Consider the following 57,671-nt stretch of genomic DNA (forward strand, 5'->3'; position numbering starts at 1 on the left):
CGCGCCGCGATCTCCCCTCCCGGTCCGCCGAAGCCGCCCGACTCGTGCACGACGACCGCACGCCCGGTCCGCCGCACCGAAGCGCACACCGTCTCGTCGTCGAACGGCACCAGGGAGCGCAGATCGACGACTTCGAGGTCCCAGCCCTCGGCCCGCGCCGCCTCGGCCGTCTCCAGGCATACGGGCACCGAAGGGCCGTACGTGATGAGGGTGGCGCTCCGGCCCGGGCGCCGCACCACCGCGCGGCCTATCGGTTCGACCGTCAGCGGATGCTCGGGGTTCCACTCGGCCTTGGACCAGTACAGGCGCTTCGGTTCCAGGAAGACGACCGGGTCGTCGGATGCGATGGCCTCCCGCAGCAGCCCGTAGGCGTCGGCGACCGTGGCGGGTGTGACGACGTGGATTCCGGGCGTCGCCATGTAGTACGCCTCGGAGGAGTCGCTGTGGTGCTCGACGCCGCCGATGCCGCCGCCGTAGGGCACGCGCACCGTGAGGGGCAGCGGCATCCTGCCCTTGGTGCGGTTCCGCATCCGGGCCACGTGCGAGACGAGCTGCTCGAACGCGGGGTAGGCGAAGGCGTCGAACTGCATCTCCACCACGGGCCGCAGGCCGTACATCGCCATGCCGACGGCGGTGCCCAGGATGCCGGCCTCCGCGAGCGGGGTGTCCGTGCAGCGGTCGTCGCCGAACTCCCTGGCGAGCCCGTCGGTGACCCGGAAGACCCCGCCGAGCGTCCCGACGTCCTCTCCCATCACATGGACGGCCGGGTCCTCGGCCATCGCGTCGCGCAGTGCGCGCCCGAGTGCCTGCGCCATGGTGGCCGGTTTGGCGGCGACGGCGGCCGGTTTCGCTGCGACGGTGGTCATCGTCCGGTCCCTTCCAGCGTCGGGTCCGCGATATCCCCCGCGGCCTCCGCGGCCTCCGCGGCCAGTTCGGCCCGCAACTGGGCTGCCTGCTCGCGCAGTTGCGGCGTCGGCTCGGCATACACGTGGGCGAAGAGGTCCATGGGGTCGAGCCGCGGTTCCTGGTTCATGCGGGCCCGCAGGTCCGCGGCCATCGTCTCGGCGGCCTCGCGCGCCTCGCGCACTCCGTCCTCGTCGAGCAGCCCGCGCTCGGTGAGCTCGCGCTCCAGCAGGGCGATCGGGTCGTGCCGGCGCCAGGTCTCGACCTCGTCGTCGTGGCGGTAGCGCGTGGCGTCGTCGGCGTTCGTATGGGCGTCGATGCGGTAGGTCACCGCCTCGACGAGGGTCGGGCCGCCGCCCGCGCGCGCGTGCCGCACGGCGTCGGTGAGGACCTCGTGCACCGCGACCGCGTCGTTGCCGTCGACGAGCCGCCCCGGCATGCCGTAGCCGACGGCCTTGTGGGCGAGCGACGGTGCCGCGGTCTGCTTGGCGAGCGGCACGGAGATCGCGAAGCCGTTGTTCTGGACGAGGAAGACGACCGGCGCCTGCCACACCGCCGCGAAGTTCAGCGCCTCGTGGAAGTCGCCCTCGCTGGTGCCGCCGTCGCCCACCATGGCAAGGGCGACGATGTCGTCGCCCTTGAGGCGGGCCGCACGGGCGAGGCCCACGGCGTGCGGCAGCTGTGTCGCCAGGGGGGTGCAGAGGGGGGCGATGCGGTGTTCGCGGGGGTCGTAGCCGGTGTGCCAGTCGCCGCGCAGCAGGGACAGTGCCTGGACGGGGTCGAGGCCTCGGGCCGTGGCGGCGAGCGTGTCGCGGTAGCTGGGGAAGAGCCAGTCCCGGTCCTCCAGGGCGAGCGCGGCCGCGACCTGGCAGGCCTCCTGACCGGTGCTGGACGGATAGACGGCGAGGCGGCCCTGCTTGGTGAGGGACGTCGCCTGCGCGTTGTACCTGCGGCCGCGCACCAGCTCCGCGTACAGGCGGCGCAGCAGCCCGGGGTCGGTCTTGCGGGCGGCCTCGGTGCCCAGCACGCGGTACGGCTCCGCGTCGGGCAGCAGCGGCGCGGGGTCCGTGCGGAGCTGCCAGGCCGGGGGCGGGGCGGGCCGGTAAGTGCCCCGCTGATCCATGACCGTCAGGCTGCGACTCTTCACCGCGTGCACCTCCTCGTGCTGGGCCCCCGGCTCCGGGGGGGCCGGGGGTGATCTCCTCGTGGGAGCGTCCGGGAGGCGCGGCGTGCGATGCGCCTCACCTACCGATTGTTCGGTCGTCGGCACATTTTGGCTACAGGCAGCTCCAGGCTGTGGACAATCGGTTCTCCACAACCTGGGATGGAGGCAGTACGTCCATGGTAGAGAGGCGGGGGGACATGGCATCTGAACGAATGGCCGAAGGGTCGGAGTCCGGCCGCCTGGAGGGCCAGTCCCGGCCGGAGAGCCCATCCCGTCCGCCGGCCGACGGTCCGGAGAGCCGGCCCCGCCCCCTGGACGCCATAGACCGCGACATCCTGCAGCTGCTCCAGGCGGACGGGCGGGCGTCGATACGTTCCGTGGCGGACCGTGTCCATGTGTCCCGGGCCAATGCCTACGCCCGCATCAACCGGCTCATCGAGGACGGCGTGATCCGCGGGTTCAGCGCCCGTATCGACCACGAGCGGGCCGGACAGGGCGCCTCCGCCTACATCACCCTCAAGATCGTGCAGAACTCCTGGCGCACGGTGCGCGAACAGCTGCGGGCCCTGCCCGAGGCCGCGCACATCGCCCTGGTGAGCGGCGACTTCGACGTTCTGCTGCTGGTCCACACGTCGGACACACGGGCGCTGCGCGATGTCGTGCTCACCAAGCTGCAGGCCATCCCGGAAGTGCTCAGCACGCGCACGTTGCTGGTCTTCGAGGAGGACGACCTGGACGCCGAGACCCCCTGACGGGACGCGGCCGCGGGCCGACGCCACAAGCCCCGCGCCGGCGCTTCAGGGCCCGGCCCGGCAGCGCCTCAGTCCTCCTTGCGGAGCCCCGAGAAGACCAACTGCACGACACCGTCGGCGATTTCCTGCGCCCCCGCCCCGCGAACGTCGGGCCGGTACCACTCCACGATCGAGTTGATCATGCCGAAGACCAGCCGGGTCGCCAGCCGGACCTCGACGTCCCCGCGTACGTCGCCGTCGGCGGCCGCGGCCTTCAGCAGGTCGGCCACCTGGTGGTCGAACTCGCGGCGCCGTTCCAGCGCCCATCGCTCGGTTCCGGTGTTGCCGCGCACCCGCAGCAGCAGCGTCACGTAGGGCAGTTCGGCGATGAGTACCTCCACCATGCGGCGCGTGACGTACTCCAGACGCTCCACGGCGCGCCCCACGCGCGCGTGCTCCTCGTCGAGGATCCCGAACAGCCCGTCGAGCGCCCGGCTGACGGCCCGCCGCAGCAACTCCTCCTTGCCCGAGACATGGTGGTAGATCGACGACTTCGAGATGCCGGCCGCCTTGGAGAGGTGCTCCATGGACGTGCCGTCGTAGCCGCGCTCGATGAAGACCTCGACGGCGACGGAGAGCAGCGTCTCGGGGGTGTAGGTGTCGCGCTTGGCGGCGGTCATGAGCCGGACTCCCGCTTCTCGGAGGCGTACGCGTGGCGGTAGAGAGCCAGTGACGGCGCGCAGCGGCCGGACGGATCGCGCATGTGCAGATCGTCCAGCAGGGCGTACGCCCAGTTCCTGCCGAGCCTTCGGCTCCATTCGACGGGCCCCAACGGGTAGTTGACGCCCAGCCGCATCGCCGTGTCGATGTCCTCCTGAGTGGCCACGCCCTTGGCGACGGCGTCGAAGGCCAGATCGATGAGCCGTGCGACGGTACGGGCGACGATCATGCCGGGCACGTCGCCGATGACGCTGACGTCCTTGCCGAGTGCCTGGAACAGTCCGATGGCCTCGGCGACGGTCCGCGCGGAGGTGTCCTGCGAGGCCGACAGGGCGATCCGGGTCGCCGCGCGGTAGTCGAGCGCCAGGTCGAAGTAGACGACGTCGCGGAACTCGACGGACGTCTGGCCGTCCGCGAGCGCCAGCTGGCCGCCGCCGGGCAGCATCAGCCGCGTGCCGTGGTCCTCGTCCTCCTCGCGCACCATGATGCCCGCCTCGCGGATCAGCGCGAGGAGCTCGCGGGCGGGACCGAGATCGCCCTCGGCGACGACGTACGCCGGCGGCTCGGCCGGGTCGGCGGTGTGCGGCTCGGGCTGCTCCGCATCGTCCCCGTACGCGTACCAGCCGCGGCCCGACTTGCGGCCCAGCATCCCGGCCTCGACGAGGCGGCGCTGGGCGAGCGAGGGGGCGAAGCGCGCGTCCTGGAAGAAGGACTCCCACACGGAGCGCGTGACGGCTTCGTTGACGTCCTGCCCGATGAGGTCGGTCAGCTCGAACGCGCCCATCCGGAAACCGCCCGACTCGCGGAGCACCGCGTCGATCGTGGCGGGGTCGGCGCCCTGGTTCTCGTACACCGTGAACGCCTCGGCGTAGAAGGGGCGCGCGATGCGGTTCACGATGAAGCCGGGGGTGTCGGCGCAGGCCACCGGGGTCTTGCCCCAGGAGCGGGCCGTCTCGTACGCGCGCGTGGCCGATGCCACGTCCGTCGCGAAGCCGGAGACGACCTCCACGAGCGGCATCAGCGGTGCCGGGTTGAAGAAGTGCAGCCCGACGAACCGGCCGGGGTTGCGCAGCGCGCCGGCGATCGCCGTGACGGACAGCGACGAGGTGTTGGTGGCGAGCAGGCAGTCGTCGTCGACGACGTCCTCGAGCTCGCGGAACAGCTGCTGCTTGACGTCGAGCCGCTCGACGATCGCCTCGACGACCAGGCCGGATCCGGCGAGCTCGGCGACGCTTTCGGCCGCCTGCAGACGGGCGGCAGCCGCGTCGCGTTCGGATACGGTCAGCCGGCCCTTCTCCACGAGCCGGCCGAGCCGGGCGTCGATCGCCTCGGCCGCCGCTTTCGCCCGGCCCGGCGCGGCGTCGTACAGCCGCACCGGATGGCCGGCGAGCAGCGCCACCTGGGCTATGCCCTGGCCCATGGTGCCGGTTCCCACGACGCCGACCGGGCTGCCCGCGCCGGGGTCGTCGCCCTCCGGACCGATGCGGCCGGAGCCGGAGCGGCCGGGGTCAAGTCCTGTCATGCTCGCGATCCTCCCGCACCGGGTTTTCCACAGGCTCGGCGGTCCCCCTTGTCCCGACCGATCGTTCGGTTACTCTAGCTCTGTCCGTCCGTTCCTGCCCAGCCGCTCGCTTTTCCCCGGCGGCTCACTCCGCTCAGCAGTCCACTCGCCCACCGCCCAGCCCGCCGGCTCGACGACGAGCCGGTCCGAGGAGGAGTTGGTCCCCGATGACCGCCGAACTCACCGCGCACGAGCTGATCGACAAGCACCGGCCCACTCTCGACCAGGCGCTGGAAACGATCCGCACGCGCGCGTACTGGTCCCCGCACCCCGAGCACCCCAAGGCCTACGGCGAGAACGGCAGCCTCGGTGCGGCCGAAGGCAAGGCCGCCTTCGACGCCCTTCTGGGCAGCCGCATGGATCTCGGCCAGCCGGGCACCGACGACTGGACCGGCGGCGAGGTCTCGCCGTACGGACCGGAGCTGGGCATCACCTATCCGCATGCCGACATCGACGCCCTGCTGCCCGCGATGCGCGCGGGCATGCGCGCGTGGCGGGACGCGGGCGCGGAGATGCGTGCGGTGACGTGTCTGGAGATCCTGGCCCGGATCAGTGACCGTACGCACGAGTTCGCGCACGCGGTCATGCACACCAGCGGACAGGCCTTCATGATGGCGTTCCAGGCGGGCGGCCCGCACGCCCAGGACCGCGGCCTCGAAGCGGTGGCGTACGCGTACGTGGAGCAGGCCAGGACCCCGGACACCGCGGAGTGGACCAAGCCGCAGGGCAAGCGGGACCCACTCGCGCTGACCAAGCAGTTCACGGCCGTGCCGCGCGGCATCGCCCTGGTGATCGGCTGCAACACCTTCCCCACCTGGAACGGCTACCCGGGCCTCTTCGCCTCCCTGGCCACCGGAAACGCCGTGCTGGTCAAGCCGCACCCTCGCGCGGTGCTCCCTCTCGCACTCACCGTGCAGGTGGCCCGCGAGGTGCTCGCCGAAGCGGGCTTCGACCCGAACCTGGTGGCCCTGGCCGCCGAACGGCCGGGGGAGGGCATCGCCAAGACCCTCGCCGTACGCCCCGAAATCAAGATCATCGACTACACGGGCTCGACGGCGTTCGGCGACTGGCTCGAGACCAACGCCCGCCAGGCGCAGGTCTACACGGAGAAGGCCGGCGTCAACACGGTCGTCGTCGAGTCGACCGGCAACTACCAGGGCATGCTGGCCAACCTCGCCTTCTCCCTGTCCCTCTACAGCGGCCAGATGTGCACCACCCCGCAGAACCTGCTCATCCCGCGCGAGGGGATCAGCACGGACGCCGGCCACAAGACCTACGACGAGGTCGTGGCCGACCTTGCCGCCTCGGTGAGCGGCCTGCTGGGCGACGACGCACGCGCCAACGCGCTCCTGGGTGCCCTGGTCAACCCGGACGTGAAGGCCCGCCTGGAAGCGGCGTCCGATCTGGGCGAAGTCGCCCTGCCCGCACGGGAGATCACCAACCCCGATTTCCCCGGCGCCGTGGTCCGTACGCCGCTGATCGTGAAGCTCGACGGGGCCAAGCCGGACGACGAGGCGGCCTACATGAGCGAGTGCTTCGGCCCGGTCTCCTTCGCCGTGGCGGTCGACTCGGCGGCGGACGCGGTGGAGTTGCTGCGGCGCACGGTCCGCGACAAGGGAGCGATGACCGTCGGCGCGTACACGACGTCGGACGAGGTCGCCCAGGCGATCGAGGAGGCCTGCCTGGAGGAGTGCGCCCAGCTGTCCCTGAACCTCACGGGCGGCGTGTATGTCAACCAGACCGCCGCGTTCTCCGACTTCCACGGCTCGGGCGGCAACCCGGCGGCGAACTCGGCCCTGTGCGACGGGGCGTTCGTGGCGAACCGGTTCCGGGTGGTGGAGGTCCGGCGGGAGGCGTGACGAGAGTGGGTCGCGGGGATCACCCGCGCTGACCTGGGAGGGTCGCGACCCGTACGTGAACCGACGGTCGCGACCCTCAGCGCGACCCACTATTAGTCGCGCTTGATCACCAGGCTCCCTACTCGTCCCGCTTGATCACCACGCCCATCTCCCGCAGCACCCCGGCGATCTGCCGCGCCGACCCGTGCACACGCGCGCCCCCGATGGTGAGGAACAGGCCATCGATATCGGCGACATGGGCGACATCGGGCTCGGGCACCCGGGGCGCGGGTACGTCCTCCGGGTCCTTGAGGCGCCGTACGACATCGACGAACTTGATCGTCCCGCAGGGCCGGATGGGCCGACTGCCCCGGATACCGACCCGCTCCACCTCCGGGCACCGGTAGTACGGACCGAAGGGCGGCCCGCTGTCCTCCGCGCGCGTCGGGAAGCAGATCTCCATCTCACCGTGGCGGCAGCGGACAGTGCCGTCGGACAGCACGGTGATGTCCTGGTCGACGGCCTGACCGACGTCGGCGACGACGTGGACCTGCCGGCCGATGGCGTCGGCGAGGGTCTCGGCCATACGGGCCTGGTGGTGGCCGAGGTCGGCGTCGCCGCGGCGGATGGAGGGGAGGAGCTCTGCGGTGACCCAGCGCTGGAAGGGTTTGGCGGCGGGCTTACGAGACTTCATGATCAGCGTGTAGAGGCCCGCTTCACTGACCACGTTCAGTCGATCTGGATCGCGCGCGTACGCGGTCTGACCTGCGTGAAGTCCGACACCCTCAGTACTGCTTAGGGTCGCGACATCAAGGAGGACCGTTTGAGTGTCCTCAGGCTCCACCGACTTACGCGCCATGCTGGGATTGGTGAGACCGAGGATGTCGCAGAGGTCGGTGGTGGCGAACCACGGCGTCCCGTCGATCAGCACGACACGGACTGGCTGTCCAGTGTGCGGAAACGCGACACTGATGGCCGTTGGCCTGACCGCACCCTCTTCAGGCGCCATGCCCAGCGACTCCAGAAGGACCCCACGCACGGCATGAGCCACCTCGCTGGTACGCAAAAGCATGGCAAGCACGAACGCTGTGCGAACGGTGAACACTCCGAGGCCACGTCCGACCACCGTGCGATGTGGCATGTTCACCGCCTGGAACTCTTTCAACTCCTCTCCTTGCAGCTGCCGGTAGCCGTACCCGGCCAGCTCCCCCGCGTGCTTGCGGACGACGCGTCGCAGCACGACCGCGTCGACCTCGAAGTAGTCGGCCAGCATGGCGGCCGTCAGATGCTCGCCGTCGGGAAGCAGCGGCAGGCGCTTCACGTCGTCGAGTACGTCGGTCCGATCGGCAAGCGTGCCGCGGACGCTGCGCGAGTCCAGCAAGGACTCTTCGCTGTACATGGGTGTGGCCCTCCACAGGGCACAGGGGCCCTCCGGTGAGGGCCCTACGGGCATGACTGGGATGCCCCCTATGCACGCCCAGGGGCGAAGGCGGACCTCATCCCGGCCCCAGGAGCGGAGATCGGCTCACCCATGCCCACGTACTCACTCACCGGCCGCAGCCCACGCACCGGCAACATCCACCGAAAGCCCTCGACGCCACATACTCCAACTGTCTCCGCGCAACAGTTCCAACGAGACAGTCGTACGAACGTCACATTTTCCCTTCCGTGCCGCCGAGTGCCGGTCCGCTCGCGGACCAGTGGAAGAGGGTCATGGCCACGCTGGTCGCCAGGTTGTAGCTGGAGACCTGGGGGCGCATCGGCAGGGACACCAGATGGTCCGCCCGGGCGCGGACTTCGCCGGACAGCCCGCTCCGCTCGGAGCCGAAGGCGAGGACCGCGTTGTCCGGGATCTTCAGGCCGCGGATGTCCTCGCCCTCCGCGTCGAGCGCGAACAACGGCCCCGGCGGCAGATCGGCGACGTCCACGTGCTCCACCGCCGTGGCGAAGTGCAGCCCTGCGCCACCGCGGACGACCGTCGGATGCCAGGGGTCGAGGCTGCCCGTGGTCACCACACCCGTCGCGCCGAATCCGGCGGCGAGGCGGACGACCGCTCCGGCGTTGCCGAGGTTACGGGGGTTGTCGAGCACCACGACCGGCGCCGGCCGAGGCATAAGCGTCAGCGCCTCCAGGTTGGCGGTACGCGAGGGACGTACGGCCAGAGCGGCCACACCGGTGGGGTGGATGCGTGGGACGAGGCCCCGCAGCGTCTCGTCCGCGACCTCGACCAGCAGCGCACCGAGCGGATCCCGCAGGTCCGGGGCGAGGTCATCGGCCAGGCCGAGCACGGCCGCCCGGTCGCTGGTCAGGGCGACGGGGATCTGCGCGCCGAAGCGCACGGCGTGCTTGAGGGCGTGGAACCCGTCGAGCAGTACGGCTGTGTCGGCGAGCCCTCGCCAGATGCGCACCGCGTCCGTGGGCGAGGTCGCGGTGGCGGCTGGAACAGAGGGCTCGTTCATGCCGTGAAGCCTACGCGCGCGTGCTCCACGCTTTCCGGGTCCGGCTGCTCGCCCCGGCGCTGTCCCGGCAGCCGGCGTTCCCGCCTCGACCCGCGCCCGTGCGGAAACAGCGCTCCACGCGCGCGTGCCACCCATCCGCCCACGCGCCTGAGGAACGACGTCGGCAGGAAGACCGCATCGGCGGTGATCATCGCGAGCGAGAAGAACGGCAGGCCGAGCACGACGGCGATGACGGTGTGCTCGCACATCATGGCTGCCAGCAGGACGTTCTTGACGCGCCGGTTGAAGAGGGTGAACGGAAAGGCCACCTGGACCGCGACCGTCCCGTACGTCATCAGCATCACGAGGGTGCCGTGGGCGGCGAGCGCGTCGGAGAGGGCGGGCCAGGGCGAGAAGTACTCGAGCCGGAGCGGGTAGTAGACCGCGGTGCCGTCCTGCCAGCGGCTGCCCTGGACCTTGTACCAGCCCGCGGTGGCGTAGATCAGACAGGCCTCGGCCATGATCACGAGGAGGGCGGCGTTGTGGACGAGATTCGCGACGACGTCGAGGAGCAGACGCGGCTCTCCGCCCGGTGCGCGTCGCCCCACGGCCCACCACAGGCCGTGCACGGCCCACAGGCCCCAGAAGACCAGCAGCCAGCCCCAGCGGAGCTCGCCCATGAGCGTCACGACGCAGAGCGCGAGCCCGAGCACCCACCACAGGACCGGCCCGACCCTGTCGTGGCCCTCGTCCCGCAAACTCCCGGTTTCGTCGTCCCCGGAACGCGCGCCACGCGCGCGTGCCGCCTGCGAGCGCCGCAGCCGTCGCGCATCCAGCGACCAGACCTGCCCGCAGCGCGTGAGCACCAGATAGACCGACATGAGGTGAATGACGTTGTCGCCGCCGTCACCCATGAAAATGCTGCGGTTCTGCAGCGACAGCACCCCGACCATGAACAGCACGGACATGGTGCGGGTGCGCCAGCCGACCAGCAGCAGGGCACTGGAGAGCATCGCCAGCACGTAGACCGTCTCGAACCACAGCCCGCTGTCGGACCACATCAGCGCCGTGAAGGCGTGATTGCTCGCGGTGAGCTGCTGGGCCATGTCCCAGTCCCACGGGCCGTCGGGCCCGTACAGCTCACGGCGGTTCGGCAGCTCACGCAGAAGGAACAGCAGCCAGGTGGCGGAGAAGCCGATACGGATCACCGCGGTCTGGTACGGGCCGAGTGCGGTAGCCGTGACGCGCGCGACGCCGCGCGCGAGCGACGCGACCGGCCGCTCGAGGCGGTGGAGACGGTCGAATCGGTTGAAGCCGTCGAGACGGTTCACGGGGCGCTCACCTTCGTCTCCGTCCCCGTCCCCGTCTCCGTGTCCAGGCCCAGAGGCACGTCGTCCGGCGTCACCCGCCACCAGGGGAGCTCACGGAACAGGGGCCGGGTGTCGATCTTCTCGTCGCTCCAGTCGGGCGGCGCCACATTGGCCGTCCTCGAACGGACCTGTACGCGCTCGATGACAGCGCCCCGGCCGACGGGCTTCTCGCGGTCGAGACGCAGGACGACGATGCGGCGTATGTAGCGCTCTGAAAGATCACCACGCATGCCGGCCGGACGGTCCTCGGCGTCGTGCGAGGAGGCGTAGAAATCCCAGGCCCGGCGCAGTTCGTTCTGCTGGATGTGGCTCGGCAGCAGGTTGCCGTCGATGGCGGCTCCGTCCTGCGCGGACAGGTCGTACCAGTCGGTCGTCCGGACGGCTCCGTCCGCGGTACGGACCTCGGCCCGCGCCTGCACCGATATGTTCTGCTGCAGGGGATTGGGGGCGAAGAGTTTCCAGTTCTGCTCGAACTCTGGATATATCCAGTCGTTGATCGCCTGCCCGTGCTGCTTGGTGACGGTGTTCGCCGGAGCGACGTGCAGAAACACCATCGCGAGATGCACACACGCCGCGAGCGCGACTGTCCCGAGCGCCAGCGCGGCGACGATCTGGTAGCGGAACGAGAGCGCTGCTATTCCGGCCCGGGGCAGGCCGGGAGGTGGCGGCGGAGCTTCGAAAGGCGGAGGAGGCGGGGACGGCGGCTGAGCCGGGGCAGGTATGAGAGCGGCCTGTTCAGAGGAGGACGTGGCGGGCCGGGCGTCCCAGGCGCTCGAGCCCTTGTCGTACGCGTCCATTCCGCCCCGATCCCCGATTGCCGACTTTTCGCACCGGACGGTACCCAGGTCCGGCCGCCCGGCACAGCGGTCCGTGACGTTGTCCACAGGGTTGACACCTTACGGCGCCGAGCGATGCGGCTCCGGAAACCGCTTGCACCGTTCCCTTCTCATAGAACATGTTCTATCTTGACGCACCGTCAGATCCGTCACCCGGATCGATCGCCCAGCTCGACCGCCAGTGCCCGGGCCCACAATCGATCGCCGTATCGCGGGAGGACAGGCTGTGGACTTCACCTTCACCGAGGAACAGCAGGCGGCCGCAGAGGCGGCACAAGCGGTGTTCGCCGGAGTCACGCCGGACGCCGTACGCAGCCCTGCCCTCACCCCGGGCGCCGTCGCCGAGGACCTCGACCGGGCGCTGTGGGCCAGGCTCGCCGACACGGATCTGCTGAGCCTGCTCCTCGAACCCGAGTACGGCGGCGCCGGCCTCGACGCCATCGCCCTCTGCCTCGTACTGCGGGAATCCGCGAAGGTGCTCGCCCGTGTCCCGCTGCTGGAGAACAGCGCCGCGGCATACGCCGTACAGACCCACGGCGACGACGAACTGAAGCACGACATACTCCCGCGGGCCGCCCGCGGCGACCTCGTCCTGACCGTCGCCGCGGGCGGCCGTACCGGCCACGACCCGGCCGAACTCGCCGTCACCGCCGAGCGGGACGGCGACGCATGGGTGCTGGACGGCGTCCAGACAGCCGTTCCCTGGGCGCAGAACGCCGATCTCGTCCTCGTCCCCGGGCACACCGGCGAAGGGCGCACCGTTCTGGCGCTCGTCCCCCGCGGCCACGAAGGCACAGAGCTCGCCGAACAGGTCTCGACGAACGGCGAACGCCTCGGCGAACTGCGCCTGGACTCCGTACGCCTCCGCGCCCGCGACGTCATCGAAGCCGAAGGCGCCTGGGAGCGGCTACGAAACCTCCTCGCCACCGGCACCTGCGCGCTGGCGCTGGGCGTCGGCGAACGCGTGCTCGCCATGACCAGCGAATACACCGGCAAACGCGAGCAGTTCGGCTTCCCGATCGCCACCTTCCAGGCCGTCGCCGTGCAGGCCGCCGACCGCTACATCGACCTGCGCGCGATGGAGGCCACCCTCTGGCAGGCCGCCTGGCGGATCAGCACGTCCGCGGGCGGCGCGCTCCCGGCAGCGGGCGACGTGGCGGTCGCCAAGACCTGGGCTTCCGACGGCGTACGACGGGTCGTACAGACCGCCCAGCATCTGCACGGCGGCTTCGGCGCCGACACCGACTACCCGCTGCACCGCTACCACGCCTGGGCCAAACACCTCGAACTGTCACTCGGCCCGGCCGCGGCACACGAGGAAGCACTGGGCGACCTGCTCGCCGCCCACGCACTGGGCTGACCCGCCGCCGAACAGCCCGGCGGGCGACCTCGCTCCGGGCAGACGGCCTCCGCCCACAGACAGCGCAGAGCCCTAGAGCACGAAACCCGGCTGCCCCTTGGCGTCCACGACCGGACGACCGGAGGCAGCCCAGACCTGCATACCGCCGTCGACGTTCACCGCGTCGATGCCCTGCTGCACGAGGTACATCGTGACCTGCGCCGAACGCCCGCCGGACCGGCAGATCACATGAACCCTGCCGTCCTGCGGCGCCGCCTCGGCCAGCTCGCCGTACCGGGCCACGAACTCACTGATGGGGATGTGCAGCGCCCCCTCGGCGTGACCCGCCTCCCATTCGTCGTCCTCGCGGACATCCAGCAGGAAGTCCTCGGCCGACACCTCGCCGACCTCGACCGTGGGCACACCAGATCCGAATTGCATGACCCCGACGCTACCCGACCGAGCCTGACCTCTTCACGGCCGCACAGCGGGCAGCGCGACAAGCTGCTCCGGCGGCCGGCTGCTCAAGTGCTGCGCTGCCTCTAACCGGCCAGCAGCCCCGCCAGCTCCGCCTCGCGCTCCGCGACCTCTGCCAGCAGCTGCTCGGCGATCTCGTCCAGCAGCCGGTCCGGATCGTCAGGCGCCAGGCGCAGCATCGATCCGATCGCGCCCTCCTCGAGCTCGCGGGCGACCACAGTCAGCAGCTCCTTGCGCTGCGCCAGCCACTCGAGACGGGCATACAGCTCCTCGGCGGGGCTGGGCTGCCGTTCGGCGGGCACCGGCCCCGCGGCCCACTCCTCGGCCAGCTCCCTCAGCAACGCCTCGTCACCACGTGCATACGCGGCGTTGACCCGTGAGATGAACTCGTCACGCCGCTCTCTCTCCCGGTCATCGTCCGCCAGATCGGGATGCGCCTTGCGCGCCAGCTCGCGGTAGAGCTTGCGGGCCTCGTCGCTCGGGCGTACGCGCTGCGGCGGCCTGACCGACTGGTCCGTGAGCATCGCCACAGCCTCCGGGCGCAGCCCTTCCGAGTCCATCCAGTCGTGGAACAGCTCTTCGACCGCCGGCATCGGCATCACCCGTGCCCGCGCCTCGTGGGCCCGGCGCAGATCCTCGGGATCCCCGGTACGGGCCGCTCGGGCCTCGGCGATCTGCGCATCGAGCTCGTCGAGGCGTGCGTACATCGGACCGAGCTTCTGGTGGTGCAGCCGGGAGAAGTTCTCCACCTCGACCCGGAACGTCTCGACGGCGATCTCGTACTCGATCAGCGCCTGCTCAGCGTTGCGCACGGCCTGCTCGAGCCGCTCCTCGGGCCGCCGCCGCTCAGAACCCGACCGCTCACTTTCGGCAGCCCGCTCCCGCGGCTCCTGCACAGGCGGCTCGGTCTGGGGCGTCTCGGCTTCCGGGGTGGTCACCGGGCCAGCCTAGGCCACAGGTACGGGAGGGAGGCCAGGGCTCCGGAGGAAAGGGCAGGCAGGGGCCGGGACCGGCAGGTCACACGCCCCGGGGAGGGGGCCCCTCCCCCTCCCGCCCCGCCCCCTCAAACCCCGAATTCCGCCGCCATCCTCCCCGCCGTGACGGCAGTCACCAGCTCCGCGTGGTCCGCTTCCGTGCGGTCCGCGTAGGCCACCGCGAAGTGCGCGATCGCCTCGTCCAGCTCCTCGGTCTTGCCGCAGTATCCGGCTATCAGTCGTGGGTCGGCGCTGTGTGCGTGGGCGCGGGCCAGCAGAGCGCCGGTCATGCGGCCGTAGTCGTCCAGCTGGTCGGCGGCCAGTGCCGCGGGGTCCACGCTGCCCTTCCGGTTGCGGAACTGCCGTACCTGGAAAGGCCGCCCGTCGACCGTCGTCCATCCCAGGAGGATGTCGCTGACCACCTGCATCCGCTTCTGGCCGAGCACCACGCGGCGTCCCTCGTGGTTCTCCTCCGGCACCTTGAAGCCGGCGGCCGGCAGGTGCGGCAGCAGGGCGGACGGCCGGGCTTCCTTCACCTGCAGCACGAGGGGCTCGCCCCGGTGGTCGAGGAGCAGCACCACATACGAGCGGGTTCCGACGCTGCCGGTGCCGACCACCCGGAACGCCACGTCCTGGATCGCGTACCGCGCGAGCAGCGGCAGGCGGTCGGCGGACACGGTGCCCAGGTACTCGCCGAGGGAGGCAGCCACGGCGGCCGCCTCCGCGTCGGGTATGCGGCGCAGCACGGGAGGGGCGTCGACGAACCGGCGTCCGCCGTCGGTCGTGGGCTCGGTGGACTTGGCGGCGAACCGGCCGCTGGTGTTGTTCCGCGCTTTCTGGGAGACGCGCTCCAGCGTCCCGAGGAGGTCGTGCGCGTCCGTGTGGGAGACGAGTTCCTCGTCGGCGATGGCGTTCCACGCGTCGAGTACCGGAAGCTTCGCCAGCAGGCGCATCGTGCGCCGGTAGGCGCCCGCGGCGTCGAAGGCCGCTTTGCGGCAGGTGTCTTCGTCCGCTCCCGCCTCGCGGCCGGCGAGGACGAGCGATGTGGCGAGCCGCTTGACGTCCCACTCCCATGGTCCGTGCACGGTTTCGTCGAAGTCGTTCAGGTCGATGACGAGGCCGCCGCGCGCGTCCGCGTAGAGCCCGAAGTTGGCCGCGTGCGCATCGCCGCATATCTGTGCGCCGACGCCGGTGAGGGGCGTGCGTGCCAGGTCGTACGCCATGAGTCCGGCCGAACCGCGCAGGAAGGCGAAGGGAGTTGCGGCCATGCGTCCCACGCGTATGGGAGTGAGCTCGGGGAGCCTGCCGTGGTTGGACTCCTGGACGGCGGTCGGCGCGTCCGGTCGGCCGCCGTCGGCGGAGAACTCCGCGTGCGAGGACCGGGGCACACGCCCGCGCAGTGCCTTGCCCTCCTGCTTGGGCGATCCTTCCGCGGGCCATTCGGCGAATCCCCGCACACGCGGCAGCCGGGCCGCCCGGGGTCCGCCGCCTCCGCTCAGCCGGTGCGCTTCCGCTTCGTCGCGCTCCGTTTCGCCGTCGCGCTGGCCGGGAACGTCCGTGGCTTCCCTGGTGATCTCGGTCACGGCGACCGCCTCCCCCGTGTCTCGCCGCCTTGCGGACGAACATCAACTGGCCATGACCGTACCGCCGGTGACCGGAAGGCGTCAGAGCCTGTGGACAACTCCACAGTTGTGGAAAACTCCACGCCCCCACGGTGGCGTACATGACAACAGCGGTCTCAGCAGTGAATTACGTCACCGCCCGGTTCTCGCCGCACACCTCCCCTCGCCACCCCCTCAGCGAGCCGCCCCCGCCATAACGACATACGCATACACAGAGCGAGATGCAGCAGCAGGCGAGAGCGAGTGAAGCGAGTGAGACGGTCAGCACATGTGGGACACAACACAAGAAGCGGGTCCCCGCCAGGACTTTCGTCTCTGGCGGGGACCCGCTTCCTAGTGGTGCGCGAGGGGGGAGTTGAACCCCCACGCCCTTGCGGGCACTGGAACCTGAATCCAGCGCGTCTGCCTATTCCGCCACCCGCGCATTGGGTGTTGCCTTCCGGCCCCGCGTTTTCGCTGCGAGCGCCTTCCGACATGCAGAAGATTAGCACGCTGCGCAGGGTGGATTCACATCCGTATCCGCGAGCAGCCGACGGGAGGGGTCCGAGCACGCCCCTGAGGCCGCGGCGCCGCCTACGGCACCGGACCAGGCGGTCTCCGGGGGCTCCGTGGTCCCCGCGATCTCCATAAGCACCACGCACACACGCTCGCGGGCCCACACCGCTCCCGGCCCGCACGCACGCCCCGGCACAGGCGGACCGGAACGTCTCCCTCGCACGTCAACCGGCACGCTGCCCGGCACTCCCGGCCACCCCATTTGTTCCCCGGCGACCGGCCCGTCGTCCCGACACCCGCCGACACCCGCCCCGGCACCGGATCAGCACCGGCGTGGCACCGGATCTGCACCGCCTCGGCACCGCCGCTGCACGGCCCGGCATCCCCGCGGCTGCGGATCGGCAGCGGATCCGCATCGTCCGCGTACCAACCTCGTACCGGTCCCGCTCCGGACCCCCGGCGGTGGCCGAGGTCCGGAGCCGGGTGCGGGACACTGTCCTCAGGCCCCCTCTACGATCCTTTGTCGGGAACGTTCGACGGAGAACTTCACCGAGCCGCAGTGGAGCGGTCCGGCAAGGCGTCCGGAGGGTTGCCGAGCACGAGCAGTTCAGGAACGACATGAGCAGTTCAGGAACGAGCAGTCAGAGCGGAGTTCAACGGGGAGCCCCGGCGTGAAGGGGAGCCCTGGCAGGAGTTCCAGGAGGAGGCCGCGCAGGTGCCCGGACGACGTCCGGCCGGTGTCCGGAAAGGGCCTTCGACGAGGTCCGGGAAGGATCCCGGCAGCTCCGCCAGGGCATGTTTTGTGAGGGTCGACACTCATGGTCCGGGCAGACAAGGGGAACCAGCCGATTTCCCGGCGCGTGGATACGATCTGTAAGCAGTACCAGGGCGACAACGAAGGAGGAGGTGCCCCATGGGAGTCCTGAAGAAGTTCGAGCAGCGTCTCGAGGGTCTGGTCAACGGCACCTTCGCCAAGGTGTTCAAGTCCGAGGTCCAGCCCGTCGAGATCGCAGGCGCGCTGCAGCGCGAGTGCGACAACAACGCGACGATCTGGAACCGTGAGCGGACGGTCGTCCCCAACGACTTCATCGTGGAGCTGAGCGCGCCCGACTACGAGCGCCTGAGCCCCTACGCGGGACAGCTCGGCGACGAGCTGGCCGGCATGGTCCGCGACTACGCGAAGCAGCAGCGCTACACCTTCATGGGGCCGATCAAGGTCCACCTGGAGAAGGCCGACGACCTCGACACCGGTCTGTACCGGGTGCGCAGCCGCACGCTCGCCTCCAGCAGCTCCCAGGCTCCCGGCCGCGCCCCTGCGGCGCCGCCGGCCCCCGGTGGCCGCGGCGCGCCCGCGGCGGGCGGCTACGGCTACCCGGGGCCCGCGAGTGGTTACCCGCCGCAGCCGGCCGGTGCTCCTCCCATGCCTTCCTCGCCGCCGCCCGGCGGCCGTCCGGCCCCGGCGTCCATGGGCCAGCGGCCCGCCGCCGGTCCGCTTCCGGGCGCCCAGGTGCGGCGCTGGATCGAGATCAACGGCACCCGCCATCAGATCTCCCGCCCGACGCTGGTGCTGGGCCGCAGCACCGACGCCGATGTGCGGATCGACGACCCCGGCGTCTCGCGCCGGCACTGTGAGATCCGGACCGGAACGCCCTCGACGATCCAGGATCTCGGGTCCACCAACGGAATCGTGGTGGACGGGCAGCACACCACCCGCGCTACGCTCCGCGACGGCTCGCGGATCGTCGTGGGCAGCACCACCATCATTTACCGGCAAGCCGAAGGGTGAAGCGGGGGCAATGTCAGAGCTGACCCTGACGGTCATGCGGCTGGGTTTCCTGGCCGTTCTGTGGCTGTTCGTGATCGTGGCCGTACAGGTCATCCGTAGCGACCTGTTCGGTACGCGCGTCACCCAGCGCGGGTCGCGCCGTGACAACGCACGGCCGCAAGCGGCCGCCCGCCAGGCCGCGCCGCCGCAGCAGCGCCAGCAGGGCGGTGGCGGCGGCCGCCAGCGCCGCAACGCCCCCACCAAGCTGGTCGTCACGGAGGGCACCCTCACCGGCACCACCGTCGCGCTGCAGGCCCAGACGATCACCCTGGGCCGCGCGCACGACTCGACGATCGTGCTGGACGACGACTACGCGTCCAGCAGGCATGCCAGGATCTACCCCGACCGTGACGGCCAGTGGATCGTCGAGGATCTCGGGTCCACCAACGGCACATATCTCGACCGGGCCCGGCTGACCACACCGACACCGATTCCGCTGGGCGCGCCGATCCGCATCGGCAAGACCGTCATCGAGCTGCGGAAGTAGTACGACAATGAGCGAGCGGAGCGAGCGAGCGGACGCGGTGGTCCTGCCACAGGACGCCGGCGTGCTCCCGAGCGGAGGGTGGGCACCGTGCGGATGTACCCGGAGCCGACGGGCGAGGTGCGCATGAGTCTGTCACTGCGCTTCGCCGCCGGATCGCACAAAGGCATGATCCGCGAGGGCAACGAGGACTCGGGCTACGCCGGTCCCCGTCTGCTCGCGATCGCCGACGGCATGGGAGGCCAGGCCGCCGGCGAGGTCGCCAGCTCCGAGGTGATCTCCACGCTCGTCACGCTCGACGACGACGTCCCGGGTTCGGACATCCTGACGTCGCTGGGCACGGCCGTGCAGCGGGCCAACGACCAGCTGCGGATGATGGTCGAGGAGGACCCCCAGCTCGAGGGCATGGGCACCACCCTGACCGCCCTGCTGTGGACCGGTCAGCGGCTCGGTCTCGTCCACGTCGGCGACTCGCGCGCGTATCTGCTGCGTGACGGCGTACTCACGCAGATCACACAGGACCACACCTGGGTGCAGCGGCTCGTCGACGAGGGCCGTATCACCGAGGAGGAGGCCACCACCCATCCGCAGCGCTCCCTGCTGATGCGCGCGCTGGGCAGCGGCGACCACGTCGAGCCGGACCTGTCGATCCGTGAGGTCCGCGCCGGCGACCGGTACCTGATCTGCTCGGACGGCCTGTCCGGGGTGGTCAGCCATCAGACGATGGAGGACACCCTCGCCAGCTACCAGGGCCCGCAGGAGACCGTGCAGGAGCTCATCCAGCTCGCGCTGCGCGGCGGTGGCCCGGACAACATCACGGTGATCATCGCCGACGTCCTCGACATCGACAGCGGCGACACCCTGGCCGCTCAGCTGTCCGACACCCCGGTGGTGGTCGGCGCGGTCGCGGAGAACCAGCACAACCAGCACCACCTGCACGACAACAGCGCCATGCAGACCCCCGCCGGCCGCGCGTCGGGCCTCGGCCGTCAGGCGCCCGGCCAGGGCGGCGGCGAGTTCGGCCCGCCCGGCAGCGGCGACATCACCGGGTACGTTCCCCAGCCCGGCTTCGGCGACTACTCGGACGACGACTTCGTCAAGCCGCGCAAAGGCCGCAGGTGGCTCAAGAGATCCTTCTACAGCGTGCTGGCGCTCGCCGTGATCGGCGGCGGCCTGTACGGCGGCTACCGCTGGACGCAGACGCAGTACTACGTCGGGCCCAACGACGAGCACGTCGCGCTGTACCGCGGCATCAGCCAGGACCTGGCCTGGGTCTCGCTGTCGAAGGTCGAGAAGGACCACCCCGACATCGAACTCAAGTACCTGCCGCCCTACCAGCGCAAGCAGGTCGAGGCGACCATCGCCGAGGGCAGCCTCGGCGACGCCCGCGACAAGGTCGAGGAGCTGGCCGTGCAGGCGTCCGCGTGCAAGAAGGACGCCGAGCGCCGCAAGGCCGACAGCGAGAACGCCAAGACCGGCGAGGGCCAGGCGGGTGGCACCACGGGAACCACCAGCACCACCGCCACCAAGACCTCGGTGGTGACGAAGGCCTCACCCTCGCCGAACCCTTCGGCGTCCTCGACCGACAAGTCCACGACCGCACCCACTCCGACACCCGGCCCCAGCCTCTCCGACGAGGAGCAGAAGCTGGTCTCGCTGTGCGGTAAGCAGTAAGCAGCCGTGAGGGGCCCTGTCACACCATGAGCACGAACACGTCGACGCACCACACGTCAACGATCGGCGCCATCGGCGCGCCCAGCCGCCGCAACACCGAGCTCGCACTGCTGGTGTTCGCCGTCGCCATCCCGGTGTTCGCCTACGCCAACGTCGGCCTGGCCATCAACGGCTCGGTGCCGACCGGGCTGATGGGCTACGGCATCGGTCTCGGCCTGCTCGCGGGCGTCGGACACCTGGTCGTCCGCAAGCTCGCGCCGTACGCCGATCCGCTGCTGCTGCCGCTGGCGACACTGCTGAACGGGCTCGGACTCGTCTTCATCTGGCGGCTCGACCAGTCGGAGCGGCTGCAGCAGCTCGCCAAGCGCCAGTTGGGCGTCTTCAGCCCGTCCGCGCCGAACCAGCTGATGTACTCCGCGGCGGGCATCGCGCTCTTCGTCATCGTGCTGTTCGTGCTCAAGGACCACCGCATCCTGCAGCGCTACACGTACATCTCGATGGTCGCCGCGATTGTGCTGCTGCTCCTGCCGCTCGTGCCGGGCCTGGGCGCGGACGTGTTCGGCGCCAAGATCTGGATCAGCGTCGGCGGCTTCTCCATCCAGCCCGGTGAGTTCGCGAAGATCATCATCGCGGTCTTCTTCTCCGGCTACCTGATGGTGAAACGGGACGCGCTGGCGCTCGCGAGCCGCCGCTTCATGGGCCTTTACCTGCCGCGCGGCCGCGACCTCGGCCCGATCATCACGATCTGGGCCGTCAGCCTGCTCATCCTGATCTTCGAGAACGACCTCGGTACGTCGCTGCTGTTCTTCGGCATGTTCGTGATCATGCTGTACGTCGCCACCGAGCGGACCAGCTGGATCGTCATCGGTCTGCTGATGTCCGCAGTGGGCGCCGTGGGCGTCGCCTCGTTCGCCAGCCACGTGCAGGCCCGCGTCGACGCCTGGCTCGACCCGTTCGCCTGCTACGACACCTCGGGCGCCTGCGAGCAGATCGGCCAGTCGGTCATGTCCTTCGGCTCCGGTGGTGTCCTCGGCACCGGCCTCGGCCAGGGCAATTCCGACCTCATCGGCTTCGCCGCCAACTCCGACTTCATCTTCGCCACCGTCGGCGAGGAACTCGGCCTGGCCGGCGTCATGGCGTTCCTGCTGCTGTACGCCCTGATCATCGAGCGGGGCGTACGCACCGCGCTGGCTGCCCGCGACCCCTTCGGCAAGCTGTTCGCGGTCGGTCTGTCCGGCGCCTTCGCCCTGCAGATCTTCGTCGTCGCAGGCGGCGTCATGGGGCTCATCCCGCTGACCGGTATGACCATGCCGTTCCTCGCGGCCGGTGGCTCCTCCGTCATCGCCAACTGGGCCCTGATCGGCATCCTGATCCGTATCAGCGACACCGCGCGGCGCCCGGCCCCGACCCCTGCCTCCAACCCCGACGCCGAGATGACCCAGGTGGTCCGCCCGTGAACAAGCCCCTGCGCCGGATCGCGATCTTCTGCGGTCTGCTCGTCCTCGCGCTGCTCATCCGGGACAACTGGCTGCAGTACGTCCAGGCCGACTCCCTGCAGTCCAACAAGAACAACCGCCGCGTCTCCATCGAGCGCTACGCCTCTCCGCGCGGCGACATCATCGTCGACGGCAAGTCCATCACCAACTCCGTCGCGACGACCGGGACGGACTTCAAGTACAAGCGGACGTACAAGGACGGGAAGATGTGGTCCCCCGTCACCGGCTACGCCTCCCAGCTCGTCGGCACCAGCCAGCTCGAAGGCATCGAGGACGGCATCCTCACCGGCAACGACGACCGGCTGTTCTTCCGCAACACCCTCGACATGCTCACGGGCAAGACGAAGGAGGGCGGCAACGTCGTCACCACCCTCAACGCCGCCGCTCAGAAGGCGGCCTTCGAGGGCCTGGGCAACAAGAAGGGCGCCGTCGCCGCCATCGACCCGTCCACCGGCGCGATCCTGGCGCTCGCCTCCACGCCGTCGTACGACCCCTCGGTCTTCGCGGGCCTCAACGACGGCGACAAGTTCGAGGCGCTGGACAAGGACAAGGACAAGCCGCTGCTCAACCGCGCCCTGCGCGAGACCTACCCCCCCGGCTCCACCTTCAAGGTCGTCACGGCCGCCGCGGCGCTGGAGAACGACAAGGTCACGGACATCGACGCCAAGACCGACTCCCCGGACCCGTGGCCGCTGCCGCTGTCCACGAACAACCTCACCAACGAGCACGGCGCCTGCGAGAACGCCTCGCTGCGCGTGGCTCTGCGGGACTCCTGCAACACCGTCTTCGGCAAGCTCTCCGACGAGGTCGGCAACAAGGCGATGATGGAGGAGGCCGAGAAGTTCGGCTTCAACGAGGAGCAGTTCGTCCCGGTCCGCGCCGTCGAGAGCGTCTACCCCGAGGACAACAGGCCGCAGAACGCCATGGCCGGCATCGGGCAGGCCTCCAACCGGGCCACGCCGCTGCAGATGGCCATGGTCGCCGCGGCCGTCGCCAACGACGGCGTCCTGATGCAGCCGTACATGGTCGACCAGCTGACCGCGCCGAACCTCGACGTGATCGAGAAGACCGAGCCGAAGAAGCTCAGCGAGCCGATGTCGAAGGAAAACGCGCAAAAGCTGCAGTCGATGATGGAGACCGTCGTCACGGAGGGCACGGGAACCAACGCGCAGATCCCCGGCGTTACCGTCGGCGGCAAGACCGGTACCGCGCAGCACGGCCTGAACAACAGCGAGAAGCCCTACGCCTGGTTCATCTCGTACGCGAAGACCAGCGAGGGTTCCCCGGTGGCCGTGGCCGTCGTCGTCGAGGACGGCAGCGCCGTACGGGAGAACATCACCGGTGGCGGTCTGGCCGCCCCCATCGCCAAGGCCGTGATGAAGGCAGTGATCGACAGCAAGGAGTGAAGCCGGTCACGTCACCTTCACAACGGTGCACGTTGCGATACCGGTCCTGTATCAGGTGACGTTCTCGGCCAGGTCATGGGCGGCGAGCCAGGTACGGTATGCCCGGACAGCACACCGCCGGACCACACGTGGGTGCGGTCGGGACCGACGGAGAGGGCTGGTAGGTAGCTATGGAAGAGCCGCGTCGCCTCGGCGGCCGGTACGAGCTGGGCCAGGTGCTCGGCCGTGGTGGCATGGCCGAGGTCTACCTCGCGCACGACACCCGGCTCGGCCGCACCGTGGCGGTGAAGACGCTGCGTGTCGACCTCGCGCGCGACCCGTCCTTCCAGGCCCGCTTCCGCCGGGAGGCCCAGTCGGCCGCCTCGCTCAACCACCCCGCGATCGTGGCGGTGTACGACACGGGCGAGGACTACGTCGACGGGGTCTCGATCCCGTACATCGTCATGGAGTACGTCGACGGGTCGACGCTGAGGGAGCTCCTGCACTCCGGGCGCAAGCTGCTGCCCGAGCGTGCCATGGAGATGACGATCGGCATCCTGCAGGCCCTCGAGTACTCGCACCGCAACGGCATCGTCCACCGCGACATCAAACCGGCCAACGTCATGCTGACGCGCACCGGCCAGGTCAAGGTGATGGACTTCGGCATCGCCCGTGCGATGGGTGATTCCGGAATGACGATGACGCAGACCGCCGCCGTCATCGGCACCGCCCAGTACCTCTCCCCGGAGCAGGCCAAGGGCGAGCAGGTCGACGCCCGCTCCGACCTGTACTCCACGGGCTGCCTGCTGTACGAGTTGCTGACGGTCCGGCCCCCGTTCGTGGGCGACTCGCCGGTCGCGGTCGCCTATCAGCACGTACGGGAAGAGGCGCAGCCGCCGAGCGTCTTCGACCCCGAGATCACGCCCGAGATGGACGCCATCGTCCTGCGGGCACTGGTCAAGGACCCCGACTACCGCTACCAGTCCGCCGACGAGATGCGCGCCGACATCGAGGCATGCCTCGACGGCCAGCCCGTCGCGGCCACCGCGGCCCTCGGCGCCGTCGGCTACGGCGGCCACCCGGACGACCAGCAGACGGCGATGCTGCGCCCGCAGCCCGGCGCCGGCCAGACGTCGATGATGCCGCCCGTCAACCCCGACGACGGCGGCTACGGCTACGGCTACGACGAGCGCCCGGACCGCCGCCGCCAGAAGAAGAACAACACCTCCACGATCCTGCTCGTCGTGGCCGGCCTGCTCGTGCTGGTCGGGGCGATCCTCATCGGGAAGTGGGCGTTCGGCAGCAACAACACCGGCAACGAAGCGTTCAAGGCCCCGAACTTCGTCGGTGAGACGCAGAGCGACGCCAAGAAGATGGCGGAGAACGTCGACCTGAAGCTGGACATCACGCAGAAGGAGTGCGAGAACCAGACGAAGGGGAAGGTCTGCAGCCAGGACCCGAAGGCGGGCACCGACGTCAACAAGAACGACACCATCTCGCTGGTCGTGTCCAAGGGCGCGCCCAAGGTGGCCGTACCCGACGTGGAGGGCCTGACGTTCGCGAAGGCCGAGGCGCAGCTCACCAAGAAGGGCTTCGAGGTCGAGAAGAAGACCGAGGAGTCCGACCAGAACGCGGGCGTCGTCATCGGCCAGGACCCCGCAGGTGACACCGAGGTGGAGCAGGGCAGCACCATCACGCTCACCGTCGCCAAGGCGAAGGAACAGACCACCGTCCCCGACGTGACCGGCAAGACCTGCGACGAGGCCGTGCAGCAGATGAAGGCCAGCGACCTCACGGGCAACTGCACCGAGGTCGAGAGCTCCACCGTCGAGGCGGGCAAGGTCATCCAGACGGTTCCTGCGGCGAACACCCCGGTCGACTCCGGCTCGTCGGTGACGATCCAGATCGCCAAGGCACCCGCTCAGCAGAACGTCACCGTGCCCGACGTGCGGGGCAAGACCCTCAAGGACGCCAAGAAGGCTCTCCAGGACGCGGGCCTGCAGGTCGGCTCGATCACCGGCTCCACGGACGACAACGCCACCGTGTTCACCCAGGACCCGGCAGGGGGCAGCCAGGCCGCCGCGAACACCCCGGTCAACATGTTCGCCGCCGACCAGGGCAATGGAGGCAACGGCAACGGGGGCGCCTTCGGAGGCCCCACAGGCACGGCAGCGCGCACCGAGGAGTACTGACCCTCCTCGGTACCGCCTGAACGCCCACACAGGGCACGTACGGACGCCGTCGGCTGACGCAACTCAGCCGGCGGCGTCCGCTTGTTTTCGACCTTCTCGACGCGGTTCACCCCACGCAGTGAGGGCGCCATTCAATCCGGTCACCTATGCGAAGTTCGACCACATCTTCATACACCCAGACTCGTTGAACGGGTGGGGTGGGGAAGCGGTCTCTGCCCTGACCGCATGGCCACATGGCCACATGGCCACAACACAGTGGAAGGGCAGGACGTGATCAACGGCACGGCTCTGCTGGAATCGAAGTCCCTGCGCAGCAGCGTGCTGGACCGCACGGACGTGCTCGACAGAGTGAAGGCACTGTCGCTGCTGCCGGACGGCATGCACGTGACGACGGCGATGGTCGCGGCTTACTTCGGCGTCACCGTCGAGGCCATCCGCGCCCTCGTACTCGACCACCGAGCAGAACTGGAGGCGAACGGCTATCGAGTTTTGACAGGTTCAGAACTGAGTTACTTCAAGCAACTCAGTGGGATCCAGTCACGCACACGTTCCATGGCTCTCTTCTCCCGACGAGCCGTCCTCAACGTCGCCATGCTTCTCCGAGACAGCGAAGTCGCACGTCAGGTGCGTACCTACCTGCTAGACATGGAGTACCTGGCCCGCACGCAGCCTGTGGATAACTCCGTCCACAGCCACTCCGATGCCCTCGACGACCGCATCGACCAACGCATCACCCACATCCTCGGCAAGACCGTCGTCCCCATGTTCAACGCCCTGATCGCCACCTCCAGCGAGCACCGCCGCGAACTCATCGCGCTCCGCGAGGACATCGAGAACGTCGAACGCAGGTTGTGCTGGCACCACCGACGGATCAGGAGCCTGGAAGGAGAAGCACCGACGGACCAGGTCAGAGCCTCCATCAATGCCATGACCTGGCAGGCGTTCGAGCGCCATGTCGCCGATCTGCTGCGCCGGGACGGTTGTACGGACGTCGTCGTACGACAAGCCCGCACCGACCGGGGTATCGACATCACCGCGCGCACAGCTGACGGACGCACCGTCGCCGTCCAGTGCAAGAACCGCACCGGCCACTGGTCCGTGCCGAGCGCCGACATGCAGAAGTTCGCCGGTGCAGCACGAGCCGTTGACCGCGTAGATGTCGCTCTGTTCGTCGCCACTTGCCAATTCAGCAGGGAAGCGCAAGCGATCGCAGATCTGAGCGGGGTCATCACAGTGAATCGTGACGAACTGGAGGCGTGGAGCGCCGAAGTGCGTCTCAAAGCGCTGCGATAGGCGCCACACACGCAAGGCCCGAAGCCGCAAAGGGTAGTTGCGGCTTCGGGCCTTCTCCATGCTAGGGGACTGAGCTCCTCGCAGGAGCTCAGTGGTTCAGCGCAGCTCAGCCGGCAGCGTCCGCTTGCTGTCGACCTTCTCGACGCGGACCAGCTTGCCCCACACGATGTAGCGGTATGTGGACGTGTACACGGGCGTGCACGTCGTCAGCGTGATGTAGTGGCCGGGCTTCTTCACGCCCGACTCCTTGGGGATCTGGCTCAGGACCTTCACGTTGAACTTCGAGGTCTCGGGGAGGATCGCGTACGCCTTGTACACGTACCACTTGTCCCTGGTCTCGAAGACGATCGCGTCGCCCTTCTTGATCTTGTCGATGTTGTGGAACTTGGCGCCGTGACCGTCGCGGTGCGCGGCCAGCGAGAAGTTGCCGTCGTCGCCGGTCTCCGGCAGCACCGCCTTCACGGGGTCCGTGTAGTAGCCGGCGACGCCGTCGTTCAGCACCTCCGTGGAGGTGCCCTTCTTGACGAGCACCTCGCCGTTCTTCATCGCCGGTACATGCAGGAAGCCGATGCCGTCCTTGGTGTCCAGGGCGCCAGGACCGGTGGCGGTCTGCTTCGACCAGGTGTCGCGCACCTTGTCGCCCTGCTTGTCCGCCGCACGGTCCGCGACGACGTTCGTCCACCACAGCGAGTAGACGACGAAGAGGCCGAGGACGAGGCCCGTGGTGATGAGGAGCTCGCCGAAGACGCTGACCGCTGTGGCGATGCGGCCCAGGCGCCGGCGTCGTGGTGCGGGCGCGGGCGCCCCGGTGCGCTCGTCGCGGTCGGTCGTGGCTACCACTGATCTGCCCCGTCTGTCTCAGGTGCTGGTGAAGGCAACTCGTGTGTGTGCTGCAGCGCATGCCTCGCCCGCACATCGCCGGGCTGCGCATGCCTCGCTGGTGGTACGTCGGCGACGGCCCCCTCGGCTACTCGACGAGCGCATCCGGCTTCCCCTTGCTGCGCGGCCGCACCTCGACCATCTTGCCCCAGACGATCATCCGGTAGGTACTGGTGAATTCGGGGGTGCAGGTGGTGAGGGTGATGTAGCGGCCCGGCTTGGTGAAGCCGGACCCCCTGGGGATCGGGTCGAGGACACTCGTGTTCTTCGGCGAGGTCACCGGGAGGATGCTCGTCATCTTGTAGACGTAGTAGGCGTCCTGGGTCTCGACGACGATCGGGTCCCCGGGCTTCAGGCGGTTGATGTAGCGGAACGGCTCGCCGTGGGTGTTGCGGTGCCCTGCGAGGCCGAAGTTGCCCGTCTTGGCGTCCGGCATCGCCGTCGGAACACTGTCCTTGCCGTAGTGGCCCACCATGCCGTGGTCGAGGACCTTCTGCTTGTCGATGCCCTCGGCGATCGGCACGACGACGTCCAGCTTGGGAATGTCCAGGATGGCAAAGCCCTTGCCCGGCTCGAACACCCCGGGGTTCCGCTTCCCCTTCGCCCAGTCGTCCTGCAGGGTGTGCGCCGCCTGGTCGGTCTGCTGATGGGCGCGGATGTTCGTCCACCACAGCTGGTACGTGACGAAGAGCAGCATCAGCACGCCGGTGGTGATGAACAGCTCGCCGATCGCGCGGCTGGCCAGCACGGCGGGGCTGGGCTTCCGGGCGCGCTCGGCGCGGCGCGCCTCGAGGCGGGTGAGGGGCTTGGAGGCCGCCTCTGCCGCCTCTTCCGGGGACTCCTCCTGGGAGGTGGTCCTGGAGGCCGCCGAATGCCGGCCGCCGCCCTGTCTGGCGGCGCGGCGGCGGGCTGCCCGGCCCTCTGTCGGAGGCACGGCGGATGCAGGTCCCGACGCGGAGCCGCTTACCGCCGAGGACACGGCCCGGCGCGTGTCCTCGGTCCGCAGCCCCACCGTCTCGTCGTCGAGGACCGGACGCGGGTGCGGGATGCGCAGGCCCACGGTCTCGGGGTCGGCACCCACGGGGACACCGCCGTCCGCCGGTAAGGCCGGTCCGGCGCCGGAATGCTCCTGCCGCTGCCCATACGGCTCGGCGACGTGCGGCTCGTGCCCGTACGCGGCCGCCTGTCCCTCGTACGGAAGCTGCCCCTCGTACGAGGACTGCCCCTCGTGCGAGGGCGGAGAGGGCGGCGCCTGCGGCCTGAACCAGGCGCTCGTGTGCTCCAGGGGGTTCAAGGGCTCCGAGGGCTCCAGCGGACCGTCTCCAGGGCCGTACCACCCCTGCGACTCGCCACGACGGGCATGCTGCCCCGGCAGCGGGTCGCTCAGCGGGTCGGCCAGCTGATCCACAGCCGCCTCGAACGCGTCCCCCTGGAAGGCGTCAGCGCCGCCGAACGCCTCGGCGCCCCCGTACGCGTACTCGTCATACTCGCCGTACGGGGCACCTTCGCGCTCGGGGCGCAGCGCGGTCACGCCGAAGCCCTGCCCACCACCGGGGCGAGCCCGGCCGATCTCTCGATCGCGCCCGGGTCGCCGCACTCCACCAGCCAGTTGGCGAGCATCCGGTGGCCGTGCTCCGTCAGCACGGACTCGGGGTGGAACTGCACGCCCTCCACCCGGTGTTCGCGATGGCGCAGGCCCATGATGATGCCGTCCTGCGTACGGGCCGTGACCTCCAACTCGTCCGGGACCGTGGCCGGCTCGGCGGCCAGCGAGTGGTAGCGCGTCGCGGTGAACGGCGAAGGCAGCCCGGCGAAGACCCCCTTGCCCTCGTGCTCGACGAGGGACGTCTTGCCGTGCAGCAACTCCGGAGCACGGTCCACGACCCCGCCGTACGCCACCGCCATCGACTGCAGGCCGAGGCAGACGCCGAAGACGGGCACATCGGTCGCGGCGCAGTGGCGCACCATGTCGATGCACACACCCGCCTGCTCGGGCGCCCCGGGACCGGGAGACAGCAGCACACCGTCGAAGCCGTCCTGCGCATGGGACGTGGCGACCTCGTCGTTACGCCGGACCTCGCACTCGGCGCCCAGCTGGTACAGGTACTGGACCAGGTTGAAGACGAAGCTGTCGTAGTTGTCGACGACGAGAATGCGTGCGCTCACTGGCCGTTCACCGTCACATCGTTGAAGGGAAGCAGAGGCTCGGCCCAGGGGAAGACGTACTGGAAGAGGACGTAGACCACAGCGAGGACCAGCACCAGCGAAATCAGTGCCCTCACCCATGCGTTTCCTGGCAGATGCCGCCAGATCCAGCCGTACATGCCGTCCCTTCCGTCGCACCACGGCACCAGACTCACGCCGTACGGGCACCAGCCTAACGGCGCAACGCCTTCGGTTTCCCGGCCTCCACAGGCTGAGTGGCGTCGAGATGGGCCCAGACGATCAATCGGTGGCTATGGCCCCACTCCGGCTCACACGTCGTCAGCGTGAGATAACGCCCCGGACCGTCGTATCCGGACTTCCGCGGCACGGGGTCGATCACGGCGATATCGCTGGGCACCGTCTTGTACGGCCTGGTGTCGATGCGGTACGTGAACCACGTCGTGCCGTCGGTCAGGACCACCGCGTCGCCGGGGCGCAGCTTCGGAAAGTCCTTGAAGGGATCGCCGTAGGTGCGGCGGTGGCCGGCGACGGCGAAGTTGCCCTTCTGACCGAGCTGCGCGGTGCCGGCGTAATGACCGAGGCCCTTTTTCAGGATGTCGGTCTCGGTGCCTTCGAGCACCGGCTTGTTCCACGTGAAACCAAGACGCGGAATGTACATCACGGCGAAGGGTTTGCCGTCCTTGTAGGGGGCGGGCTTCTTCGCCTCGGCGGGCGTGGGCTCATCACCGCTCTTTTCCGGGGTGACGCCGGTGCCCTTGCCCTCGCCGGCGCCTGTCGCCGTGGCGGAGGGGACAGAACCTTGAGCCCACTGGTTCTGCAACTGGTCGATCTGGTCTTCCATGGCACCGTCTGCCCGCACACCGGTCCAGAACAGCGTGTAGCAGACGAAGAGCACGATCAGTGCGCCGACGGTGATGCACAGTTCGCTGAACGTCCTGACCATCACTCGCAGCGACACCGCCGGCCTCCCGGGTGGTTACTCCACAGGCTTCGCGTAATGGAGATCCACTGTGCCCGAATAGCCGGGAAGAGTCACCGACCCGTCCTCCTCCACTTTCCACCCGAGCCCGTACGCGGTGACGTACAGCTTGTAGTTCTGGATCTCGGGGGAGGCCGCGAGGGCCGCCTGCAGCTTCTCCGGGTCGCCGACCGCGGTCACCTTGTACGGCGGGGAGTAGACGCGGCCCTGAAGGATCAGAGTGTTGCCGACGCAGCGCACGGCGCTGGTGGAGATCAACCGCTGGTCCATGACCTTGATGCCCTTGGCCCCGCCCTGCCACAACGCGTTGACCACGGCCTGCAGGTCCTGCTGGTGGATGACGAGGTCGTTGGGCTGGGGCTCCGGGTAGCCGGGGAGGGCGGTGGCGTTCGGCGGGGCGTCGTTGAGGGTGACGGAGACGGCCTGGCCACGGAGCTTCTTGGTACCGGCGTTCTCCTCCAGCGCCGCCAGCTTGGCATCCTCGGCCTTGGACCTGCCGTCGTCACGTTCGGCGAGCGACTCGACGTCATCCCGCAGCGCGCTGTTCGACTCGTCGAGCACACCGTTCCTGTCGCTGCGCTCCTGGATGAGATCGGAGAGCCTCAGCAACGAGGCGTCCGTACGGATATTGGTGCCCTTGGCCGTGTCGAAGCTGGTGAAGAAGATCAATCCGGCGAGAGCAAAGACGGCAATCGTGAGCAACCGCACAGGTCGCCAGCGTGATCCACGACCGGGACTGGATTGAGTCCCCGGGGAGTCGGCAGAATTGCTCAACGTACCCTTACTCCTTACGGCGCCATGGAAGCACTACGCTAACCGACGCCCTGGGGAGCGCTCAGATTCCCCTTGTACGCTGCCCCAGGGCCAGCCCAGTTCCCTGCGCGGCCACGCAGCGCATCGACAGGAGAGACCCTCGTGCCGAAGTCACGTATCCGCAAGAAGGCCGACTACACGCCGCCGCCGTCGAAGCAGGCGGCGAACATCAAGCTGACCAGCCGCGGCTGGGTGGCTCCGGTGATGCTGGCGCTGTTCCTGATCGGCCTCGCCTGGATCGTCGTCTTCTATGTGACCGACGGCTCGCTGCCGATCGACGCGCTCGGCAACTGGAACATCGTCGTGGGCTTCGGCTTCATCGCCGCGGGGTTCGGCGTCTCCACTCAGTGGAAGTAGCTCTGCTCGCAGGCTCTGCCCCCAGTTATCCACTGAGTTATCCACAGCTCTGTGCACAGTGGCGGGGACGTGGGGAAAAGGTCAGAAGATCTGTGGATAACCCACCGGTTTTGCTGCCGGTGTGACTGACCTACCACTGCTCGGATCCTTGTTCGCCCCTTGTCCTTCCTGCGAAAACCCAGGTCAGTGACAAGGGGCACACTCGTTCCCCACGGCATGCACAGGATCAGCCACACGCTGTGGACAACTAGGGCTCAAGTGAGCTGCGCCGTCCTCATCAGCACCATCACGAGTGAGATGGCGAGCACGACCGCACAGGTCGCGCTCTGGATCAGCGTCCGGCGCTCCCGCGGCGCGTGCACCATGGCGTAGCCCACGACGACCCCGCCGACGAGTCCGCCCACGTGGGCCTCCCACGCGATGTTGGCCCAGGTGAAGGTGAAGACCAGGTTGATCACCAGCAGTGTGATGACCGGCCGCATGTCGTAGTTCAGCCGCCGCATCAGAACGGCGGTCGCGCCGAACAGGCCGAAGATGGCTCCGGAGGCGCCGAGCGACGGCTGGTTCGGGGCGGCGAGGAGATAGGTCAGGGCGCTGCCCGCCAGCCCCGAGACCACATACAGAGTGATGTAGCGGGCGCGGCCGAGCGCGGCCTCCAGCGGCCCGCCGATCCACCAGAGGCTGAGCATGTTGAAGGCGATGTGGACGACGCCACCGTGCAGGAACATCGCTGTCACCAGCCGGTACCACTGTCCGTCCGCGACGCCTTCGAGCGATCCGAGTGCGGGGACGTAGGCGCGCCCGATCAGATCGAGGCTGTCCGTGAACCGGTCACCGATCGCGAGCTGTACGACGAAGACGGCGAGGTTGATCCCGATGAGGATCTTGGTGATCAGGCGTGGGTCGGCCGTCATCGTGCCGCCGGCGATGGTGCGCGGCTGATTCGCGATCGGGGCGTGACCCGTGCCGGAGCCTTCTCGTACGCAGTCGGGGCACTGGAATCCGACCGAGGCGTTGAGCATGCACTCGGGGCAGATGGGGCGCTCGCAGCGGGTGCAGCGAATGCCCGTCTCCCGGTCCGGATGCCGGTAGCAGCCGGGCAGGTTCTGGGCGTCCTGCGGGCCCTTCGGGTTGCCTGGCGCCTGGTCCATGGGGGATCCCCTCATTCTCCGTACACAACGCACCGCCCCGCCCATCCTTACGGACGGGCGGGGCGTTTGGTTCCCTGCGGTCCCTTGCGGGCGCCCGCGGAGTGCCCCGGGCTCAGCCCTGGCGGGTCTCCACAACGACCGACTCGATGACCACGTCGTTGACGGGCCGGTCGGTACGCGGGTTCGTCTGCGTGCCGGCGATGGCGTCCACGACCTTCTGGCTGGCCGTGTCGGTGACCTCGCCGAAGATGGTGTGCTTGCGGGTCAGCCAGGCGGTCGGCGAAACGGTGATGAAGAACTGCGAGCCGTTGGTGCCCGGACCGGCGTTGGCCATGGCCAGCAGGTAGGGCTTGTCGAAGGCGAGGTCCGGGTGGAACTCGTCCTCGAACTGGTAGCCAGGACCGCCGGTGCCGTTGCCCAGCGGGTCACCGCCCTGGATCATGAAGCCGCTGATCACCCGGTGGAAGACCGTACCGTCGTAGAGCTTGTCGGTGGACTTCTTGCCGGTCTGCGGGTGGACCCACTCCCGCTCGCCCTGGGCGAGCTCGACGAAGTTCTTGACCGTCTTCGGCGCGTGGTTCGGCAGCAGCCGCACCTCGATGTCGCCGTGGTTGGTCTTCAGGGTGGCGTAAAGCTGCTCAGCCACGATCTGCCTTCCGTTGTCCTTTGTGACCCTCCGATCCTCGCACGGATGGTCTCTGCCGTCTTCGTACGGATGGCCCGTGCGTCGCGGGGGCCTGGCAGTCTGCCGGACCGCACCTCTTTACCGGCGAAAAACCGCTGTACGGGAGCCGAAGGGGGCGCGTTGTGCCGGCATCCGTGGCATTGTCGTCGACAGGCCCCCTTGTATCCGTATTGCTCGTAGTTTCCCTGAGTCATCGCTGATGAGGCTGATGACCCGGATGCCCGCCCTCGCATGCCGCGGAGCTTTCCGGCAGGCATGATCCCGATAAGGGTGGAAAGGTGAAATACCTGTACGCCACCGAGGAGGAGGATCCCGTGACCCGCATCGAGAGCGTGCGCGCCGCGACCGGCTCGGCGAAGGACAGCGTGCTGCACGCCGCGGAAGTGGTGGCGCCCTACGCCGACACGGCCAAGGACCGGGCCGCGCACTACGCACACGAGGCTCGTGTACGCCTCGCACCGAAGGTGTCGCACGCCGCACAGCAAGCGGCGGAACAGGCCCGAGTCCAGTACGGCGCTTATGTTGCGCCGCGTCTGGAGCAGGCACGCACCCATGTGCCACCCAAGGTCGATCAGGCGGCTCATGAAGCAGCCGTCCTGACCCGCAGGGCAGCCCGCCAGGCCGCCGACTATTCGAAGCCGCGTATCGAGCAGGCCGTCGCCGCTGCTGGACCGGTCCGTGAGGAGGCGACCGCTCGCAGTGTGGCAGCGTTCGCCGCGCTGCGCGGTCAGGTTTCTCCGAAGGAGATCCAGAAGCTGGTCCGCAAGCATGAGCGCCGGGCGAAGGCCGGACGGTTCGCCAAGGGTCTCGCCGTGCTCGCCGCCCTTGCCAGCGGCGCCTTCGCCGCCTGGAAGTGGTGGGACAAGCAGGCCAACCCCGACTGGCTGGTCGAGCCGCCGGCTGCCACCGAGGTGTCTGAGAGCGGTGCGCTGAGCTCGGTCGACGGCAGCCAGCTGGATCCCGACGTTCAGGCGAAGCAGGCCGAGGCAGAGGCGGCCGAGCGCAAGAAGCGCGACTGAGCGCTGTCGACACTGGCGGGCGGGAGATCGAGCGGTCTCCCGCCCAACGGCGTTTCACGTGAAACGCCACGCGGTTGGACCTGTGCCGTCCCTCACATAGGGGCGCCTCGCATAGCGGCAGACGAGGGCGCATGAGGCCCGCCCTGCCGGCACATGGGCCGTCCTGTCGGCGCTTTGCCTGCGGTTTGCGCAAAGGACGGTCCTTGATTCCGCACAAAAGCCGCAGCAGAGGGCGCGGAAAAAGACCCGGCAGAAGATGCGGACGTCGTCGGCAGGCGCCGACGGGGAAGGACCGTGCAGAACGCAGAAGGCGACGCCGCCCGCGCTGTCCGCGGGCGGCGTCGCCTGTTCCGTGTGGAGCCTAGGGGAGTCGAACCCCTGACATCTGCCATGCAAAGACAGCGCTCTACCAACTGAGCTAAGGCCCCGAAAACGATGCACGCGCCGGATGAAACCGCCTCCGGCAGGCACCGGGGACCAGAGTACCGGGTTACCCCGGGGATCTCGCAAAAGGATTGGGGCTCCCGGTCCACGATCCCGCTTCGTAAGATGCTCGACGTGGTTCGCGGCAGCGAACCGCGCGGTACTTGGGGAAGCGATGGGGAGACGCAATGGACGCCGCACAGCAGGAAGCGACCGCAAGAGCACGGGAGCTGCAGCGGAACTGGTACGGGGAGCCGTTGGGGGCGCTCTTCCGTAAGCTGATCGACGACTTGGGCCTCAACCAGGCGCGGCTCGCGGGGGTGCTCGGTCTTTCCGCGCCCATGCTGTCCCAGCTGATGAGCGGCCAGCGCGCCAAGATCGGCAATCCGGCGGTGGTCCAGCGCGTGCAGCTGCTCCAGGAGCTGGCCGGTCAGGTCGCGGACGGCAGCGTGAGCGCCGCCGAGGCAGCCGAGCGCATGGACGAGATCAGGAAGAACCAGGGCGGTTCCGTGCTGAGCGCCAACAGCTCGCAGACGACGACCAGTTCGGGCGCGCCGACCGTCAAGCGTGTCGTCCGGGAGATCCAGTCCCTGCTGCGCTCGGTCGCCGCCGCCGGCGACATCATCGAGGCGGCGGACACACTCGCCCCGGCCCATCCGGAGCTGGCAGAGTTCCTGCGGGTGTACGGCGCCGGCCGCACGGCGGACGCCGTCGCCCACTACCAGTCGCATCAGAGCTGAGCCGGCGGCCGGGCCGCCGGAACCGCCGAACCGGGAGCTGGGCACGACGATGGGTGAGATCTTCGCCGGGCGGTACGAGCTGGCCGACCCGATCGGCCGCGGGGGAGTCGGGGCGGTCTGGCGCGCCTGGGACCATCGGCGGCGCCGCTATGTGGCCGCCAAGGTCCTGCAGCAGAGCGACGCACACACGCTGCTGCGCTTCGTACGCGAGCAGGCTCTGCGGATCGACCACCCCCACGTGCTCGCTCCCGTCAGCTGGGCCGCCGACGACGACAAGGTCCTGTTCACCATGGACCTGGTCGGCGGCGGCTCGCTGGCGCATCTGATCGGCGACTACGGCCCCCTGCCGCCGGGGTATGTCTGCACTCTGCTCGACCAGTTGCTGTCGGGGCTCGCCGCGGTGCACGCCGAGGGGGTCGTGCACCGCGACATCAAGCCCGCCAACATCCTGCTCGAGGCGACCGGGACGAAGCGGCCGCATCTGCGGTTGTCGGACTTCGGTATCTCGATGCGCAAGGGTGAGCCGCGGCTCACCGAGACGGACTTCGTGGTGGGGACGCCGGGCTACTTCGCGCCCGAGCAGATCATGGGCGCGGAACCCGACTTCTCCGCCGATCTGTATGCCGTCGGCCTGGTGGCCCTGTATCTGCTGCAGGGCGCCAAGCCGGACGCGAAGGCGCTCGTCGAGCGCTTCACGGCGCACGGCACGCCACGCGCGCCACAGGGCATCCCTGATCCCCTCTGGCAGGTCGTCGCGACTCTGCTGCAGCCGGATCCGCAGGCCCGGTTCCGTACGGCGACGGGGGCGCGCAAGGCGCTGGCCTCCGCCGCCGAGATGCTGCCCGAGCCCGGACCGGACGACGAGCTGGTCGAGGTCTTCGACCAACTCGGGCCGCTGCCGCCGGGATTCGGCCCCGACGGTCCTGTCACGAGGTCGCCTCGCCAGGGGCCGCCCGAGGCGCTCGCCCCCACCGAGGCTCCGGCCGCCGCCTACCCTTCGATGCCGCAGCATCCTTCGATGCCCCCGCAGCATCCTTCGACGCCAGGCCGCCCCTCGATGTCGGAGACGGGCAGCTTCCACCTCACTCCACCACCGCAGACGAGTCCGGCCGCACCGTCGAGCCCCTTGCCGGGCCCTTCAGCACAGCCGCCGGCTGCCGTCGATCCCTCGCAGGCTCCGACGGCCGCGGTCCATCCGGACACGGCGCCCACACGTCCGTACACGGCACAGGTGCCGGAGGCCCTTGCTCACGGATATCAGCCTCCACAACCGCTCCAGCCGGGCCCTGCGGATCTCCATGTCCCAGAGCCCGCCCCCGGAACGGCCCCAGCGATCGCTCCGGGCAGGCTGCCGTACGCGCCGCCCCAGCCCCCTGCCCGGCGCCCGGGCCCGCCCGCGAAGGTGACGATCCCCGTGCTGGCGGTCGCCCTGCTCTGCTTCGCCGTGGGCATCTGGGCGCTGACCCGGATCTGACCCAGATTTGACCCAGATCTGGGTCAGATCCGGCTCACGTCCGACGAATCGGATCCCACCGGGGCCGCCCGCCGTCGCGCGACCACCGTCCAGGCGCCGAGGAACAGCACCAGCGCGGCCCCCGTGCCGAGACTGCAGGCGGCGACCAGCTTCATGGTGTCGGAGCGTGCGGCATCGGCCTCCGTCTCCCCGCTCGCCGCCGCGTCCTGGTCCCGGTCCGTGACGCCGAAGGCGTCGGCGGGCTCAGGGGACCCGGCGTACTCGGGTCCGGCCTGCGCCGCTCCCCGTACCGTCACACGCAGCGTCACCCCGAAGTGCCCCTTGCCGAAATCCTTCGCGATCGCAGGGTTGAGGTGGACCACGAGGTAGTACCAGCCGGCGAACCGCATCCCGCTCGCCCTGTCGTCGCTGTCATAGCGGTTCTTGTAGGCGACCGGCGGCAGCGGGTCCAGGGCTTCCGATTTCTGCTCGCCGTCGTATCCGGTGCTGGTGTCGACGACGAAGCCGCGCACCGGGTTGTACAGGGCCGTCACCAGGGCGTTGCCCGTATATCCGTTGCCTGCGGGCGCGTTGCCCAGCTCGGCGGTGACGAAGAGCTGCTGCCCCCAGTCCACGGGCACACGGTAGAAGAGCGTCTCCCCCGCCTCCATGTCGTCCAGCCACACGCCCTGCGTCAGTCCACGCGCCTCACTGAACCCGGCTCCCCCCTTGCGCCTCTTCGCATCGCCGTCGAGCGGCCGGGGCGACGCGGAGTCCCAGACCTCCGGCGGCACCGTCGAACCGCCCTGCTGCAGAGCGGGCTCGGACACGTACTGCAGCTCCAGGTCCCAGTCCTGCGGGCTCGACTGGCCGGTGCGCTCGACGACCACGTAGTACGTGCCGGACTCCTGGCAGTACGACTCGGTGGGCCCGATGGTCCGCGAGGCCAGGGCGGCGATGGGCCGCGGGCTCTCGGCCGCACCGAAGTGCTCCTCGCTGTACGAGCACGTGTGGCCGTTGCCGTCCTGCACGGTGACCTTGATGCCGTCCGCGTACATGACCTGCTCCGTCGGATCCGGTACGACGGTGACGGAGACGTAGGCGTTGGACGTGGCGTCGAGTCGGAGGCGGTAGTACACCTTGCCGTCGTCGCGCGGGAGGGAACTCCGGTACGTCGCGCCGGGGTTCAGCCTCTCGGCGTCCGTGTTGCTCGTGGCGCCCGCGACGTTCGTCGCATCGTCATCGAAGGCATACGTGCGCGGAGTGCCGGTAGCCGCAGAGGCGGACGGCACGGGGAGTACGGCCGATACGCAGAGCGAGCCCAGGACACCCAGCGCAGCTCCCGCAGCGGACCACGATCTGCGGTGGTACCGGCTCACCATCATCACGCGCCACCCCTCGTCACTTCATCGCAATTTGCAGCAGCAAGCAAAAGATTCACTTAAGTGAAGCGGATCGGCCGAACCTGGCAGCACAAAGCCCCGGTCACCATGCGACCGGGGCCCGTGAAGAGACTGCCAGGGATACTCACGAACCCGTGGGCACGGAGTCAGTCGCCTCCGTCCACAGATCCTGCTCGGCGCGATCCGCCTGGATCTGGCGGTACACGAGGAGTCCGCCGATGGCGGCCAGTGCGACCAGGAGAAGCTTCTTCACCGCGCGACCTCGTCTTTCCTTGACGTAGGGGACCTCTGGCGCCCGACTATACACACCGACCGATATCGATCGGTGACCTGCGTCGGCCCTCAACTGCCGCCCGGAATCCAGCAGTCGACCGGACGCCGGTGCCGCCGGTCACCCCTTACATTCTGGGACTTTCATCCCTATCGGGACTTTTCATTCTATCTGCGCCCATCCGGGTGGTGTTCATCGGAAGATCGATGCGCCATGGGCGTCGGTCCACCACTCTCCGCCCGTCATACACATCATGAGGAAAGTACGCAAATCGCCCGAGCCATTTGGGAGAGATCATGGCCGCCAACAAGGTCATCAAGCTGTGGACCGTCCTCCTTTCCGCCGTCCTCGCGGTGCTCGCCGCACTCGGTTTCACCACGCCGGCCACCGCGGCCCCCGCCGTACAGCAGCCGTCGGAATCCTGCAACGGCACGGCGGACGCGACGGTACCGGCGCCCCGCGCGGCCCACTGGAGGCCGCCCTACGCCAGGTCCCTGCCGCCCACGATGAAGCAGCGCATCCACGCCGAGGCCCACGGCTCCTCGCCCACCTGCCGCCGCCTGCCGCGCCTCGACGACGCCACGACAGCCGCAGCGGACGGAGCCAGAGCGGATGTGGCGGAAGTCCCCGCCCTGTGAAGCCCCACGCAGGCACGACCGGATCACAGGACACTTCGGCAGTACAGGCACCATCGCAGTACACGCACCACAGCGGTCCCGTAAGAACTGAAACGCTCTACCAGCAGAGCCCCGGCGTGATGCTCGATCTCCGCCGGTTCCCCGCCGTGCGCCCAAGCCTCGTAGAACGCGACGAAGCAGAACCCGTCCCGCGGTCCGAGGCGGAGGCAGAGGCAGAGACAAAGGCCCGAAGTAAAGGCCACACAGCAGACGACAAGAGGACGCGGACGACAGGACGACGAACGTCAAAGACCCCCAGTCGGGATCGACTGAGGGTCTTATCGGTGGTGGGGCTAACAGGACTTGAACCTGTGGCCTCTTCCTTATCAGGGAAGCGCTCTAACCGTCTGAGCTATAGCCCCGTCGCGCTGCGCGCTGACCTCTGAAGATTAGCGCACGACGCGGCCAGTCCCAAAATCGGTAATCGGGAGGCCTTACTCGTCCTCGGCGAGGGTCAGCTCGACACCGCCCACGAAGCCCGCGGAGAGGTTGTAGATGAAGGCGCCGAGCGTCGCCAGCGCCGTGGCGAGGACGACGTCGATCACCGCGATGATCGACGTGAACATCAGGACGTTCGGCAGCGACAGGAACGACTGCAGGTCGAAGCCGTTGGACTCGTTCGAGCCCGTCGCCTCGGCGATCGTGCCGCCCACCGTGGAGAAGACGCCCATGGCGTCCATGACCATCCACAGCATGGCTGCAGCAACGATTGTGCAGACCCCCAGCGCGATGGAGAGCATGAAGCTCACCTTCATCACCGACCACGGGTCGGCCTTGGCCACCCGCAACCGTGCCTTGCGCGTACGCGGCATCGTCCGCGCCCCCGTACGCGCCCTGCGGGCGGTCTCGGAGGCCGGCGCGGGCGCCTGGTACGCCTGCGGCGGATGGTACGGCTGAGCAGGCTGCTGGTTGGGCTGGTGGGACTGCTGGGCCTGCTGAGCTTGTCGGGGTCCCTGCTCCCCCGGCAGAGGGCCCGCCTGGCCGCCGGCCTGGGGCTGGCCTGCCGCCCCGTCCGGGCCGGGCGCGTACCCGTCGTACTGCTGAGTCCCCGGTCCTCGGGTATCCGTCACAGTTCCCCCCTGGGATCCATGAGAGTCATGAGAGTCTGCCGAGTCGGTGGCGGGGCCACGAACGCCGTCCGCTCCGGTTCCGTCGGTTCCGGCGCCCGTGGCTCCGCTCACGCTGGCTCACTCCTCGTGCTACTCGGCCGTGGACTCCGTGCCCTCGTCCGTGCCGACTGCGGTCGCGTCACCGTCCGATTCACCGACGGCATCCTCGCCGTCGACCTCCTCGGCCTCACGACCTGCCTCGGCGTTACGTGCGATGCCGACCACGGCATCGCGCTTGCCCAGGTTGATCAGTTGGACGCCCATGGTGTCACGGCCCGTCTCCCTGATCTCATTGACTCGCGTACGAATCACGCCGCCGCCCAGCGTGATGGCGAGGATCTCGTCGCCCTCCTCGACCACCAGCGCTCCGACGAGCGACCCGCGATCCTCCACGATCTTGGCGGCCTTGATACCGAGGCCACCGCGGCCCTGGACGCGGTACTCGTCGACGTCGGTCCGCTTCGCGTACCCGCCGTCGGTGGCAGTGAACACGAACGTACCGGGACGGACAACATTCATCGAGAGCAGTTCGTCGCCCCCGCGGAAGCTCATGCCCTTCACGCCCGACGTCGCGCGGCCCATCGGGCGCAGCGTCTCGTCCGTTGCGGTGAACCGGATCGACTGAGCCTTCTTGCTGATGAGCAGAAGATCGTCGTCGGCCGACACCAGTTCGGCGCCGATGAGCTCGTCGTCCGAACCGTCCTCGTGCTCACGCAGGTTGATGGCGATCACACCGCCCGAGCGCGGGGAGTCGTAGTCCTTGAGTGCGGTCTTCTTGACGAGACCGGCCTTGGTGGCGAGGACCAGGTAGGGCGCCGCCTCGTAGTCCCGGATGGCGAGGATCTGCGCGATCGTCTCGTCCGGCTGGAAGGCGAGCAGGTTCGCCACGTGCTGCCCGCGCGCGTCGCGTCCGGCGTCCGGCAGTTCGTACGCCTTGGCCCGGTAGACGCGGCCCTTGTTCGTGAAGAACAGCAGCCAGTGATGCGTCGTCGACACGAAGAAGTGGTCGACGATGTCGTCTTCCTTGAGCTTCGTGCCGCGGACGCCCTTGCCGCCGCGCTTCTGCGCGCGGTAGTCGTCGGTCTTGGTGCGCTTGACGTAGCCGCCGCGGCTGACCGTGACGACGATGTCCTCCTCGGCGATCAGGTCCTCGATGGACATGTCGCCGTCGAAGGGGATCAGCTTGGAGCGCCGGTCGTCGCCGTACTTCTCGACGATCGCGGTGAGTTCCTCGCTGACGATGCCGCGCTGGCGGACCGGCGACGCGAGGATCGCGTTGTACTCGTTGATCTTCGCCTGGAGTTCGTCGTGCTCCTGCAGGAGCTTCTGGCGCTCCAGGGCAGCCAGCCGGCGAAGCTGCATCTCGAGGATGGCGTTGGCCTGGATCTCGTCGATCTCCAGCAGGCCCATCAGGCCCTCGCGTGCGGTCTCGACGGTGTCGCTGGCCCGGATGAGGGCGATGACCTCGTCGATCGCGTCGAGCGCCTTGAGCAGACCGCGCAGGATGTGGGCGCGCTCCTCGGCCTTGCGCAGCCGGAACTTCGTACGGCGGACGATGACCTCGATCTGGTGCGTCACCCAGTGGCGGATGAACGCGTCCAGCGAGAGCGTCCGCGGCACGCCGTCGACGAGCGCCAGCATGTTGGCGCCGAAGTTCGTCTGCAGGTCGGTGTGCTTGTAGAGGTTGTTCAGGACGACCTTGGCGACCGCGTCGCGCTTCAGCACGATGACCAGGCGCTGGCCCGTGCGGGAGCTCGTCTCGTCGCGGACGTCGGCGATGCCGCCGATCTTGCCGTCCTTGACGAGGTCGGCGATCTTCTGCGCGAGGTTGTCCGGGTTGACCTGGTACGGGAGTTCGGTGACCACCAGGCACTGGCGGTTCTGGATCTCCTCGACCTCGACGACCGCGCGCATCGTGATGGAGCCGCGGCCCGTGCGGTAGGCCTCCTCGATGCCCTTGCGGCCGACCACGAGGGCGCCGGTCGGGAAGTCGGGGCCCTTGATCCGCTCGATGAGGGCGTCCAGGAGCTCCTCGTGCGAGGCCTCCGGGTTCTCCAGGTACCACTGGGCGCCGGCCGCGACCTCGCGCAGGTTGTGCGGCGGGATGTTGGTGGCCATGCCGACCGCGATACCGGCGGAGCCGTTGATCAGCAGGTTCGGGAAGCGGGACGGCAGGACGGTCGGCTCCTGGGAGCGGCCGTCGTAGTTGTCCGTGAAGTCGACGGTGTCCTCGTCGATGTCGCGGACCATCTCCATGGACAGCGGCGCCATCTTGCACTCGGTATAGCGCATGGCGGCGGCGGGGTCGTTGCCCGGGGAGCCGAAGTTGCCGTTGGAGTCCACCAGCGGCATGCGCATCGACCACGGCTGCGCGAGGCGGACCAGCGCGTCGTAGATCGAGGAGTCGCCGTGCGGGTGGTAGTTGCCCATGACGTCGCCGACGACGCGGGCGCACTTGTAGAAGCCGCGCTCGGGCCGGTATCCGCCGTCGTACATGGCGTACAGCACACGGCGGTGGACGGGCTTGAGGCCGTCCCGTACGTCGGGCAGCGCGCGCGACACGATGACGGACATCGCGTAGTCGAGATACGAGCGCTGCATCTCGGTCTCGAGTCCGACGGGCTCGACGCGGAGCGTCAGGCCCTCGTCCTCGGGGATGCTCGGAGTGTTCTCGTCGGCCATTGCTGGTGAAGATCCTTCCTGGTGCGGTCAGCGGTGACCGACTCAGATGTCGAGGAAGCGGACGTCCTTGGCGTTGCGCTGGATGAACTGGCGGCGCGCCTCGACGTCCTCACCCATCAGGACCGAGAACAGGTCGTCGGCCTGGGCGGCGTCGTCGAGGGTGACCTGGCCGAGAACGCGGTGCTCCTGGTCCATCGTCGTGATGCGCAGCTCCTCGGCGTTCATCTCGCCGAGGCCCTTGAAGCGCTGGACCGAGTCGTCCTTGATGCGCTTGCCGTTCTGCCGGCCGAGTTCGATCAGCGCGTCGCGCTCGCGGTCCGAGTACGCGTACTCGAAGTCGTCCCGGCCCCACTTGATCTTGTACAGCGGGGGGCGCGACAGGAACACGTGGCCTGCCTCGACCAGCGGGCGCATGAAGCGGAACAGGAAGGTCAGCAGCAGGGTGTTGATGTGCTGGCCGTCGACGTCGGCGTCCGCCATCAAGATGATCTTGTGATAGCGGAGCTTCTCGATGTCGAAGTCCTCGTGGACTCCGGTGCCGAAGGCGGAGATCAGCGCCTGGATCTCCTGGTTCTGCAGGATCTTGTCGATCCGCGCCTTCTCGACGTTCAGGATCTTGCCTCGGATGGGCAGGATGGCCTGGACCTCGGGGTTGCGGCCGGACTTGGCCGAGCCGCCTGCGGAGTCACCCTCGACGATGAAGATCTCGCACTTGGTGGGGTCGTTCGACTGGCAGTCGGAGAGCTTGCCCGGCAGGGACGCCGACTCCAGAAGGCCCTTGCGGCGCGTGAGGTCCCGGGCTTTGCGGGCCGCCACGCGCGCGGTGGCCGCCTGGATGCCCTTGCGGACGATGTCCGCGGCCTCGTTCGGGTTGCGGTCCAGCCAGTCGTTGAGGTGCTCGTAGACCGCCTTCTGCACGAAGGTCTTCGCCTCCGTGTTGCCCAACTTGGTCTTCGTCTGGCCCTCGAACTGCGGCTCGCTGAGCTTGACCGAGATGATCGCGGTCAGACCCTCGCGGATGTCGTCGCCCGTGAGGTTGTCGTCCTTCTCGCGCAGCAGCTTCTTGTCGCGCGCGTACTTGTTGATGAGGCTCGTGAGGGCCGCGCGGAAGCCCTCTTCGTGCGTACCGCCCTCGTGGGTGTGGATGATGTTGGCGAAGGAGTACACGCCCTCGCTGTAGCCGCTGTTCCACTGCATCGCGACCTCGAGGGACAGGCTCTTGTCCTTGTCCTCGGCCTCGAGGTCGATCACCGTCTGGTGCACCACGTCTCCCTTGCGGGAGTTGAGGTACTTCACGAAGTCGACGATGCCGCCCTCGTAGTGGTACGTGACGGTCTTGACCTCGGCCTTCTCGTCGGCGCCCGCCTCGTCCGCACCGGAGGTGGCCTTCGCCGACTCGCGCTCGTCGGTGAGTTTGATCGTCAAACCCTTGTTGAGGAACGCCATCTCCTGGAAACGCCGCGACAGCGTCTCGAAGGAGTACTCCGTGGTCTCGAAGATGTCGCCGTCGGCCCAGAAGGTGACCGACGTGCCGGTCTCTTCGGTGGCCTCGTGCTGGGCCAGCGGCGCCGTAGGGACGCCCAGCTTGTAGTCCTGCGTCCAGCGGTGGCCGTCGGTCCTGACCTCGACGGCGACCTTCGAGGACAGCGCGTTCACGACGGAGACGCCCACGCCGTGCAGACCACCGGAGACCGCGTAGCCGCCGCCGCCGAACTTGCCGCCCGCGTGCAGGACGGTCAGCACGACCTCGATGGCCGGCTTGCCCTCGGAGGGGACGATGCCGACCGGGATGCCTCGGCCGTTGTCGACGACGCGGACGCCGCCGTCGGCGAGGATCGTCACGTCGATCGTGTCTGCGTGCCCGGCCAGGGCCTCGTCGACGGAGTTGTCGACGACCTCGTACACAAGATGGTGCAGGCCTCGCTCACCGGTCGAGCCGATGTACATGCCGGGGCGCTTGCGGACCGCGTCCAGACCCTCGAGGACGGTGATGGCGCTGGCGTCGTACGACGAGCCTGCGGCGCCCGGCGACCCGTTGGGGCCCCCGGCGGGCAGCTCGCCGGACGCGCCGGCGGCAGTGGACGGAATGTTCTCGTTGGGGTTGCCGGAATCGGCCACGAAGCGCCCTTTCTGGCACAGCACAAGCCAAGCTCCCGGTGGCGGCCGGAGCGGCTGCGGCGTGATGCGGTGGTAAGCCTTGTTCAGCTCTTGCTCAGCTTTGCCCGTTCGGTCCCCGCGAGCGGGGCGGGATTGTCACCCAGTCTACCGGTAGCGCCGACAGTGATGGGGGTTTGCCGGTACCTGAGTCCGCATGTGCCGCCCTGAACCGGTCTCGGCCGACTCCCCATATACGGAGCAGGGCTCCAAGAGGCTCACAGCGGCACTCAGCGCTTCGAGGTGTCAACCCCCCGCTACCGTCCGGGCGAGGTCAGCCGTATGTGTCGCCGGGGCCCGTGCTGCCCGGGGCGCGCAAGGGGCCGAAGCGCCTGGTGGGACCGCCGGGGCCCTGGACCTTGATGAGCTTCACGGTGCCGTGGCCGAGGTCCTCGTTGAGGCGCGCCACCAGCTGCGGAGCCAGCAGCCGCAGCTGCGTCGCCCAGGCCGTGGAGTCGCAGACGACCGTCAGGACGCGCTCGTCCTCGTCGTACCGCTGGGGCACGCAGTGCCTGGCCAGGTCCGCGCCGACGATCTGGGGCCAGCGGCCCATGACACCGCCGACGGCGGCCGGGGTCTCCCAGCCGCGCTCGGTGATCAGCCGGTTGATGGCGGCGCCCAGCGCCATGGGGTCGCGGCCGTCGGCGCGCGCGCCGGAGCGCAGGCCGCCTTTTCTGGCCTGTTTCTTCTGCTGTGCGGCGGCGCCACGCGCGCGTGCCTGCTCCTTCGCCGCGCGCAGGGCAACGCGGGCGAGGTCCACGCCGCTGGGTTCGGGCACTTTCGCTCCGGGCTCCGCGGGCCGCCCGTCATCGGGGGCCCCGGCCGCACCACCGGATGTGATATCACTCATACCCGCTCCACGGTGCCCTCGGACACCACATAGCGTGCGCCGGTCAGTACGTGGGGTACGTCGTCGTCGACCGCGGCCGTGACGAGCACCTGCTCGCCCGGGGCGACGAGCTCCGCGAGCCGGTCCCGGCGTCTGGCGTCCAGCTCGGCGAACACGTCGTCGAGGACGAGCACCGGCTCGGCGCCCTCGGCCCGCAGCAGGTCGTACGAGGCGAGGCGCAGGGCCAGCGCGAACGACCACGATTCCCCGTGGCTCGCGTATCCCTTCGCGGGCAGCTGGCCGAGTTTGAGCAGCAGATCATCCCGGTGCGGGCCCACCAGGGTCACGCCCCGCTCGATCTCCTGTTTGCGCACCTCGCCGAGCGCGGCCATCAGCTGTTCGTACAGCTCTTCGCGCGTGTGGCCCTCACCGGGCGCGGACGGCTTGTACTCCAGCGCGACCGGACCGCCGCCGGGCGCCAGCTGCTCGTACGCCTTGTCGGCCAGCGGCTGCAGCATCGCTATGAGGTCGAGCCGCTGGGCGAGGAGCTCTGCGCCCGCGCGAGCGAGGTGCTGGTCCCATACGTCGAGTGTGGAGAGGTCCAGGGAGCGGCCGCCGTGCCGGCGGGCGAGCGCGGCCGTCTTGAGGAGGGTGTTGCGCTGCTTGAGGACGCGGTCATAGTCGGAGCGCACCCCGGCCATGCGCGGGGCGCGCGCGGTGATCAGCTCGTCGAGGAAGCGCCGGCGCTCTCCGGGGTCGCCCTTGACGAGCGCCAGGTCCTCGGGGGCGAACAGCACGGTACGCACGATGCCAAGCACATCACGGGGTCTGACCTGCGAGGATCTGTTGATCCTGGCGCGGTTGGCCTTGCCGGGGTTGAGCTCGAGCTCGACGAGCTGCTGCCGCTCTCCCTGCCGTACGGCGGCCCGGATGATCGCGCGCTCGGCTCCCATACGGACCAGCGGGGCGTCCGACGAGACACGGTGGCTGCCGAGCGTCGCCAGATAGCCGACGGCTTCGACGAGGTTCGTCTTGCCCTGCCCGTTCGGGCCGACGAACGCGGTGACGCCCGGGTCGAGCGGGACCTCGACCCGGGCGTACGAGCGGAAGTCGGCCAGCGACAGATGCGTGACGTGCATGGTCGTTCGCCGTCCCCCAGGGTGTTTCGGGTGTTGCTCGGTACTGCTTACGCCTTCTCGACCGCGTGGCCGCCGAACTGGTTGCGCAGGGCCGCGATCATCTTCATCTGCGGGGAGTCCTCCTGGCGCGAGGCGAAGCGGGCGAACAGCGACGCGGTGATCGCCGGCAGCGGAACCGCGTTGTCGATGGCGGCCTCCACCGTCCACCGGCCCTCGCCGGAGTCCTGTGCATAGCCCTTGAGCTGCTCCAGGTGCTCGTCCTCGTCGAGGGCGTTGACCGCGAGGTCGAGCAGCCAGGAGCGGATGACCGTGCCCTCCTGCCAGGAACGGAAGACCTCGCGGACGTCGGTGACCGAGTCCACGGCCTCCAGCAGCTCCCAGCCCTCGGCGTAGGCCTGCATCATCGCGTACTCGATGCCGTTGTGGACCATCTTCGCGAAGTGGCCGGCACCCACCTTGCCCGCGTGCACCGAGCCGAATTCGCCCTCCGGCTTCAGTGCGTCGAAGATCGGCTGCACCTTGGCGACGTTCTCCTTGTCGCCGCCGTACATCAGCGCATAGCCGTTCTCCAGGCCCCACACACCGCCGGAGACGCCGCAGTCGACGAAGCCGATGCCCTTGATGCCCAGCTCGACGGCGTGCTTCTCGTCGTCCGTCCAGCGGGAGTTGCCGCCGTCCACGACGACGTCGCCCGGCTCCAGCAGGGCGGCCAGCTCGTCGATGGTGGACTGGGTCGCGGCACCGGCCGGGACCATCACCCACACCACACGCGGGCCCTTGAGCTTGCCCACAAGCTCTTCGAGGCTGTGGACATCGGCGAGTTCCGGGTTGCGGTCGTATCCGATGACGGTGTGACCTGCGCGGCGGATCCGCTCGCGCATGTTGCCGCCCATCTTGCCGAGGCCGACGAGACCGAGCTCCATCAGTGGTTCCTTCACTTAGCGAGGTGGCTTTCCGGCACTTTCGTACCCGCGTCCGAGCCTACGCCCGGACTCGCGTGCACACCTGTGGGCTCAGCCGCTCAGGCGATCCCACCTGCGGTGATGCACGCTCGCGGCGATCAACCCGAGAGCCGGACCGGCATGATCAGGTACTTGTACGCCTCGTCCGCCTCGGCGTCCACGGCCGGCTTGCCGCTGAGCAGGGCCGGCTTGGTGGACGTCGTGAAGGAGAGCTGGGCCACCGGGGAGTCGATGGCGCTCAGGCCGTCCAGCAGGAACGTCGGGTTGAAGGCGATCGAGATGTCGTCGCCCTCCAGCTGGGCGTCCACCCTCTCCACAGCCTGTGCATCGTCGCTGGAGCCGGCCTCCAGGGTGAGCACACCCTGCTCGAAGCTCAGCCGCACCGGCGTGTTCCGCTCGGCCACGAGCGCCACACGCTTGACCGCCTCGACGAACGGGCCGGTCTCGATGACGGCGACCGAGTTGAACTCCGTCGGGAAGAGCGTGCGGTACTTCGGGAGGTCTCCCTCCAGCAGACGCGTCGTCGTACGCCGTCCGGCGCCCTCGAAACCGATCAGGCCCTCGCCGGCGCCCGAGCCGGACAGCGCCAGCGTCACGACGTCGCCGCTGGTCAGCGCCTTGGCGGTGTCCAGGAGCGTCTTGGCGGGGACCAGGGCGACCGCGGAGGCGTCCGGGTTCTCCGGCTTCCACAGGAACTCGCGGACCGCGAAGCGGTAGCGGTCGGTGGAGGCCAGCGTGACCGTGTCGCCCTCGATCTCGATGCGCACACCGGTGAGGACGGGGAGCGTGTCGTCACGGCCGGCGGCGATGGCCACCTGGGCGGCCGCGGAGGCGAAGACCTCGCCGGGGACCGTGCCCGTCGCGTTCGGCATCTGCGGCAGGGACGGGTACTCCTCCACAGGCAGGGTGTGGAGTGTGAACCGGGACGAGCCGCAGACCACGGTCGCCCGTACACCGTCTGTGGAAATCTCCACCGGGCGGTTGGGGAGGGCGCGGGAGATGTCGGCGAGGAGTCGGCCGGAGACGAGCACCGTGCCCTCCTCCTCGACCTCGGCCTCCACCGAGACGCGCGCCGACACCTCGTAGTCGAAGCTGGACAGGCTCAGCGCGCCGTCCTCGGCCTTCAGCAGAAGGCCCGCGAGGACGGGCGCAGGCGGACGGGCCGGAAGGCTGCGCGCCGCCCAGGCCACCGCCTCCGCGAGTACGTCGCGTTCCACCCGGATCTTCACCGTAAGCCGCCTCCTGCTGTTGCCGGCGCTCTCGCCTGCTCGCTTCGTCGTCTCGCTCGGTGTCGCTCGGCCCTCGGGAGGGAAGGACACCGGGAGACCAGTCTGACGCACCGCACTGACAGCTGGTGCCTCTCGGGGTCAAGTCGTACCGGGCGGCACCGGAGCACCGGACCGCGAGTTGTGCACAGGCCCCCCTTCGAAGCGAATTCCCCGGTCTATCTAGTCGGGAGTAGTAGTAGGGGCTGTGGAAACCGTGGATAACCGCGAATGCGCAGGTCAGGGGCTGTTTTCTATCCACCGGGCCTGTGGGTGGGGGCGGTGGACAACCGGGGGCAGCTGTGGACGGGGAAAAGTTCTGCACACCCGATGCACAGGACGGGGCGACTTCTCCCCAGCGCCGTCCCCAGCTTTACCCACGTTCCCCACAGCCCAATCCGGCACCTCGATGTGACGCCTTTCACTCGTGCCGGTGAGAGCGTGCGTCGTGTTGCCGAACAGTGGACAGGCATGTGGAGAAGCTGGGGAAAGCTGGGGACAACGCCCCTCTTCCTGTGGGCTGACGGTGGACAACGTCTTGGCCGTCCTGTGGATCAATTTCTTGTCCACAGTCTGTGGAGACCGTTCATCCACGAATCCACAGGCCCCTGGCCTGGTTCGATGGTCTCTCAACAACCTCCTCTGTGGACACGATCTGGACAACTCCGCAGTCCCCAGGGTGTGGAGGAAGGAAAGCCCTCGTTTCTGTGGAGAAGGGGCGGGACGGACCCTTGAATCGAACAGGGGGCTAACCCATGGAGTCCGCCCGGGAGCCGAGCGACGGCCGTGGAACGACGAAGGGCGCCCCGGGAACTCGTCCCTGGACGCCCTGCACGCGCGCGTGCGCGCCGCCGTCGGATCTCTGTGAGCCGTGCGTCAGCCACTTCCTGAGCGTGCCGTCAGACGCTCGTGAGCGTGCCCGTCAGTGCTCGTGACCGTGCGGTCAGCCGTTCTTGATGCGGTTCGTGAGCTCGGTGACCTGGTTGTAGATGGAGCGGCGCTCGGCCATGAGCGCGCGGATCTTGCGGTCCGCGTGCATCACCGTCGTATGGTCCCGGCCGCCGAACTGCGCGCCGATCTTCGGCAGCGACAGATCGGTGAGCTCACGGCAGAGATACATCGCGATCTGCCGGGCCGTCACCAGCACGCGGCTGCGCGAGGATCCGCACAGGTCCTCGACCGTCAGCCCGAAGTAGTCGGCGGTCGCAGCCATGATCGCGGTCGCCGTGATCTCCGGTGCCGAGTCCTCGCCGCCGGGGATCAGGTCCTTGAGGACGATCTCCGTCAGACCGAGGTCCACGGGCTGACGGTTGAGCGAGGCGAACGCCGTCACCCGGATCAGCGCACCCTCCAGCTCGCGGATGTTGCGCGAGATGCGGGACGCGATGAACTCCAGCACCTCCGGAGGCGCGTTGAGCTGCTCCTGCACCGCCTTCTTGCGGAGGATCGCGATACGCGTCTCCAGTTCGGGCGGCTGGACGTCGGTGATCAGACCCCACTCGAAGCGGTTGCGCAGCCGGTCCTCCAGGGTCACCAGCTGCTTGGGCGGCCGGTCCGAGGACAGCACGATCTGCTTGTTCGCGTTGTGGAGCGTATTGAAGGTGTGGAAGAACTCCTCCTGCGTCGACTCCTTCTCCGCGAGGAACTGGATGTCGTCGACCAGCAGGATGTCCATCTCGCGGTAGCGCTTGCGGAAGCTGTCGCCCTTGCCGTCGCGGATGGAGTTGATGAACTCGTTGGTGAACTCCTCGGAGCTCACGTAGCGCACGCGTGTGCCCGGGTAGAGGCTGCGCGCGTAGTGCCCGATCGCATGCAGCAGGTGCGTTTTGCCGAGCCCTGAATCCCCGTAGATGAAGAGGGGGTTGTAGGCCTTCGCGGGCGCCTCTGCGACGGCGACGGCAGCGGCGTGCGCGAAGCGGTTGGAGGCGCCGATCACGAACGTGTCGAACAGGTACTTGGGATTCAGGCGCGCTGTGGGCTCGCCGGGGCCGGTCGCGGGCGCCGGCTGCGCGGCCAGCGGGCCGGGGGCACCGCTCGGCGCCGGCAGCGCGGAACCGCCGGGCCCGCCGCCGTGCATACCGTGGCCTCCGGGCCCGGTGCGGCCACCGTGCCCGGCCGGCCCCGACTGCCTGTCCGGAAGATCATGGCGGGCGCGCTGCTCGTACTCGGAGCGCTGCTGCTCGTACTGAGGGCGTTCCGAGTCGTACTGCGCGCGCTCCGTCTCGTAACGCTGCCGGTCCGACTCATACGGTGTCCGGTCCGGTTCGTACGGCTCGTACGGGGAGCGGTCACCCGGCTGCGAGCGGTAGTCGTGCTGAGGCGCTGACGACGGTGTCGCGTACGGGTCGCGGTCGGGAAAGCCGAGCCGCGGCTGCTGCCAGCCGTACTCGTCCTGAGCCGGGCGCGGCCAGGCACCGGGCTCGGGCCGCTGATAGTCGCCCGGGTAGGCGGGGCGGACGGACGGGAGCTGTTCCGGGCGGCCGCCCGGCAGCTGATCGCGGAGGCCCCCTGTGTGATCGTCGGAGGGATTCCGGCCGTACCCGTCGTACGCCTCGCGGCCCTGGCCGGCGGAGGGAAGCTCGGGTTCCTCGTAGCGCTGCGGTGCAGCACCCCCCGCCCGGGCGGCATCACGGGTGGAGGAAGGCGGGGCCGGCGGCTCGCCCGCGGAGTCGTCGACCGTGATCGCGATACGGATGGGCCGGCCGCACTCGCGGCTCAGCGTCTCGCTCACGACGGGTGCGAGACGGCCCTCGAGAACGCCCTTGGCGAATTCGTTCGGTACGGCGAGCAGCGCGGTGTCGGCGACGAGCGCCAGCGGCTGACACCGCCTGATCCAGTGCTCGTCCTTCGCCTCGACGCCCTGACCGCGGCCCTCCCCGAGGAGTTGTTCCAGTACTCGTGGCCACACTGCGGCAAGATCGGCAGGTACGTCAGCCACAGGGCACGCTCTCTCACGGGTCCCACGAACGTGTGGTTCTCGGGACGGGTCGGGATGTGAATCGGGGGGGAAGGGGAACGAATCGGAGTCCAGCCACGGTAGTCAGGGCGGCCGGTACGGTTCAAGTTGTTGTCCCCAGCCTGTGGACAGTGTCCCTCAGGTGCCGCTGGTTTGACCGGATGGCGTAGCCCCGCGTACCGTAACCAGGTCGAGTTGTCGATGGCTGCTGCCGCCTGCCTCCGATGGGCACAGATCACGATCAGTGATCGGGAAGCGGTGCACTCGGGCGTATTGCGAGCTACTCGTGGGCGCACGGTGACAGCCAGGCGACACCCCGCCCACCCGATTTTTTCTGGAGCCCCCGAGTGAGCAAGCGCACCTTCCAGCCGAACAACCGTCGTCGCGCGAAGACCCACGGCTTCCGCCTGCGGATGCGCACCCGTGCCGGCCGCGCGATTCTCGCGAACCGCCGCAGCAAGGGTCGCGCCAGCCTGTCCGCCTGATCACACAGGTCATGACGTCGTGCTGCCTACCGACAATCGGCTGAGGCGGCGCGAGGACTTCGCGACCGCGGTACGCCGAGGACGCCGGGCCGGACGCCCGCTTCTCGTCGTCCATCTACGCAGCGGTGCAACGGACCCGCACGCGCCTGGGGAGAGTGTCTTCCCGTCGCGTGCGGGTTTCGTCGTGAGCAAGGCAGTGGGTGGTGCGGTCGTCCGCAACACGGTGAAGCGCAGACTTCGCCATCTGATGCGTGATCGGTTGGCTCAGCTGCCCCCCGGTAGCCTGGTAGTCGTACGAGCGCTGCCCGGTGCGGGTGACGCCGACCATGCACAGCTGGCCCGAGACCTGGATGCCGCCTTTCAAAGACTGCTGGGAGGGGGCGCGCGATGAAGTACCCGCTGCTGGTTCTCATCAAGCTCTACCAGTGGACGATCAGTCCGCTGCTGGGGCCGGTGTGCAAGTACTACCCGTCGTGTTCCCACTACGGCTACCAGGCCATCGACCGGCATGGTGCGATCAAGGGAACGGCACTCACTGCCTGGCGCATTCTGCGGTGCAATCCGTGGTCGCTCGGCGGTGTCGACCATGTTCCTCCGCGCAAGCGTCCGCGGTGGCACGAAATGCTGCGCAACGCATGGCGCGAACGCAAGGGCGGGACCTCCGCCGAGGGCGTGCCTTCCATAGGGCACCGTCCTGACCCCTCGAGCTCGGCCGCCGAGACCCCGTCCCATGCTCAAGGAGCTTGATTAGTGGACACGATTGCCAGTCTGTTCAGCTTTATCACGACACCCGTTTCCTGGGTCATCGTCCAGTTCCACAAGATGTACGGCGCGATCTTCGGCGCCGACACCGGGTGGGCCTGGGGCCTGTCCATCGTGTCCCTGGTGATCCTGATCCGCATCTGCTTGATCCCGCTCTTCGTGAAGCAGATCAAGTCGACGCGCGCGATGCAGACGCTCCAGCCGGAGATGAAGAAGATCCAGGAGCGCTACAAGAACGACAAGCAGCGCCAGTCCGAAGAGATGATGAAGCTGTACAAGGAGACGGGTACCAACCCGCTCTCCTCGTGCCTTCCCATCCTGGCGCAGTCGCCGTTCTTCTTCGCCCTGTACCACGTGCTCAGCGCCATCGCGACGGGCAAGACCATCGGCGTCATCAACGAGCCGCTGCTCGCCAGCGCCCGTAAGGCGCACATCTTCGGCGCCCCGCTCGCGGCGAAGTTCACGGACAGCGCGGACAAGGTCGCCCAGCTCGGCGCCACGCTGACCGACGTCCGCGTGGTCACCGCGATCATGATCGTCCTGATGTCGGCGTCGCAGTTCTACACGCAGCGCCAGCTGATGACGAAGAACGTCGACACCACGGTGAAGACGCCGTTCATGCAGCAGCAGAAGATGCTGATGTACGTCTTCCCGGTCATGTTCGCTGTCTTCGGTATCAACTTCCCGGTCGGTGTCCTCGTCTACTGGCTGACCACGAACGTGTGGACCATGGGCCAGCAGATGTACGTCATCCACAACAACCCGACCCCGGGTTCCAAGGCCCAGGCTGCCTACCTGGAGCGTCTGACCAAGCACGTCACGCACCACGGCAAGGTCCGTCGCCGCAGCGAGCGCACCATCGTCAAGGCGATCGTCGCCAAGGGCCGCGACCGCAACGAGTACGAGCGCAAGTTCATCAACGGCCTGAGCAAGGCCGGCCTTGCCGCGCAGACCGACGGCACCGTGGCGGTGAGCGAGACCACGGTGGCCGCAGAGTCGGGCGACGGGGTTACTTCGGCCGGTGCTGCCGGCGCCGCTCCGAAGCGTCAGCAGCCCAAGCGCCAGTCCAAGTCCCAGCGCCAGTCCGGCGGGTCCCAGGCGGCCCCCAAGGCCGAGGCTGAGGCCGCCCCCAAGGCGTCGCTGGAGAAGAAGGACGAGCCTGAGGACGCCGCTCCCCAGGACAAGCCGGCGGGCAGCCAGTCCGGCGCCGGTACCGAACGCCAAGCCAAGTCCGGACAGCGCAAGGGTCCGCAGCGGCCCAAGCACCCGTCCAAGAAGTAAGGAGTCCATCCCGTGACGGAAGGCACCACCTCCGCCGCTCCTGAGGGTGGCGACACCCTGACCCGCCTTGAGCAGGAGGGTGAGATCGCGGCGGACTACCTCGAGGGTCTGCTGGACATCGCCGACCTCGACGGTGACATCGACATGGACGTCGAGGCCGACCGGGCCGCTGTCTCGATCGTCAGCGACACGGGCAGTCGGGACCTGCAGAAGCTGGTCGGCCGTGACGGCGAGGTGCTCGAGGCTCTGCAGGAGCTGACCCGCCTCGCGGTGCACCGCGAGACCGGCGATCGCAGCCGGCTGATGCTGGACATCGCCGGCTACCGCGCGAAGAAGCGTGAGGAGCTCTCCGAGCTGGGCGCCAAGGCCGCGGCCGAGGTCAAGAGCACCGGTGAAGCCGTGAAGCTCCGGCCGATGACCCCCTTCGAGCGCAAGGTCGTGCACGATGCGGTCAAGGCCGCAGGCCTGCGCAGCGAGTCGGAGGGCGAGGAGCCCCAGCGCTTCGTCGTCGTACTCCCTGCCTGATCGGCACCCTGTTGTCCCGGCCCCGTCTGTTCGCAGGCGGGGCCGGTCTTTGTCAGCCTGATAGTCAGCAGCCATTGCGGTAGTGCGGTACGGAAGGACGGTCCCCGTGACGGAGGCAGCGGAGCTCCCCCCGGCGCCGGAGCAGGCCCGGGCGGTATTCGGAGATCGCTTCGCGGACGCGGTGCGGTACGCGGAGTTGCTTGCCGATACGGGAGTGCAGCGCGGTCTCATCGGTCCTCGTGAGGTCCCCCGGCTGTGGGAACGGCACCTGCTGAACTGTGCCGTGCTGTCCGAGGTCGTGCCCGAGGGCGTGACGGTCTGCGACGTGGGTTCCGGCGCGGGGCTCCCCGGTATCCCGCTGGCCCTCGTCCGGCCGGACCTGAAGATCACGCTTCTTGAGCCGCTGCTGCGGCGCACGAACTTCCTCACCGAAGTGGTCGAGCTGCTGGGCCTTGACCATGTGACGGTCGTGCGCGGCCGGGCCGAGGAGGTCCTCGGCAAGCTGCCCCCCGTCCATGTGGTCACTGCACGGGCCGTCGCGCCACTGGACCGGCTGGCGGCATGGGGCGTTCCCCTGCTGCGCCCGTACGGAGAGATGCTCGCCCTGAAGGGCGACACCGCCGAGGAAGAGGTCAAGAGCGCAGGGGCGGCCCTGAGCAAGCTCGGTGCGGTCGACGTCTCGGTCCTGCACGTAGGGGACGGCGTGGTGGATCCGCCCTCCACAGTGGTGCGTGTCGAGGTCGGTGAGAGTCCGGGTGGCGTACGGTTCGCCGCCAAGCGGGCCAAGGCTGCCCGGACGGGGCGGTCTCGGCGCCGCCGCTGACCCGTCCTGGCGCGTGCTGACGGTTGGCCCGTACTCCACACAAGCTGCCAAACCGGTGCAAGCCGGAGTGTCGTGCAGGCCCTGACCGGGCCGCTATGCATCGTGTTTCACGTGAAACGTCGCTCACTGCTGCATGGCATCATCAGTCGCGGCCGCGCTGCTGCCGAACCGCGCGACCGTCGGCCTCTCGGGTCCCTCGGAAGTGGCACGGAGTTTTCCACAGACGTGGAATCCTCCACAGAAGACCGGGCCTCGCTGGTTCATGACCCCGAAAGCATGGGAGGCTCTGTTCATTGCGAGCCTGTAGTCGAGGAGAGTGAATCGTTGCGGTCCGACGCCAACATCGCAGGGCCGATGACCGACCCGGTCCCCGGTCCCCGTACCGAACCCACGGGGGAGGATGTTTCACGTGAAACACCACCCCCGATGGACGACACGCCGATCGGTCGTGCTGCCCAACTAGCGGTGGAGGCTCTGGGCCGCGCCGGTGAGGGCCTGCCGAGGCCTGCGGAGACCCGGGTCATGGTGGTCGCCAACCAGAAGGGCGGCGTCGGGAAGACCACAACGACGGTGAACCTCGCCGCCTCGCTTGCTCTGCACGGCGGACGCGTCCTGGTGGTCGACCTCGACCCCCAGGGCAACGCATCGACTGCGCTCGGAATCGACCACCATGCCGAAGTTCCGTCCATCTATGACGTGTTGGTCGAGAGCAAGCCGCTCTCCGAAGTCGTCCAGCCGGTGCCCGATGTCGAGGGTCTCTTCTGTGCGCCCGCCACGATCGATCTCGCCGGTGCGGAGATCGAGCTGGTGTCGCTGGTGGCGCGGGAGAGCCGGCTGCAGAGGGCGATCCAGGCGTATGAGCAGC

50 protein-coding genes and 3 tRNA genes (2 of these 53 running past the window's edge) are annotated in these 57,671 nt (G+C 68.9%); 22 read left to right on the forward strand and 31 right to left on the reverse strand.

The annotated features are described in order from the left end of the window. Together ACWD4J_RS17650 and pdhA are read right to left on the reverse strand one after the other, a co-directional pair. Window positions 1-866, reverse strand: partial view of an alpha-ketoacid dehydrogenase subunit beta gene (locus ACWD4J_RS17650; protein ID WP_451396287.1) — the 5' portion only. Its footprint begins 160 nt before the window's first position; 866 of the gene's 1,026 nt are visible here — the first part of the coding sequence; it begins with the start codon at window positions 864-866; its stop codon lies off the left edge, out of view. After that, the gene (pdhA, locus tag ACWD4J_RS17655; protein ID WP_451396369.1) at window positions 863-2,035 is read right to left on the reverse strand and encodes a pyruvate dehydrogenase (acetyl-transferring) E1 component subunit alpha; all 1,173 of its coding nucleotides are present in this window, start codon (window positions 2,033-2,035) and stop codon (window positions 863-865) included. Before pdhA ends, ACWD4J_RS17650 begins: the two co-directional genes overlap by 4 nt. Window positions 2,036-2,265: 230 nt before the next feature. Between pdhA and ACWD4J_RS17660 the strand changes: the two genes are divergently transcribed. Continuing rightward, on the forward strand, window positions 2,266-2,820 hold the full coding sequence (locus tag ACWD4J_RS17660; protein WP_451396288.1) for an Lrp/AsnC family transcriptional regulator: 555 nt from the start codon (window positions 2,266-2,268) through the stop codon (window positions 2,818-2,820). Between the two features lie 68 nt (window positions 2,821-2,888). Here ACWD4J_RS17660 and ACWD4J_RS17665 read toward each other — a convergent pair whose 3' ends face one another. Continuing rightward, a complete protein-coding gene (locus ACWD4J_RS17665; RefSeq protein WP_451396289.1) occupies window positions 2,889-3,479 on the reverse strand; it encodes a TetR/AcrR family transcriptional regulator in 591 nt (196 codons plus the stop codon). Then, complete coding sequence (locus ACWD4J_RS17670) at window positions 3,476-5,041, reverse strand: 3-hydroxyacyl-CoA dehydrogenase (protein WP_451396290.1); 1,566 nt, start codon at window positions 5,039-5,041, stop codon at window positions 3,476-3,478. Before ACWD4J_RS17670 ends, ACWD4J_RS17665 begins: the two co-directional genes overlap by 4 nt. 206 nt (window positions 5,042-5,247) lie before the next feature. Here ACWD4J_RS17670 and paaN point away from each other — a divergent pair, with 206 nt between their 5' ends. Next, window positions 5,248-6,939, forward strand: coding sequence for a phenylacetic acid degradation protein PaaN (gene paaN / locus ACWD4J_RS17675; protein ID WP_451396291.1), 1,692 nt, complete (start codon window positions 5,248-5,250; stop codon window positions 6,937-6,939). Between the two features lie 118 nt (window positions 6,940-7,057). Here the strand turns inward: paaN and ACWD4J_RS17680 are convergent, their stop codons facing one another. The 4 genes from ACWD4J_RS17680 to ACWD4J_RS17695 form a co-directional block, all read right to left on the reverse strand. Then, window positions 7,058-8,317, reverse strand: a complete 1,260-nt coding sequence (locus ACWD4J_RS17680) for a BRO-N domain-containing protein (RefSeq protein WP_451396292.1) — start codon at window positions 8,315-8,317, stop codon at window positions 7,058-7,060. A gap of 253 nt (window positions 8,318-8,570) precedes the next feature. Then, window positions 8,571-9,377 carry a TrmH family RNA methyltransferase gene (locus tag ACWD4J_RS17685; RefSeq protein WP_451396293.1) on the reverse strand — a complete coding sequence of 269 codons (807 nt, stop codon included), beginning with the start codon at window positions 9,375-9,377 and terminating at the stop codon, window positions 8,571-8,573. Further along, complete coding sequence (locus tag ACWD4J_RS17690) at window positions 9,374-10,687, reverse strand: HTTM domain-containing protein (protein ID WP_451396294.1); 1,314 nt, start codon at window positions 10,685-10,687, stop codon at window positions 9,374-9,376. Before ACWD4J_RS17690 ends, ACWD4J_RS17685 begins: the two co-directional genes overlap by 4 nt. Continuing rightward, a complete protein-coding gene (locus ACWD4J_RS17695; RefSeq protein WP_451396295.1) occupies window positions 10,684-11,523 on the reverse strand; it encodes a DUF5819 family protein in 840 nt (279 codons plus the stop codon). Before ACWD4J_RS17695 ends, ACWD4J_RS17690 begins: the two co-directional genes overlap by 4 nt. Before the next feature lie 265 nt (window positions 11,524-11,788). Between ACWD4J_RS17695 and ACWD4J_RS17700 the strand changes: the two genes are divergently transcribed. Then, window positions 11,789-12,922, forward strand: coding sequence for an acyl-CoA dehydrogenase family protein (locus tag ACWD4J_RS17700; protein WP_451396296.1), 1,134 nt, complete (start codon window positions 11,789-11,791; stop codon window positions 12,920-12,922). Window positions 12,923-12,994: 72 nt separating this feature from the next. On the opposite strand, the gene ACWD4J_RS17705 is transcribed toward ACWD4J_RS17700, so the two are convergent. The 4 genes from ACWD4J_RS17705 to ACWD4J_RS17720 all read right to left on the reverse strand — a co-directional run bounded on the left by ACWD4J_RS17705 (window position 12,995) and on the right by ACWD4J_RS17720 (window position 16,398). Continuing rightward, window positions 12,995-13,324 (reverse strand): rhodanese-like domain-containing protein, encoded by a 330-nt coding sequence (locus tag ACWD4J_RS17705; protein WP_451396370.1) that lies wholly within the window; start codon window positions 13,322-13,324, stop codon window positions 12,995-12,997. Between the two features lie 119 nt (window positions 13,325-13,443). Continuing rightward, complete coding sequence (locus ACWD4J_RS17710; RefSeq protein ID WP_451396297.1) at window positions 13,444-14,316, reverse strand: hypothetical protein; 873 nt, start codon at window positions 14,314-14,316, stop codon at window positions 13,444-13,446. Window positions 14,317-14,441: 125 nt separating this feature from the next. After that, a complete protein-coding gene (locus tag ACWD4J_RS17715; RefSeq protein WP_451396371.1) occupies window positions 14,442-15,851 on the reverse strand; it encodes a DUF2252 domain-containing protein in 1,410 nt (469 codons plus the stop codon). A gap of 460 nt (window positions 15,852-16,311) precedes the next feature. Beyond that, window positions 16,312-16,398: transfer RNA gene (locus ACWD4J_RS17720), tRNA-Leu, on the reverse strand. 984 nt (window positions 16,399-17,382) lie between these two features. Between ACWD4J_RS17720 and ACWD4J_RS17725 the strand changes: the two genes are divergently transcribed. The 7 genes from ACWD4J_RS17725 to ACWD4J_RS17755 all read left to right on the forward strand — a co-directional run bounded on the left by ACWD4J_RS17725 (window position 17,383) and on the right by ACWD4J_RS17755 (window position 26,818). Continuing rightward, window positions 17,383-18,255, forward strand: a complete 873-nt coding sequence (locus ACWD4J_RS17725) for an FhaA domain-containing protein (RefSeq protein ID WP_451396298.1) — start codon at window positions 17,383-17,385, stop codon at window positions 18,253-18,255. Between the two features lie 10 nt (window positions 18,256-18,265). After that, a complete protein-coding gene (locus ACWD4J_RS17730; protein ID WP_451396299.1) occupies window positions 18,266-18,781 on the forward strand; it encodes an FHA domain-containing protein FhaB/FipA in 516 nt (171 codons plus the stop codon). 123 nt (window positions 18,782-18,904) lie between these two features. After that, window positions 18,905-20,452, forward strand: coding sequence for a Stp1/IreP family PP2C-type Ser/Thr phosphatase (locus tag ACWD4J_RS17735; protein WP_451396300.1), 1,548 nt, complete (start codon window positions 18,905-18,907; stop codon window positions 20,450-20,452). Window positions 20,453-20,478: 26 nt separating this feature from the next. Continuing rightward, the gene (locus ACWD4J_RS17740; protein ID WP_451396301.1) at window positions 20,479-21,909 is read left to right on the forward strand and encodes an FtsW/RodA/SpoVE family cell cycle protein; all 1,431 of its coding nucleotides are present in this window, start codon (window positions 20,479-20,481) and stop codon (window positions 21,907-21,909) included. Then, entirely contained in the window at window positions 21,906-23,354 is a 1,449-nt protein-coding gene (locus ACWD4J_RS17745; protein WP_451396302.1) for a peptidoglycan D,D-transpeptidase FtsI family protein, read from the forward strand. The genes ACWD4J_RS17740 and ACWD4J_RS17745 overlap by 4 nt, the downstream gene beginning before the upstream one ends. Before the next feature lie 170 nt (window positions 23,355-23,524). Beyond that, complete coding sequence (gene pknB / locus ACWD4J_RS17750) at window positions 23,525-25,525, forward strand: Stk1 family PASTA domain-containing Ser/Thr kinase (protein WP_451396303.1); 2,001 nt, start codon at window positions 23,525-23,527, stop codon at window positions 25,523-25,525. 270 nt (window positions 25,526-25,795) lie between these two features. Further along, window positions 25,796-26,818, forward strand: a complete 1,023-nt coding sequence (locus ACWD4J_RS17755) for a restriction endonuclease (RefSeq protein WP_451396304.1) — start codon at window positions 25,796-25,798, stop codon at window positions 26,816-26,818. Window positions 26,819-26,914: 96 nt separating this feature from the next. On the opposite strand, the gene ACWD4J_RS17760 is transcribed toward ACWD4J_RS17755, so the two are convergent. The 5 genes from ACWD4J_RS17760 to ACWD4J_RS17780 all read right to left on the reverse strand — a co-directional run bounded on the left by ACWD4J_RS17760 (window position 26,915) and on the right by ACWD4J_RS17780 (window position 31,616). After that, entirely contained in the window at window positions 26,915-27,658 is a 744-nt protein-coding gene (locus tag ACWD4J_RS17760; RefSeq protein WP_451396305.1) for a class E sortase, read from the reverse strand. Between the two features lie 127 nt (window positions 27,659-27,785). After that, window positions 27,786-29,228 carry a class E sortase gene (locus ACWD4J_RS17765; protein ID WP_451396306.1) on the reverse strand — a complete coding sequence of 481 codons (1,443 nt, stop codon included), beginning with the start codon at window positions 29,226-29,228 and terminating at the stop codon, window positions 27,786-27,788. Continuing rightward, a complete protein-coding gene (locus ACWD4J_RS17770; RefSeq protein ID WP_451396307.1) occupies window positions 29,225-29,863 on the reverse strand; it encodes an aminodeoxychorismate/anthranilate synthase component II in 639 nt (212 codons plus the stop codon). Before ACWD4J_RS17770 ends, ACWD4J_RS17765 begins: the two co-directional genes overlap by 4 nt. Before the next feature lie 211 nt (window positions 29,864-30,074). After that, window positions 30,075-30,815 carry a class E sortase gene (locus tag ACWD4J_RS17775; RefSeq protein ID WP_451396372.1) on the reverse strand — a complete coding sequence of 247 codons (741 nt, stop codon included), beginning with the start codon at window positions 30,813-30,815 and terminating at the stop codon, window positions 30,075-30,077. A gap of 24 nt (window positions 30,816-30,839) precedes the next feature. After that, on the reverse strand, window positions 30,840-31,616 hold the full coding sequence (locus ACWD4J_RS17780) for a DUF881 domain-containing protein (RefSeq protein ID WP_451396308.1): 777 nt from the start codon (window positions 31,614-31,616) through the stop codon (window positions 30,840-30,842). A gap of 141 nt (window positions 31,617-31,757) precedes the next feature. Between ACWD4J_RS17780 and crgA the strand changes: the two genes are divergently transcribed. Beyond that, a complete protein-coding gene (crgA, locus tag ACWD4J_RS17785; protein WP_451396309.1) occupies window positions 31,758-32,012 on the forward strand; it encodes a cell division protein CrgA in 255 nt (84 codons plus the stop codon). 254 nt (window positions 32,013-32,266) lie between these two features. Here crgA and ACWD4J_RS17790 read toward each other — a convergent pair whose 3' ends face one another. After that, window positions 32,267-33,163, reverse strand: a complete 897-nt coding sequence (locus ACWD4J_RS17790) for a rhomboid family intramembrane serine protease (RefSeq protein ID WP_451396310.1) — start codon at window positions 33,161-33,163, stop codon at window positions 32,267-32,269. Window positions 33,164-33,275: 112 nt separating this feature from the next. After that, on the reverse strand, window positions 33,276-33,809 hold the full coding sequence (locus tag ACWD4J_RS17795; protein WP_451396311.1) for a peptidylprolyl isomerase: 534 nt from the start codon (window positions 33,807-33,809) through the stop codon (window positions 33,276-33,278). A 353-nt stretch (window positions 33,810-34,162) separates the two neighbouring features. On the opposite strand from ACWD4J_RS17795, the gene ACWD4J_RS17800 reads away from it, so the two are divergent. Next, window positions 34,163-34,867 carry a DUF5324 family protein gene (locus tag ACWD4J_RS17800; protein WP_451396373.1) on the forward strand — a complete coding sequence of 235 codons (705 nt, stop codon included), beginning with the start codon at window positions 34,163-34,165 and terminating at the stop codon, window positions 34,865-34,867. 355 nt (window positions 34,868-35,222) lie between these two features. On the opposite strand, the gene ACWD4J_RS17805 is transcribed toward ACWD4J_RS17800, so the two are convergent. After that, window positions 35,223-35,295: transfer RNA gene (locus ACWD4J_RS17805), tRNA-Ala, on the reverse strand. Between the two features lie 183 nt (window positions 35,296-35,478). Here ACWD4J_RS17805 and ACWD4J_RS17810 point away from each other — a divergent pair. Beyond that, entirely contained in the window at window positions 35,479-36,030 is a 552-nt protein-coding gene (locus tag ACWD4J_RS17810) for a helix-turn-helix domain-containing protein (protein WP_451396312.1), read from the forward strand. 49 nt (window positions 36,031-36,079) lie between these two features. After that, entirely contained in the window at window positions 36,080-37,504 is a 1,425-nt protein-coding gene (locus tag ACWD4J_RS17815; protein ID WP_451396313.1) for a protein kinase domain-containing protein, read from the forward strand. Between the two features lie 23 nt (window positions 37,505-37,527). Here ACWD4J_RS17815 and ACWD4J_RS17820 read toward each other — a convergent pair whose 3' ends face one another. After that, complete coding sequence (locus tag ACWD4J_RS17820; protein WP_451396374.1) at window positions 37,528-38,868, reverse strand: hypothetical protein; 1,341 nt, start codon at window positions 38,866-38,868, stop codon at window positions 37,528-37,530. Between the two features lie 142 nt (window positions 38,869-39,010). After that, the gene (locus ACWD4J_RS17825; protein ID WP_003999697.1) at window positions 39,011-39,139 is read right to left on the reverse strand and encodes a DLW-39 family protein; all 129 of its coding nucleotides are present in this window, start codon (window positions 39,137-39,139) and stop codon (window positions 39,011-39,013) included. A gap of 314 nt (window positions 39,140-39,453) precedes the next feature. Here ACWD4J_RS17825 and ACWD4J_RS17830 point away from each other — a divergent pair, with 314 nt between their 5' ends. Next, window positions 39,454-39,795, forward strand: a complete 342-nt coding sequence (locus ACWD4J_RS17830) for a DUF6344 domain-containing protein (RefSeq protein ID WP_451396314.1) — start codon at window positions 39,454-39,456, stop codon at window positions 39,793-39,795. A 324-nt stretch (window positions 39,796-40,119) separates the two neighbouring features. On the opposite strand, the gene ACWD4J_RS17835 is transcribed toward ACWD4J_RS17830, so the two are convergent. The 9 genes from ACWD4J_RS17835 to dnaA form a co-directional block, all read right to left on the reverse strand. Next, window positions 40,120-40,196, reverse strand: a tRNA-Ile gene (locus ACWD4J_RS17835). 72 nt (window positions 40,197-40,268) lie between these two features. After that, on the reverse strand, window positions 40,269-41,015 hold the full coding sequence (locus tag ACWD4J_RS17840) for a DUF3566 domain-containing protein (protein ID WP_451396315.1): 747 nt from the start codon (window positions 41,013-41,015) through the stop codon (window positions 40,269-40,271). Window positions 41,016-41,033: 18 nt separating this feature from the next. Then, complete coding sequence (gene gyrA, locus ACWD4J_RS17845; RefSeq protein WP_451396316.1) at window positions 41,034-43,625, reverse strand: DNA gyrase subunit A; 2,592 nt, start codon at window positions 43,623-43,625, stop codon at window positions 41,034-41,036. Between the two features lie 42 nt (window positions 43,626-43,667). Next, a complete protein-coding gene (gyrB, locus tag ACWD4J_RS17850; protein ID WP_451396317.1) occupies window positions 43,668-45,767 on the reverse strand; it encodes a DNA topoisomerase (ATP-hydrolyzing) subunit B in 2,100 nt (699 codons plus the stop codon). Window positions 45,768-46,053: 286 nt separating this feature from the next. Then, entirely contained in the window at window positions 46,054-46,629 is a 576-nt protein-coding gene (locus tag ACWD4J_RS17855; protein WP_451396318.1) for a DUF721 domain-containing protein, read from the reverse strand. After that, window positions 46,626-47,747 carry a DNA replication/repair protein RecF gene (gene recF / locus ACWD4J_RS17860; RefSeq protein ID WP_451396319.1) on the reverse strand — a complete coding sequence of 374 codons (1,122 nt, stop codon included), beginning with the start codon at window positions 47,745-47,747 and terminating at the stop codon, window positions 46,626-46,628. The genes ACWD4J_RS17855 and recF overlap by 4 nt, the downstream gene beginning before the upstream one ends. Window positions 47,748-47,794: 47 nt before the next feature. After that, window positions 47,795-48,670, reverse strand: coding sequence for a phosphogluconate dehydrogenase (NAD(+)-dependent, decarboxylating) (gene gnd / locus ACWD4J_RS17865; protein ID WP_451396320.1), 876 nt, complete (start codon window positions 48,668-48,670; stop codon window positions 47,795-47,797). A gap of 137 nt (window positions 48,671-48,807) precedes the next feature. Continuing rightward, the gene (gene dnaN, locus ACWD4J_RS17870; protein WP_451396321.1) at window positions 48,808-49,938 is read right to left on the reverse strand and encodes a DNA polymerase III subunit beta; all 1,131 of its coding nucleotides are present in this window, start codon (window positions 49,936-49,938) and stop codon (window positions 48,808-48,810) included. Between the two features lie 979 nt (window positions 49,939-50,917). After that, on the reverse strand, window positions 50,918-52,912 hold the full coding sequence (gene dnaA / locus ACWD4J_RS17875) for a chromosomal replication initiator protein DnaA (RefSeq protein WP_451396322.1): 1,995 nt from the start codon (window positions 52,910-52,912) through the stop codon (window positions 50,918-50,920). Window positions 52,913-53,277: 365 nt separating this feature from the next. Between dnaA and rpmH the strand changes: the two genes are divergently transcribed. The 7 genes from rpmH to ACWD4J_RS17910 form a co-directional block, all read left to right on the forward strand. Continuing rightward, window positions 53,278-53,415 (forward strand): 50S ribosomal protein L34, encoded by a 138-nt coding sequence (gene rpmH / locus ACWD4J_RS17880; RefSeq protein WP_005482975.1) that lies wholly within the window; start codon window positions 53,278-53,280, stop codon window positions 53,413-53,415. Window positions 53,416-53,434: 19 nt separating this feature from the next. Continuing rightward, entirely contained in the window at window positions 53,435-53,806 is a 372-nt protein-coding gene (rnpA, locus tag ACWD4J_RS17885; RefSeq protein WP_451396323.1) for a ribonuclease P protein component, read from the forward strand. Continuing rightward, window positions 53,803-54,162: a membrane protein insertion efficiency factor YidD gene (gene yidD / locus ACWD4J_RS17890; RefSeq protein WP_451396324.1), complete on the forward strand. Its 360-nt coding sequence runs from the start codon at window positions 53,803-53,805 to the stop codon at window positions 54,160-54,162. Before rnpA ends, yidD begins: the two co-directional genes overlap by 4 nt. 3 nt (window positions 54,163-54,165) lie before the next feature. Beyond that, window positions 54,166-55,458, forward strand: coding sequence for a membrane protein insertase YidC (gene yidC, locus ACWD4J_RS17895; protein WP_451396325.1), 1,293 nt, complete (start codon window positions 54,166-54,168; stop codon window positions 55,456-55,458). Window positions 55,459-55,470: 12 nt separating this feature from the next. Then, window positions 55,471-55,983 (forward strand): Jag family protein, encoded by a 513-nt coding sequence (locus ACWD4J_RS17900; RefSeq protein WP_451396326.1) that lies wholly within the window; start codon window positions 55,471-55,473, stop codon window positions 55,981-55,983. A gap of 106 nt (window positions 55,984-56,089) precedes the next feature. Then, window positions 56,090-56,806, forward strand: a complete 717-nt coding sequence (gene rsmG, locus ACWD4J_RS17905) for a 16S rRNA (guanine(527)-N(7))-methyltransferase RsmG (RefSeq protein ID WP_351291440.1) — start codon at window positions 56,090-56,092, stop codon at window positions 56,804-56,806. Between the two features lie 276 nt (window positions 56,807-57,082). After that, window positions 57,083-57,671, forward strand: partial view of a ParA family protein gene (locus tag ACWD4J_RS17910; RefSeq protein ID WP_451396375.1) — the 5' portion only. Its footprint extends 488 nt past the window's final position; only the first 589 of its 1,077 coding nucleotides appear in the window; its start codon is at window positions 57,083-57,085; its stop codon lies off the right edge, out of view.

The sequence above is a fragment of the Streptomyces sp. NPDC002577 genome (genome assembly GCF_053594815.1).

Coding starts and splice junctions, on each gene's coding strand:
- ACWD4J_RS17660 (WP_451396288.1), top strand. CDS start 2,266: ATGGCATCTGAACGAATGGCCGAAGGGTCGGAGTCCGGCCGCCTGGAG.
- ACWD4J_RS17665 (WP_451396289.1), bottom strand. CDS start 3,479: ATGACCGCCGCCAAGCGCGACACCTACACCCCCGAGACGCTGCTCTCC.
- ACWD4J_RS17670 (WP_451396290.1), bottom strand. CDS start 5,041: ATGACAGGACTTGACCCCGGCCGCTCCGGCTCCGGCCGCATCGGTCCG.
- paaN (WP_451396291.1), top strand. CDS start 5,248: ATGACCGCCGAACTCACCGCGCACGAGCTGATCGACAAGCACCGGCCC.
- ACWD4J_RS17680 (WP_451396292.1), bottom strand. CDS start 8,317: ATGTACAGCGAAGAGTCCTTGCTGGACTCGCGCAGCGTCCGCGGCACG.
- ACWD4J_RS17685 (WP_451396293.1), bottom strand. CDS start 9,377: ATGAACGAGCCCTCTGTTCCAGCCGCCACCGCGACCTCGCCCACGGAC.
- ACWD4J_RS17695 (WP_451396295.1), bottom strand. CDS start 11,523: ATGGACGCGTACGACAAGGGCTCGAGCGCCTGGGACGCCCGGCCCGCC.
- ACWD4J_RS17725 (WP_451396298.1), top strand. CDS start 17,383: ATGGGAGTCCTGAAGAAGTTCGAGCAGCGTCTCGAGGGTCTGGTCAAC.
- ACWD4J_RS17730 (WP_451396299.1), top strand. CDS start 18,266: ATGTCAGAGCTGACCCTGACGGTCATGCGGCTGGGTTTCCTGGCCGTT.
- ACWD4J_RS17735 (WP_451396300.1), top strand. CDS start 18,905: ATGAGTCTGTCACTGCGCTTCGCCGCCGGATCGCACAAAGGCATGATC.
- ACWD4J_RS17740 (WP_451396301.1), top strand. CDS start 20,479: ATGAGCACGAACACGTCGACGCACCACACGTCAACGATCGGCGCCATC.
- pknB (WP_451396303.1), top strand. CDS start 23,525: ATGGAAGAGCCGCGTCGCCTCGGCGGCCGGTACGAGCTGGGCCAGGTG.
- ACWD4J_RS17790 (WP_451396310.1), bottom strand. CDS start 33,163: ATGGACCAGGCGCCAGGCAACCCGAAGGGCCCGCAGGACGCCCAGAAC.
- ACWD4J_RS17810 (WP_451396312.1), top strand. CDS start 35,479: ATGGACGCCGCACAGCAGGAAGCGACCGCAAGAGCACGGGAGCTGCAG.
- ACWD4J_RS17815 (WP_451396313.1), top strand. CDS start 36,080: ATGGGTGAGATCTTCGCCGGGCGGTACGAGCTGGCCGACCCGATCGGC.
- ACWD4J_RS17820 (WP_451396374.1), bottom strand. CDS start 38,868: ATGATGGTGAGCCGGTACCACCGCAGATCGTGGTCCGCTGCGGGAGCT.
- ACWD4J_RS17830 (WP_451396314.1), top strand. CDS start 39,454: ATGGCCGCCAACAAGGTCATCAAGCTGTGGACCGTCCTCCTTTCCGCC.
- gyrA (WP_451396316.1), bottom strand. CDS start 43,625: ATGGCCGACGAGAACACTCCGAGCATCCCCGAGGACGAGGGCCTGACG.
- ACWD4J_RS17855 (WP_451396318.1), bottom strand. CDS start 46,629: ATGAGTGATATCACATCCGGTGGTGCGGCCGGGGCCCCCGATGACGGG.
- recF (WP_451396319.1), bottom strand. CDS start 47,747: ATGCACGTCACGCATCTGTCGCTGGCCGACTTCCGCTCGTACGCCCGG.
- gnd (WP_451396320.1), bottom strand. CDS start 48,670: ATGGAGCTCGGTCTCGTCGGCCTCGGCAAGATGGGCGGCAACATGCGC.
- yidD (WP_451396324.1), top strand. CDS start 53,803: ATGAAGTACCCGCTGCTGGTTCTCATCAAGCTCTACCAGTGGACGATC.